Consider the following 57,399-nt stretch of genomic DNA (forward strand, 5'->3'; position numbering starts at 1 on the left):
CCGCCGCCGTCGAGCGAGGTCAGGATGCCGGCCTCGCGGCAGACTTTCGCGTAGTGGATCGCGGCATCGGGCTGGTGGCCGTCGACATGCAGCGCGCGGCAGCCGCCGAGATTTAGCATCGGGAACGGATGGATGTGGTCGTCGTCGCGGCAGCGGACGATGGCGCGCTTGCCGTCCTTCGGCATGATGAAGGACAGCGAGGACTGGTTGACCTTCCGCCCGTGCAGCGAGATCGCGTATTTCGCGCACATGTCCATGAACATGCGACCGAGCCAGTCATTGGCCGCGGTGGCGATCAGATCGGGCACGATGCCGAGCTTGGCGCAGCAGAACGCCGCTGTCACCGCGTTGCCGCCGAAGGAAACCGCGTAGTCGGAGGCCACGTGCTTCTCGTCGCCGGTCGGCATGTGGTCGGTAATGAAGACGACGTCGATATAGGTCTGTCCGATAAAGAGAGCCTGCATTGATTGTCCGTGATGCGCTTTGTGGTCCCGGCCGGCGCGCTTACTGTAGCACCGGTCCCGCTGAGGGACCGCTGAAATTATTCGCAAAACTGCCGCCCGAAGCGCTTGAGGTCGGCATAGTGCCGGAATACGACCATCACCGGGCAATGCCAAGCCCGGGCAAATGCCGTGTTTCGGCCCATGGTTCCAGGTCGATCAAAAGGGGGAAACATGATCACCGGCCTCGATCACATCGTCGCTCTGGTCAGGGATATCGGTACGGCGAAGGCGGCCTATCAGACGCTGCTCGGGCGCGCGCCGGCCTGGCAGAACTCGGGCGAGGGCGCTGACCGGGTGCTGTTCACACTTGCGAACATGACGATCGAGTTGATGGCGCCGAGCGGATTCAGCGTGACGGCCGACCGCATGCGCGCGCTGCTCGGCGATCAAGAGGGCGTGCTCGCCAGCCTGTGCTTTCGTGTCGCAGACATCGGCAAGATGCACCGGCGGCTGGAGCGGGTGGCGCTCAAGCCGGATGGTGTTGCCGAGGTCGAAAGCAGCGACGCGCAGAGCGGTGCGGTCCTCCACTGGAAGCGGACGCGCGCCGCCACGGAGCTCACGCGCGGCGTGCGCATGTTCTTCCTCGAACTGGCCGATGAGCGTCCGCTTTCGCCTGCGACCGATATCGCGCCGATCGATGCGCTCGACCACGTCGTGATCACCACCGAGGATTCCGAACGCGCCGCCGCGCTCTACGGCGCGCGGCTCGGGCTTGATCTGGCGCTCGACCGCTCGCACCAGGATTGGGGCCAGCTGATGTTCTTCCGCTGCGGCGATCTCGTCGTCGAGGTGGTGCGCCGCCCCGTCGCGGGCGGCGAATCCCTGCATGACCGCCTTTGGGGCCTGAGCTGGCGGGTGACCGACATCGACGTCACGCGCGCCCGCCTGATCGCTGCCGGGCTCGACGTCACCGAGGTCCGCAACGGCCGCAAGCCGGGCACGCGGGTGATGACGGTCAGGACCGGCACTTGCGGCATCCAGACGGTGCTGCTGGAGCGCTCGCCGAAGCCGGTGGAGTAGGTTAGGCCCTTTCCCCGTCATTGCGAGTGCAGCGGTGCAGCGAAGCAATCCAGAATCCCTCCACGGAGACAGTCTGGATTGCTTCGTCGCAAGGGCGCCTCGCAATGACGGCGAGCGCGTGTTACATCCATCCTGAGACCACCCAGCGAGCAACCGGTTTGGCGAAGGCAAAACGAACTCTGAAATGGCAGCGCGATCCCGAGGGGATGCGGCTGCGCATTCTCGAAGCCGCCAAGCAGGAATTCTCGGCCCACGGTCTTGCCGGCGCACGTGTCGATCGCATTGCTGAACAGGCCGGCGCCAACAAACGGATGCTGTACTATCACGTCGGCAACAAGGACGAGCTCTATCTCGCAGTGCTCGAAGGCGCCTATGACAAGATCCGCAGCGAGGAGCGTGGGCTCGATCTCGAGCACCTCGAACCACCCGAGGCCATCAGGCGCCTGATCGAGTTCACCTGGAACTACTTTCTGCGCAATCCCGAATTCCTGTCGCTGCTCCAGACCGAGAACCTCGCGCGCGCAAAGCATTTGAAGCGCTCGACCAAGGTCAAGTCGATGCACTCGCCCTTCGTCGAGATGATCCGCACCGTGGTGCGCCGCGGTGTCGAGAGCGGCGACTTCCAGGTCGCGGTCGATCCGGTGCAGCTCTACATCTCGATCGCGGGGCTTTGCTTCTTCTATCTCTCGAACTCGGCGACGCTCAGCGTGATCTTCGGCCGCGATTTGCTGGCCAAGGACGCCAAGGACGAGCGGCTGGCCCATATGGTCGGCCTCGTGCTGGCAGCGCTGACGGGGCGGTCGGCGGAGCTGCTGAAGATCGTCAAGGCGCCGAAGTCGCGCGCCGCGGTGGCGCAGACGGTTTAATCTCAAGCTCTCGCCGGATCCGTCGTGGCCGGGCTTGTCCCGGCCATCCACGCGCGTCTCCGCGTGAGGAGAGACGTGGATGGCCGGGACAAGCGCGGGCACGACCAGCGGGGGAACAGGCACAAAACGTCACAGGGAAACCTCTGGACAGTATTTACCCAATCGGTTAATTTCTCCCTCAACGAACAAGACGACCGGGAGTGAGACGTGGCTGAGCTGAAGCCGCAGAGTGCGGTGTCCAAGATGCTGAATGCGGCCTGGATTCGGCCGTTCCTGTTCCTTGTCTTCATCGTCGTTGCCTGGGATCTCGCGATCCGGCTGTTCAAAATCCCCGCCTACCAGATCCCGGCGCCGGGCGATGTCCTGGCGGTGCTGCGCACCGAATGGCCGGAACTGCTGCGCCAGTCCTGGCCGACCACCTATGCCACCGTCTGCGGTTTCCTGCTGTCGGCGCTGTTCGGCATTCCCGTCGCCATGCTGATTGCGGGCTCCAAGACGGTGGAGAGCTATGTCTATCCGCTGCTGGTGTTCTCGCAATCCGTGCCGAAGATCGCGATCGCGCCGCTGTTCGTGGTGTGGTTCGGTTTCGGCATCATTCCGAAAGTGATTTCGGCCTTCCTGCTCGGCTTCTTCCCGGTGGTGGTCTCCGCCGTGCAGGGCTTCAAATCGGTCGATCCCGACATGGTGGATCTCGCCCGCGCCATGCAGGGCAGCCGCTTCCAGGTGTTTTGTGCGGTGAACCTGCCGCATGCGCTGCCCGCGATCTTCTCCGGCCTCAAAGTGTCGGTGACGTTGGCGGTGGTCGGCGCCGTCGTCGGTGAGTTCGTGGGTTCCAATTCCGGCATCGGCTACGTGATGCAGCGCTCGATCGGCACGTTCGACCTGCCGACGATGTTCGCAGCGCTCGTGATCCTCGCGCTGCTCGGCGTGATCCTGTTCTGGGCCGTGGACCGCATCGAGAAACTGGTCATTCCCTGGCATGTCAGCCAGCGTGAGGACGTGATTTTCGCCTCTTAACTTAAGCAACGGCCATCAACGGTCGAAACATAACGACAAGGGAGAGTGACGATGAAGCGGTGGATAGGGGCTATCTCGGCAGCGTTGATGATGTTTGCGGCGATGCCGGCACAGGCGGCCGACAAGGTCGTGCTGATGCTAAACTGGTACGTCTATGGCGAGCACGCGCCGTTCTATTACGGCAAGGCCAAGGGCATTTACGCAGCCGAGGGCATCGACCTCGAAATCCAGGAAGGTCGCGGCTCGGCGGCGACCACCCAGGCCGTCGCCGCCAAGACCGCCGACTTCGGCTATGTCGACGTACCCACCATGATGCGCGCCGCGATCAAGGGCGCGCCTGTGGTTGCGACCGGCGTGCTGCTCCAGACCAGCCCGATGTCCGCCATGGGTTTCGTCGACAAGAACATCAGGAAACCTGAGGACATCAAGGGCAAGACGGTTGCGATCACGCCTGCCGATTCCATGACCCAGATCTGGCCGCTGTTCCTGAAGAAGACCGGCCTGAAGGAGAGCGACTTCCAGACCGTCGCGGGCGACGGCCAGACCAAGCTCAATGCGGTCATCAACGGCCAGGCTGACCTGCTGCTCGGCTACGTCATGGACCAGTCCATGAAGATCAAGGACGCCACCGGCAAGGACGTCTATCCGATCAAGTTCGCGGACTACGGCATCAACATGGTGTCCTCGGGCATCATCGCCAACGCCGATTATGTGAAGGCCAATGCCGACCTCGTGCGCCGCTTCATGTCGGCGACGACGAAAGCGGTCGAGGCTGCCGAGAAGGACCCGAAGGCGGCAGCGCAGTCGATCCTCGACGCCAACCCGAAGGGCGGCAAGATCGATACGCTGACGCAGGGTTTTGAGTTGACCATTCCGCTCTACCGGACTGCGGAGACCAAGAGCAAGCGGCCGTTCCAGGTCACGGACCAGAACATGACCGACTCCGTCAATCTGATGGTCGAATATGGCGGGCTGGACGCCAAGGCCAAGGATAACCCGAAGGCGTTCTATACCAACGATTACCTGCCGAAGAGCGGCTCGTGAAACCTGCTACAGTTATGAGTGAAATCGCGCAGCCGGCCGCACATCTGAGATTGGTGAGCGACCGTGCTGCCGGCGATGCGTCGGGCATCAGACTGTCCGGCGTGTCCAAGACCTATCGGACGCGCGACGGCGACGTGCCGTCGTTGCGGCCGCTCGATTTCCACATCAACGATGGCGAGTTCTTTGTCGTGGTCGGCCCGTCCGGCTGCGGCAAGTCCACGCTGCTCAAGCTGATCTCGGGACTGTTGCCGCCGACGACGGGTGAGATCCTGGTCGAGGGCGAGAAGGTGACGGCGCCGCACGGCAATGTCGGCATCGTGTTCCAGAACGCGCTGCTGCTGCCATGGCGCAACATCCTGGCCAACGTGATGCTGCCGATCGACATGAAGCGGCTGCCGCGCCAGACATATCTCGACCGCGCCAAGGCGCTGTTGAAGATGGTTGGGCTCGAAGGCTTCGAGAAGAAGCTGCCGTGGCAACTCTCCGGCGGCATGCAGCAGCGCGCCTCGATCTGCCGCGCGCTGGTGCATGATCCCAAGATCATGCTGATGGACGAGCCGTTCGGCGCGCTCGATGCGCTGACGCGCGAGCGCATGAATGTCGAGTTGATGCGGATCCAGCGCGAAACGAAAAAGACGGTGCTGCTGATCACGCATTCGATCCCCGAGGCGGTGTTCCTCGCCGATCGCGTGCTGGTCATGACCGAGCGGCCCGGCGCGATCGCCGCGATCTACGACGTGCCACTGCCGCGTCCACGTTCGCTCGACGTGATGGCTGATCCTGTCTTCACCGAACTCGTGCAACGCATCCGCAAGCATTTCTTCTCGCAAGGGGCGCTGGATTAGTTAGCGATGGTGTTCTCCAGCCCGACCACATGCACGGTGCGCTCCCTCCCCCGCTTGCGGGGGAGGGCTGGGGAGAGGGTATCTCCGCATCAGGATTGTCCCGTCGCGGAAAGAACCCTCACCCGGCGCTGCGCGCCGACCTCTCCCGCAAGCGGGCGAGGTGCACCGTCCGAGCGGCCAGACTGGTTTCCAACAAGCTCACATGCGGAAGCACCATGCCACCGCGCCTGAAGCTGCGAGACATCGCGTTCTTCGAACGTCCCGTGCATTTCGCGCGGCCGTTCCGCTTTGGCGCGATCACGATCAACGCGACGCCGCAGCTGTTCGTGCGGGTCGAGATCGAGGTCGAAGGCAAGGGGACCGCGGTCGGTGCCAGCGCCGAGCTGCTGGTCCCCAAATGGTTCGACAAGCGGCCGGAGCTGTCGCCGGCTCAGACCGTCGATGATCTGCGCCGCTCGCTGGAGATCGCGCGGCGGCTTTATCTTGCGCGAACTGGATTTCTGACGGCATTCGATCTGCATGCCTCGTGCATCGGTGCCCAGGTCGCGACCTGTGCGAAAAAGAATATTCCGGCGCTTGCGGCGGCTTACGGCCCCGCGGAAATCGACAAGGCGATCCTCGACGCGCTCCTGCGCGCGGCCGAGACCAGTTTTTTCGACGGCATGGCCGGCAACATCGCCGGAATCGATGCGCGGCTGTCGCCTGACCTGAAGGAAACGGATCTCACGACGTTCCTGTCCGGCCGGAAGCCGGTGTCGCGTGTTGCCATCAGGCATACCGTCGGCCTGGACGATACCGTTGAAGGTGAGGGCGGGGTTGCCGATGCCCGCGAGAACTCCGGTGCAAGATACTTCAAGCTGAAGCTGTCGGGCGATCCCGTGGCCGACGCAGCGCGGCTGGCGCGGATCGGCAAGGAGCTCGATACGCTTGGACGTGACTACAAGGCGACGCTCGATGCCAACGAGCAATACGCGGATCTCGCGGCGTTGCAGGCGCTGATGGACCGGCTTGATCGTGATCCCACATTGCGGCCGATCGCCTCGCGCTTGCTCTACGTCGAGCAGCCGATGCCGCGCGATATCACCCGGCAATCACCGCTGGGTTCGCTGGCCGCGCGCGGCTTCATCATCGACGAAGCCGACGATTCCTACGACGCGTTTCCTGCGGCCCGGGCGCTCGGCTATTGCGGCATCTCCTCGAAGTCCTGCAAGGGGCTCTACAAGTCCATCGTCAACGCGACGCGTGCGGCGAAATGGAGCGCGGGCGGCGAAAGATTCTTCGTCACCGGCGAAGATCTCACCTGTCAGGCGGGTCTTGCCGTGCAGCAGGACCTCGCGCTCGGCGCCTTCCTTGGCATCACGCACGCCGAGCGCAACGGCCATCACTATGTCGACGGCTTTGGCGAGGCGCCCGCCGCAGAAGCCGAAGCCTTCGCGGCAGCGCATCCCGATCTCTACGCCGATGCCGGGCAGGGCATCCGGCTCTCCATTCACAAGGGCGATCTCCTGACAGGATCGCTCAACCGAGCGGGTTTTGCGACGTCGGTCCATCCGGACTGGTCGGCACTGCGCCCGCTCGAACAGCCAAAATCACCTAGGGAGCAATCGGTATGACCACCCAACGCCTCGGCCTTATCATGAACGGCGTCACCGGCCGCATGGGCCTGAACCAGCATCTGATTCGCTCGATCGTCGCGATCCGCGAGCAGGGCGGCGTCCGTTTGAAGAACGGCGATCGCGTGTTGCCCGACCCGATCCTGGTCGGCCGCAGCGCCGAGAAGGTCGAGGGGCTGGCCAAGCGCTACAACATCACGCGCTGGACTACCGACCTCGACGCGGCGCTCGCCGACAAGAACGACACCATGTTTTTCGACGCCGCGACCACGCAGGCGCGCCCCGGTCTGCTCACCCAGGCCATCAATGCCGGGAAGCATGTCTATTGCGAGAAGCCGATCGCGACGAATTTCGAGGCAGCGCTCGAGGTCGTCAAGCTCGCCAATTCCAAGGGCGTGAAGCACGGCACGGTGCAGGACAAGCTGTTCCTGCCCGGCCTGAAAAAGATCGCCTTCCTGCGTGACTCCGGCTTCTTCGGCCGCATCCTCTCGGTACGCGGCGAGTTCGGCTATTGGGTGTTCGAAGGTGGTTGGCAGGAGGCGCAGCGGCCGTCATGGAATTACCGCGACGAGGACGGCGGCGGCATCATCCTCGATATGGTCTGCCATTGGCGCTACGTGCTCGACAATCTCTTCGGCGAGGTCGAGAGCGTGAGCTGCATCGGCAACACCGACATTCCCGAGCGTTTCGACGAGCAGGGCAAGAAGTACAAAGCGACCGCCGACGACTCCGCCTATGCGACGTTCCAGCTCAAGGGCGGCGCCATCGCCCACATCAACATGTCCTGGGTGACGCGCGTCTATCGCGACGATCTCGTCACCTTCCAGGTCGACGGCACGCTCGGCTCGGCAGTCGCCGGCCTTTCGGACTGCATGATCCAGGCGCGGCAGGCAACACCCCGGCCGGTGTGGAATCCCGACGAGAAGCGGCTGCATGACTTTTACGGCGATTGGCAGAAACTGCCGGATAATGTCACCTACGACAACGGCTTCAAGGAGCAGTGGGAGATGTTCATCCGCCACGTTTACGAGCATGCGCCCTACAAGTTCACGCTGCTCGAAGGCGTCAAGGGTGTGCAGCTCGCCGAATGCGCGCTGAAGAGCTGGAAGGAGCGGCGCTGGATCGACGTCGCCCCGATCAAGGTCTGAGGAGGGAACAATGAATAAGCCCGTCCTGCCCAAGCCCGTCCCTTCAACGTCGTCCCTGTCGCTCAAGCTGCCGAAAACCGATCGTTCGATCGAGACCTACCGGCTCGCGGCGTCGCGAACGTTTCCCGTAAAGCTCGAGGGACCGCTGAATCGCATCGCATTTTCGGCCGTGCATACGGTGGTCGATCCTTTCGCCGACAACGATCCCTGGCTTTCGGTTGCCGTCGACTGGGACAAGACCATCGCCTTCCGTGAACATGTCTGGGACCTCGGTCTCGGCGTCGCCGAAGCCATGGACACCGCGCAGCGCGGCATGGGGCTGGACTGGCCGACTTCGCTGGAGCTGATCACGCGTTCGGTGTCTGCCGCCAAGCATCGCAACGCGCTGGTGTTCTCTGGAGCAGGCACCGATCATCTCGCGGTCGAGGATGCGAAGAATCTCGACGACGTGATCCGCGCCTATGAGGAGCAGATTTCGGCGGTCGAAAAGGTCGGTGGCCGCATCATTTTGATGGCGTCGCGCGCGCTGGCGAAGCTGGGCCGTAACGCCGACGATTACGCAAAGGTCTATGACCGCGTGCTCTCGCAGGTTCGCGAGCCCGTGATCATCCACTGGCTCGGCGATATGTTCGATTCTGCGCTGACGGGATATTGGGGCACCAAAGATCTCGATAAGGCGATGGACACGGCGGTTGCCATCATCAACGGCAACGCGACCAAGATCGACGGCGTCAAAGTTTCGCTGCTCGACAAGCAGCGCGAGATCGACATGCGCAGGCGTCTCGACAAGCGTATCAAGATGTACACCGGCGACGACTTCAACTATGCGGAGCTGATCGCCGGCGACGGCGAAGGCTTTTCGCACGCGCTGCTCGGCATCTTCGATGCGATCGCGCCGGCGGCGTCCTATGCGCTGTCGCGGTTGGCCGCCGGCGACGAGGCCGGCTTCCACGATGTGCTGGGACCGACGGTGCCGCTGTCGCGCCACATCTTCAAGGCGCCGACGCGCTTCTACAAGACCGGCGTTGTCTTCATGGCGTATCTCAACGGCCACCAGGACCATTTCACCATGGTCGGCGGGCAGGAGAGCACGCGCTCGATGCTGCATCTGGCCGAGCTGTTCCGCCTTGCCGATCAGGCCGGCCTGCTTGCCAATCCTGAACTTGCGACGCGACGGATGAAGACCGTGCTGGCCTCGCACGGAATCGAATCCTGATGCGCGATTTCTCGTCCGACCATCGCTGGCTGTCGCTCAACACGGCGACGGTCCGCAAGCAGGGTGACCTCGTCGAGATCATCGACGCCTGTGCCAAGCACGGCATCCGCGCCATCGATCCCTGGCGCGACCAGGTCGCGGCCGTCGGCCTCGATCGTGCCGCGCGTGCGGTGCGTGATGCCGGTCTCGACCTATCGGGCTATTGCCGGGGTGGCATGTTCACATCCGACGCTGCACGCCGAGACGAGGTGCGCGACGACAACCGGCGCTGCGTCGACGAAGCCAAGGCGCTGGGAGCACCCTGCATCGTGCTCGTCGTCGGCGGCCTGCCGCAATATTCGCGGCCGGGCAGCAAGGCGTCGAAGGACATCGCCGGCGCGCGGACGCAGGTCGAGGAAGCGCTAGCTGAGATGCTCGACTACGCCAAACAGGCAAAGCTGCCGCTGGCGATCGAGCCGCTGCATCCGGCCTATGCGGCGGACCGCGCCTGCGTCAACACGACGAAGCAAGCGCTCGACATCTGCGACCGGCTTGATCCTGATCGCAGCGGCATGCTCGGTGTCGCGCTCGACGTCTATCACATCTGGTGGGACCCCGAGCTGATGGAGCAGATCGCGCGCGCCGGCAAGGATCGCCTGCTGGCCTTTCATGTCTGCGACTGGCTGGTGCCGACGAAAGACATCCTCAACGACCGTGGCATGATGGGCGACGGCGTCATCGACATCAAATCGGTGCGCGAAGCGGTCGAGGCGCAGGGCTTTGCCGGCTATTCGGAGATCGAAATCTTCTCCAACGGCTGGTGGGACAAACCGATGGACGAGGTGCTGCAAACCTGCATCGCGCGGCACAAGACGGTGGCTTAGGCCTTCGGAATAATCCGTTGCGCGCAGCGGCGCTGAGATCTCAGCCGATCGCGCAGGGCACGCTCAAAAATCCGCGGAACCGCACTCGTCCGCCCCGCACCGGCTGTCCGCTCACGGCGTAGTTCGGGAAGCGCACCAAAAAGCGCGAGACCGCGATGGCGCCTTCCAGCCGCGCCAGCGCCATGCCGGCGCATTGATGCGCGCCGGTGGCGAAGGCGAGATGCCGGTTCGGCGTGCGCGCGACGTCGAATCTCTCAGGGTCCGGAAACTGTGCCGGATCGCGGTTGGCAGCGCCGATGCAAAGCGTAATCGACGTGCCGGCGTCGAGCATGACGCCGCCGAGTTCGACCCGCTCGGTGGTCATGCGGTTGCCGAGTTGGTTAGAGCTTTCGTAGCGCAGCATCTCTTCGACCGCAGGTTTGATCAAATCCGGATGGCCGATCAAGCGCTGTTTCTGATCCGGATTCCGGTCGAGCGTCACGAGGCCGTTGCCGATCAGGTTGGTGGTGGTCTCGTGGCCGGCATTGAGCAGGAAGATGCAATTGTGCAGCAACTCCTTCTCGGTCAGCCGCTCGCCGTTCTCCTCGCCATTACCTTCTCCCTGGATCAGTCGCGTCAGCACGTCGCGTTCGGGATTGCCGGGCCTTTCGCGACGGCGCACGACCAGCGTCGAGAGATAAGCGAGAAATTCCGTCACGGCTTTATTGCCGCGGGCAGCCACTTCCGGCGACACCACCGGTTCGAGCGCACCGAGGATCGCCAACGACCAGTCGCGCAGCGGCTCGCGCTCGTCATGGGGAACGTCGAGCAGATTGCCGATCACCTCGATGGGGATCGATGCGGCGAAGTCCTCGATCAGTTCGCAATCACCTTTGGCGGCGATGGCGTCGAGCAGGCCGTCAACCAGCTTGATGATATCGGGCTCCATCCCCGCGATCGCACGCGGTGACAGCGCGCCCATGATCAGGCGCCGTACGCGCGTATGCGCCGGCGGATCGTTGAAGACGAGGCTGGTGGTGTGGTGCTCGTAGAGCGGGGTGTCGCCGTATTTCGGCGCGAACTCACGCCTCTTGTCCGAGCTGAACGATATTGTGTTCTTGTAGGTCGTGACGAGATCGTCATAGCGGGTCAGGAACACGGTGCCGTTGGGCAGGCGCTTGACCGGTTCGTTCTCCCGCAGTGCACGATAGGTCGGGTAGGGATCGGCGTAGAAGTCGGACGTCAGCTTCTCCAGATCGAACTTGGCCGCCAATTCATTCGCACTTGCGTTCATGCCGCCATACTCGCCGGTTGAGTCCGATATGCTGTTTTCGCTCTTTCGAGCGGCGCGGGTCACCGTCTACAGTCGTGCCGTGATTTGCAAGCCGACCGGACAGGAAAATGCACGCCCGCGCTGACGCTGCCGAGACGGCCGCCGAGTCTAGCACTCATTGGCCCGACGATATTTTCGCGACCTTGCAACGCTTCGGCGTCCGGCAGGTGCCCTACGTGCCCGACGCCGGCCATTCGAGGCTGATCGAGCGCGTGCTGGCCTCGTCCACGATGCGCGGCATTCCGCTGACGACGGAGGAGGAGGGCGTGGCGCTGCTGGCCGGCGCCTGGACCGGCGGACAGCGCGGTGTGTTGCTGATGCAGTCGAGCGGCGTCGGCAATTGCATCAACATGCTGTCGCTGATCCCGATCCTGCGCTTTCCCTTCCTCACGCTGGTGACCATGCGCGGCGAGTGGGGCGAGTTCAATCCGTGGCAGGTGCCGATGGGATCGACCACGCAGGGCGTATTCGAACTATCAGGCGTCAAGGTGCTGCGTGCCTCGAACGCGGCCGAGGTGCCGGCCGTATTGGAGGCGGCGGCTGGACAGGCCTATAACGCCCTTACGCCCACCGCTGTCCTGCTGTCGCAGCGCCTGATCGGCGCCAAGGTCTTCACCAAATGAGCAAGGCCAATCTCCTCGACCGCCGTCAGGTGGTGTCCACGCTGCTTGCGAACCGCAAGGACGTGGTTGCGATCGGCGGCCTCGGAGCTTCCACCAACGACATGTGCGCGGCTGGCGACCACGCGCGCAACTTCTATCTCTGGGGCGGCATGGGTGGCGCGACGATGATCGGCCTAGGGCTCGCGCTGGCGCAGCCAAAACTGCCGGTGCTCGTCATCACCGGTGACGGCGAGATGCTGATGGGGCTGGGCAGCCTCGCCACCATCGGCCTGCAGAAGCCGCCCAACCTCTCGATCGCGGTGCTCGACAACGAGGCCTATGGCGAGACCGGCGGCCAGACCAGCCACACCTCGGCCGCCGCCGACCTCGTCGGCGTCGCCAGGGCCTGCGGCATCGGGGATAGCCGGTCTGTGACAACCATGGCCGAGGTCGAGGCCTTCGCCAAAGCCGTCCACGACGTCTCGGCCGGACCACGATTCGCCAACGTGAAAATCGACAGCGCCAATCTGGAGCGGATATTGCCAAGTCGGGATGGGACTTACATTCTCAACCGGATCCGGGGCGACCTCGGCTTTCAGCCGATCTAGGCTGGCTTCCCCAGCGGCCCCGTCCTGCGCAGGGACGATGTAAGCAAGATCAATTTCAACTGAAATTACAACGCATTTAGGTTGCGTTGCAGCATAGTGCTTGACTTTTACGTGGGTGAGTGCTTACTCACCAGCATGAGCTCATTGCGTATGACGAGCGACCTGAGGCGTCAATTGATCCTCGGCGCCGCAAAGCGTTGCTTTGCCCGACACGGCTATACCGGCACCACGACCAAGAGCGTGGCGGCCGCCGCTGCCATTTCCGAGGCGCTGCTGTTCAAGCATTTCCCGTCCAAGGCCGCGCTGTACGCCGAAATTCTCAGCGACGAATGCGAGGCTGACCCGGCGCTCATGGAGCTGCTCGAACGGGAGCCCTCGACGGTCACCCTGGTCGAAGTGATCCGCGGCATGGTCGGACATTTCCTTCACATCGCCGACGGGCCCGACCAGGAAGAAGCCCAGCGCCTGCGACTGATGGCCACGAGTCATTTGGATGACGGCGAATTCGCCCGTTTGCTATATGCCAAGATCGAAACGCTGATCGGGGCGGTCTTCGTCGCCTCGCTCGAGCGTGCGGTTGCCGCCGGGGACGCGCGGCCATGCAACGGCGAACCGCTCAACCTGTTCTGGTTTGCGCATCACACGGCGATGACGGCTGCGCTAGCCAGGCTGCCGGCCACGCCGTGTCTCGCTTATGGCAAGGCGAACGACCTCGAGCGGCAGCTCTGCGAGTTTCTCCTGAGGGGTATCGGACTTAACGACGCCGCAATTGCGTCGCATTTGGGCCGCGATCAGGCCGCGGATGCGGGCAAAACGGCGATTGCAGAAAGCGTATGACATGAACATCGTAACCGAACACAAGATTTCGGGCGAACCGATCGACACCAAGGCTCCCAAGCGTCCGGTCCGGCCGGTGCTCTGGTTCGTTATCATCGGAGCGCTTCTGGGCGTGCTGGTCGGTGGCCTCGTCTGGTTCAATTATTTCCGCGGCCAGATGATCAAGCAGTTCTTCGCCAACAACAAGCCGCCGCCGGTCGCGGTCAGCGCCGCCGAGGCGAAGTCCGAGGTGGTGCCGAATCTGTTGACTGCGGTCGGTGGTCTCGCCGCCGTGCACCAGGTCGACGTCAGCGCCGACGTCAACGGCCGCGTCACCGAGATCAAGTTCGAGCCGGGCACGCATGTCGAGGCCGGCACGCCGCTGGTGCAATTGTTCGACGCGGCCGAGCAGGGCGATCTCGCGAGCTTCAAGGCGCAGGCAACCGTCGCGCAGCTGTCGCTCGACCGCGCCAAGCAATTGGCGTCGCGCCAGTTCGGTCCGCAGGCGACCGTTGATCAGGCGCAGGCTGCCTACGACCAGGCAATGGCCGGAATTGCCAAGACCGAGGCATTGATTTCGCAGAAGCTGGTGCGTGCACCGTTCTCCGGCGATCTCGGCGTCCGCAAGGTCGAGGTCGGCCAGTATCTGACAGCCGGCACGGCGATCGTTTCGCTGACCGATCTGTCGGAGCTGTGGGCCAACTTCACGGTGACGGAAAAGGACTCGGGCAACCTCAAGGTCGGTCAACCGGTTCGGCTGAAGGTCGATGCCTATCCGGGCCGCACCTTCGACGCCAAGATCACCACGATCGAGCCGCAGATCTCGACCGACACCCGCAACATCCGCGTGCAGGCGACCATCTCCAATCCGGAGAAGATCCTGAAGCCCGGCATGTTCGTGACCACCACTGTGGTGCTGCCGGACAAGCCGGCCGTGATCACCGTGCCGGAGACGGCGGTCGACTACACGCTGTACGGCGACTCGGTGTTCGTGATCACCGAGAAGAAGGAAGAGGACGGCAAGACCAGCCTGAGCGCGGTGCGCACTTTCGTGCAGACCGGCAACCGGGTCGAAGGCCGCGTCGAAATCGTCAAGGGCGTGAAGCCGGGCGACAAGGTCGTCGCCGTCGGCCAGCTCAAGCTGCAATCGGGCGCGGCGGTGTCGATTTCGACCGACCCGGCTCCGCAGATTCCGGCGCAGCCGCCGCGATACTGACATCGCACACGTCGCAGCATGATCCGGCCCGGCCGGGTCATGCGCTTTGCAAGTCAACGAAATCGAGATCGCCGCGATGCGCTTTACTGATATTTTCATCAAACGGCCGGTCCTGTCGATCGTCGTCAGCCTGCTGATCCTGCTGATCGGCCTGCGCGCGGCAACGACGCTGCCGATCCGGCAATATCCGAAGCTGTCGAACACGGTCATCAACATCACGACCGTCTATCCGGGCGCGTCCGCGGACCTGATCCAGGGCTTCATTACGACGCCGATCGAGCAGGCGGTCGCTTCCGCCGAAGGTGTCGATTACATCACCTCGTCCTCGGTACTCGGCACCTCGACGATCCAGGTCTACATCAAGCTGAATTTCGATCCGAACCAGGCGCTGACCGAGGTTCTGGCCAAGACCAACTCGGTCAAATACCTGATCCCGAAGGAATCCAACGATCCGATCGTCACCAAGACCACGGGCCAGACCACGGCCGTGATGTATCTCGGATTCTCGTCCGAAGAGCTGTCGGGCTCGGCGATATCAGACTATCTGACGCGCGTTGTGCAACCGGTGCTGTCGACCGTCGACGGCGTGGCCTCCGCCGACATTCTCGGTGGTCAGACCTTTGCAATGCGGCTGTGGCTTGATCCCCTGAAGATGGCGGGCCGCAACGTGTCGCCTGCGGATGTCGCGGCCGCGATCACCGCCAACAACTTCCAGTCCGCGGCGGGGCAGACCAAGGGCTATCTGATTGTCTCAAACGTATCGACGAATACGGGCCTGACCGACGTCAACCAGTTCAAGAAGATGATCGTCAAGGCCAAGGACGGCGGCTTCGTGCGGATGGAGGACATCGCCACCGTCGAGCTTGCGGCCCAAAGCACCGACGCGAGCGTTGCCTTCAACGGCGAGCACGCGATCTTTATCGGTGTGCAGGCAACGCCGCAGGGCAACCCGCTGACTCTGGTCAAGGGCGTGCGGGCGCTGTTCCCTGAGCTGGAGCGCAATCTGCCGCCGTCGATGAAGATGAAGGTCGCCTACGATTCGACCAAGTTCATCCAATCTTCGATCGACGAGGTGGAGAAGACGCTGGGCGAGGCCGTAATCATCGTGATCGTGGTGATCTTCCTGTTCCTGGCCTCGTTCCGCTCGGTCATCATTCCCGTCGTCACCATCCCGCTGTCGATGATCGGCGTCTGCACGCTGATGCTGGCGCTCGGGTTCAGCTTCAATTTGCTGACGCTGCTTGCGATGGTGCTCGCGATCGGCCTCGTGGTCGACGACGCCATCGTGGTGGTGGAGAACATCCATCGCCATCTGGAGGAGGGGAAAACGCCGGTCCAGGCGTCGCTGGAAGGCGCGCGCGAAATCGTCGGTCCCATCATCTCGATGACCATCACGCTCGCGGCCGTGTACGCGCCGATCGGTTTCCTTGGCGGCCTGACCGGCTCGCTGTTCCGCGAATTCGCCTTCACGCTTGCGGGCTCGGTGATCGTGTCCGGCGTGATCGCGCTGACGCTGTCGCCGATGATGTGCTCGGTGCTTCTGAAGAACACCGAAGAGGGCCGCTTCGCCAAGTTGGTCAACAAGGTGTTTGGCGCGCTGACGCGGTGGTACGGACGCAGGCTCGATCGCTCGCTCGACTACAAGGCCATCACCGGCCTGTTTGCGGTGACCATCCTCGGGCTGGTCGGCTTCCTCTACATGCACACGTCGAAGGAGCTGGCGCCCGAGGAAGACCAGGGCATCGTGTTCGCGGTGACCAAGGCGCCGAAATACGCCAACATCGACTACGTCGACTTTTACGGCGAGAAGCTCGACAAGGAATTCCAGAAGTTCCCCGAGACCGATCTTCGCTTCGTGCTGAACGGCATCAACGGCCCGCAGGGCGGTATCGCCGGCATGCTGCTGAAGCCGTGGGAGGAGCGCAAGCGCTCGTCGATCCAGCTGAAGTCGCTGGTGCAGGCCGAGCTTTCCAAGATCGAGGGCGTGCAGGCGTTCGCGTTCAACCTGCCGCCGCTCCCGGGCGGCCCGGGCGGCCTGCCGGTGCAGATGGTCATCAACTCCACCGCCAGTTTCCAGACTGTCTATGAACAGATGGAGAAGTTGAAGGCTGCCGCCCGCAAGAGCGGAATGTTCATCGTCTCCGACAGCGACCTTGCCTACAACCAGCCGAACGTGAAGGTGACGATCAACCGCACCAAGGCGCAGGATCTCGGCGTCAACATGCAGAACCTCGGCAGCACGCTCGCGGTGCTGCTCGGCGGCAACTACATCAACCGCTTCAATCTCGAGGGCCGTTCCTATCAGGTCATCCCGCAGGTGCCGCGCGGCCAGCGGCTCTCGCCGGAATCGCTCGCCGGCTACTACGTCACAACCAACACCGGCCAGCAGCTTCCGCTCTCGACGGTGGTATCGATCGAGACCAAGACCGAGCCGAATTCGCTGACACATTACAATCAGCTCAATTCGGCGACCTTCTCGGCGGTGCCGATGCCCGGCGTGACCGTCGGTGCGGCGGTCGACTTCCTCGAGAGCGAAGCCAAAAACCTGCCGCAAGGTTTCAGCCATGATTATCTAGCTGACAGCAGGCAATATGTGCAGGAAGGCAACCAGCTCGCGGTCACCTTCGGCTTCGCGCTGATTATCATCTTCCTGGTGCTGGCGGCGCAGTTCGAGAGCTTGCGAGATCCGCTGGTCATCATGATCTCGGTCCCGATGGCGATCGTCGGCGCACTGATCCCGCTGTTCTTCGGCGTGGCGACCATGAACATCTACACCCAGGTCGGACTGCTGACTTTGGTGGGCCTGATCACCAAGCACGGCATCCTGATGGTCGAGTTCGCCAACGAGCTCCAGATCAACGAGCGGCTCGATCGCCGCTCAGCCATCGAAATGTCGGCCCGCATCCGTCTCAGGCCGATCCTGATGACCACGGCCGCGATGGTGACGGGCCTGATCCCGCTCCTGACCGCGACCGGCGCGGGCGCGGCCAGCCGCTTCTCGATCGGTCTGGTGGTCGTCGCCGGCATGTCGATCGGCACGCTGTTCACGTTGTTCGTGCTGCCCGCGGTTTACGTGGTGCTGGCGACCGACCATCGCGCGGCGGCCGATTCCGAGCGGAACAAGCAGGTCAACGATCTCGACCTCGGCTCCAAGGCGCTGCGGCCAACCTGAGGACGCAGGTAAGCTAACCCGAGGGCGGCAGCGGCATTCCGCTGCCGCCCTTTTCTATTTGCCCCGGGGGTCCGATTGCCATCAGGCTTTCCCGCGCTCGCGAGAGACAAGGTCCGGTCTTCTTGCTAGGTTCGGCGGGATGAGCCTTTCCCTCCACCCCGATACCCCGCAAGCACGGGCGCTGCCGACTGCGGCGCCGGCTGGCGTCGCGTCCAGCACGACGCCAGGGCAGGGGATCAGGACCCGGCTCTTCACCAAATATGTCGCGCTGTTCGTGGCCGTCGTCGCCATCGCGCTGCTGGCCAACGGCCTGTTCGAGGTCTTCTTCTATTATCGCGAGCACAAGGCCGCGCTGATCCGGGTTCAGCATGAACAGGCCGAGGCGGCTGCGGCCAAGATCGGTCAGTTCGTCAAGGAGATCGAGAGCCAGCTCGGCTGGACCACGCAGCTGCCCTGGTCGGCGAGCTCGATCGAGCAGCGCCGGTTCGACGCGCTACGGCTGCTGCGCCAGGTGCCCGCCATCACCGAGCTCGCCCAGATCGATGCGACCGGCAGGGAGCGGCTGCGGGTCTCGCGGCTCGCCATGGACGCGATCGACAGCGGGATCGACCTGTCGGACGATCCGAAGTTCACCGAGGCGGTCGCGCACAAGGTTTTTTACGGCCCGGTCTATTTCCGCAGGGAGTCCGAGCCGTACATGACACTGGCGCAGGCCGGGTCGCGCAAGGATGCGGGCGTCAGCGTCGCGGAGGTCAATCTCAAGCTGATCTGGGACGTCGTGTCCCAGATCAAGGTCGGCGAGCACGGACACGCCTACGTGGTCGGTCCGGAGGGACGCCTGATCGCGCACCCCGATATCAGCCTGGTCCTGCGCAACACCGACATGTCTGGTCTCGCGCAGGTGCGCGCCGCGCTGGCCGGAGGCGGCGCCACGCTCGATGCGCTTTCCGAAGCGCGCAACATCCAGGGACAGAAAGTGCTGACCGCATCGGCTCCGATCGCGCCGCTGCACTGGACCATGTTCGTCGAGATGCCGGTCGAGGAAGCCTATGCGGCGCTCTATGCTGCGTTGGAACGGCTTGCCTTCGTGCTGCTCGCGGCGTCGATCTTCGCGGTGCTCGCCGGGATATTCCTGGCGCGTCGCATGGTCGGGCCGATCCAGGCGCTGCGGAGCGGCGCCGAGCGCATCGGCGGCGGCGATTTCTCCCAGCGGATCTCGATCAGGACCGGCGACGAGCTCGAGGGGCTCGCGGACCAGTTCAACCACATGGGCGAGCGCCTGCAGGAATCCTATGCGGATTTGGAAAAAAAGGTCGAGGTGAGAACGGCTGAGTTGACCGAGTCGCTCGAGCAACAGACCGCTACGTCGGAAGTGTTGCAGGTCATCAGTTCGTCCCCGGGCGAACTCACACCGGTGTTCCACAAGATGCTCGAGAATGCCACACGCGTCTGTGGCGCGAGTTTCGGCGTAATGAATCTGTGGAATGGCGAGAGTTTCACGATTGTTGCGGATTACAATGTGCCGCCTGCGTTCGCGGCTTCGCGAAAAGACCTGCCGATCCGTCCTCATCCGGAGAGCGCACTTGCTGTGGTCGTTAGGACACGCCGGGTCGTCCATGTTCATGATGTGCAGGAAACTCCGGCCTATCTTGCCGGAGGCCCGACCATTCGTGGAATCTCCGACGTCGCCGGCGCCCGCACGATCGTCATAGTGCCCATGATGAGGGAAAATGAGCTGATCGGAACGCTCGCAGTTTATCGCAAGGAGGTCCGGCCGTTTACCGATAAGCAAATCGCGTTGGTTGAGAATTTCACGAAGCAAGCCGTCATCGCTATCGAGAACACGCGACTGCTGAACGAGTTGCGCAAGCGTACGACGGAGCTGTCGCAATCCCTCGAAGATCTCCGCGCCGCGCAGGACCGCCTGGTCCAAACCGAGAAGCTGGCGTCCCTCGGTCAGCTCACGGCGGGGATCGCGCATGAGATCAAGAATCCGCTCAATTTCGTCAACAATTTCTCGTCGGTGTCGATGGAGTTGATCGACGAGCTTAACGAGGCCCTGCAAACGGCCTCGCTCGACGGCAAGACCAAGGAAGAGGTCGAAGAGCTGACCGGCATGCTCAAGAGCAATCTCGAAAAGGTGGTGCAGCACGGCAAGCGCGCCGACTCCATTGTCAGGAACATGCTTCTGCATTCGCGCGAGGGCTCCGGCGAGCATCGCCCCAGCGATATCAACGCGATCGTGGAAGAGAGCCTCAATCTCGCTTATCATGGCGCGCGTGCCGAAAGACCCGCCTTCAACGTCACGATCGAGCGCAGCTTCGACCCCGCGGCGGGCATGGTCGATATTTATCCGCAGGAAATCACTCGCGTCTTCCTCAATCTGATCTCGAATGGCTTCTACGCCACAGCAAAGCGCAAGGAGAGCGCCACAGACGCCTTCGAGCCCACCTTGCGCGCGGAAACGAAAAATCTCGGCGATAAGCTCGAGGTACGTATTCGCGACAATGGCACCGGGATTCCGCCCGAGGTGAAGGAGAAGATGTTCAATCCCTTCTTCACCACCAAGCCGGCCGGCGAGGGCACCGGGCTCGGCCTTTCCATGAGCCATGACATCGTCGTGAATCAGCACGGCGGTACCATCGACGTGAACACCGAGCCCGGAGTATTCACCGAGTTCATCATCACCCTGCCGCGCATAATGGCGGCGGGCGACACTTCCGGAGGCAAGTCTTGAACGTTTACATCCTGGTCGTCGATGACGAACCCGACGTCGAGACGCTGTTCCGGCAGCAGTTCCGGCGCGACCTGCGCGCCGGCCGCTTCCAGATGGAATTCGCGCCGTCTGCGCCCGATGCGCTGAAGCTCGCCGCCGAGGTTCGCGATCCCTCGTTGATCCTGATCCTGTCAGACATCAACATGCCCGGCATGAGCGGGCTCGACATGCTGCCGAAGGTGCGTGACGCGCATCCTGACGTTCCCGTCATCATGATCACCGCCTATGGCGATGCAGAGACGCGCCGGAAGGCGATCGAGCGCGGCGCGGTCGGACTTCTCACCAAGCCGATCGATTTCGCGCTGCTGCGGCAGGAAATCGACACGAGGCTCGAGCAAGCCGCATGACCGCGACCATTCTCTTCGTCGACGACGAGCCGGATCTCGAGGCATTGGTCCTGCAAAAATTCCGCAGGCAGATTCGCGATGGGCTGGTGACCATCATGTTCGCGCGCGATGGCCTCGAGGCGCTGCAGTCGCTCGAGCAGAATCCGCATGTCGACATGGTCGTCTCCGACATCAACATGCCGCGGATGGACGGGCTGTCGCTGCTGGCGAAGCTCCAGGAAGCCGAAGACAAGAAGTCCACCATCATCGTGTCGGCCTATGGCGACATGAGCAATATCCGCACTGCGATGAACCGCGGTGCGTTCGACTTCCTGACCAAACCGATCGACTTCGCCGACCTGGAGATGACGATCCAGAAGACCATCCGCCACATCGAAATGCTGCGTGAGGTGCGAGGCCGCCAGGCGGAGGCGGAGCGCGCCCACGCCGCGCTGTCGCGTCATTTCTCGCCCGAGCTCGCCAAGCGTCTCGCGGCAGGGAGCGAAGGTAAGGGAATCGAAGTACAGTGGCGCGATGTAGCGACCATCTTCACCGACATTACCGGCTTCACCTCGCTGGTCGAGAGTGTGCCCCCGGAGACGCTGGGCGCGCTTCTCAACGAATATGTCGGCGGGATGACCGAGGTCGTTTTCGCCCAAGAGGGGACAGTTGCCAAGATCATCGGCGATGCGATCCAGGTGCTCTTCAACGCGCCCGGCGATCAGCCCGATTATGCGACACGCGCAGTCGCCTGCGCGCACGGTCTCGACGCCTGGGCGGAGGATTTTTCCGCACGCTGGAAGACGAGAGGCGTGAATTTCGGCACCACCCGTATCGGCGTTCACGCCGGGCCGGCCCTGGTCGGCAATTTCGGCGGCAACCGGTTCTTCGACTACACCGCGTACGGCGACTCCATCAACATCGCGGCGCGGCTGGAAACCGCAAACAAGCATCTGGGCACACGGATTTGCGTCAGTGCCAGCGTCGCCAAGGCGGCTGAGAATTTTCAAGGCCGTCCCGTCGGCGAGCTGTTGCTGCGCGGACGCAGCGAGCCGTTGCGCGCGTTCGAGCCGCTGGCGCAGGCCCAATTCGCTGCGCCGGAAACGGCGCTGTATTCCGAGGCTTTTGCCAAGATGGAGGCCGGTGACGGCGCCGCCATGCCGGCTTTTGCCGCGCTGGTCGGAATGCATGCCGACGACTCCCTCGCCGGCTTTCACCTGAAGCGCCTGCTCAACGGCGCCAAGGGTATTCGCATGCAACTGGAATAGGAGTCCGACATGACACGCGAATTCTCCGCCGGCAATTACCGCTTTATCCCGTCCGTGTTCCAGTATTCAGCCGGTGCGGCCGCGGATGACGGCTATGAGATCGAGCGCGTCCGCTTCGACCGCCCGGTGCCGCTCGCGGAAGGGTTTGCGCTTGCGGCGAAATACATCCAGGAGGCGGGGCGGCCACTGACGGCGTTCTGCGCCTGTGAGCTGCGCTCACCGGCGGCCTTCAGCGAGGACGGTTTTCGCGCGTTCAACCTGCATTATGTTAAGACGCTGTCCGAATGGGGCATCTTCGACGGCACCACGAATCCGGTGGCGCGCAGCAATGTCTGTCCCGAGATCGATCCGCCGGCCGAGCCGTCGTTCTATGCGTTCTCCTTCACGCGGCCGACGAGCTCGAGGACGCCGAGCTTCGTGATCGCCGGCGGCGCCGAAGCGCGCGAGGGTAGCGGATCCTATGTCGAGCGTACCGTGCGCTACCGCGACCTCAGCCCGGAGGGCCTTCGCGAAAAGGTCCGCTTCACGACGACCTCGCAGATGGAGAACCGGATGACGGCCTTCGGCTTCGGCTGGAAGGACACGACCGGCGTGCAGGCTTATTCCGTGCACGACTTCCACCACGCGCTGGTCGACGAGCTGGTCCGCCGCGGCGCGCTGCGCTCCGGCCTGTCCTGGCACTATGCCCGGCCGCCGGTGGTCGATCTCGAATACGAGATGGATTGCCGCCGGGTGATGCGGGAGATGGTGATCTAGCGCTGGCGCGGATCGAGCGCGTCGCGCAGGCCGTCGCCGAGCAGGTTCAGCGACAGCACCACGAGGAAGATCGCAAGCCCCGGCCAGATCGCCATCCAGGGCGCCTGGGTCAAGAAGCGCTGTGCCGCATTGAGCATGCTGCCCCAGGACGGCGCGGGTGGCTGCTGGCCGAGGCCGAGGAAGGACAGCGCTGCTTCGGCGATGATGGCGGCGGCGATCGACAGTGTCGCCTGCACCAGAAGCGGGGGCAGGATGTTCGGCAGGATATGCGAAAATGCGACCCGCCACGGCGGATTGCCGAGCGCGCGAGCCGCCTCTACATAATCCTCGGCCTTGACGTTCAACACCAGCCCGCGCGTCAGGCGGATGAAGATCGGGGTGGCTGAGATACCGATCGCGATCATGGCGTTGCCGAGGCTCGGACCGAGGAACGCGGCGAGTGCGATCGCCAGGATCAGGAACGGGCAGGCCAGCATCGCGTCGGTGATCCGGCTGATCAGCGCATCGACAAAACCGCCACGATAGCCGGCGAGCAGGCCGAGCGGCACGCCGATGCCGAGCGCAATCGTAACCGAGATCAGGCCCGCGAGCAGCGATGCGCGCGCGCCGTAGACGACACGGCTCAGGATATCGCGGCCGAGCTCGTCGGTGCCGAACCAGTGCGCCGCGGTGGGCGGCTTGCGCACCAGGCTCCAGCTCGTCGCTATGGGATCATAGGGCACGACGAGTGGCGCAAGCAGCGCGAAGCCGATGAACAAGGCGATGACGACAAGTCCAAATACCGCCGCCTTGCGCTTGAACAGCCGCCGCCGCGCGCGGCGCGCCGGGCTGTCCAGCTCGTAGGCCTGGGTGGTGGGACTTGCAGATAGCGCAGCGTCGGTCATCGCCTAGCCCCTTAGCCGCGGATTGACGAGGACATAGGCGACGTCGGCAACGAGGTTGAGGGTAATGTAAACCGTCGCCGTGACCAGCACCACACCCTGCACCACCGCATAGTCGCGGTTGAACACCGCGTCCACGATCAGCTTGCCGAAGCCGGGAATGGAGAAAATCTGTTCGGTCAGCACGGCGCCTGACAGCAATGTGCCGAGCTCGAGCGCGCCAAGCGTGATGATAGGCGTCAGCGCATTGCGCATGGCGTGCTTGAGGATGACCGAGCGTTCCGACAGTCCCTTTGCGCGCGCGGTGCGGACATAATCGCTTTCCAGCACCTGGAGCATGGCGCTGCGGGTATGCCGCATCAAAACCGCGGAAATCGCATTGCCGAGTACGAAGGCGGGCATGATGGTGGCAGCCAGACTCGCGCGCCAGTTTTCGGTGAGCGGCACGTAACCCGAAGCCGGCAGCCAGCCAAGTTCGATCGAGAACAGGAAGATCAGCATGATGCCGAGCCAGAAATTCGGCGTCGAGATGCCCCATAGCGCGAACAAATTCGCGCCATAGTCCCAGGCGGTACCCTTCTTAACGGCGGAGACGATGCCGGCGGGAATGCCGATGAAGAACGCGATCAGGATCGCCATCGATCCGAGCTGGAGCGTCACCGGCAGCTTCTGCGCGATCAGCTCGCGCACCGGCATCTTGTTGCGCAGGGACTCGCCGAAATCGCCTGATAGAACGCCCTTGAGCCAATAGACGTACTGTACCGGGATCGGCTTATCGAGCTTATACTGCTGCCGGATCTGTTCGATCACGGCGGGATCTCGCTCCTCCCCGGCCATCACCAGCGCGGGATCGCCCGGCAATAATTGCTGGAGCGAGAAGATCAGCACCGACACGAAGAACAGTGTCGGCACAATCTGCGCGATGCGATGGGCGAGGAAGTTCAGCATGGCTCGGATCGCGTCCTGGAGGCGGCCTCGATCACTTGAACTTCAACCCGACCACCCGCACCAGCCCGTCGGGCATCTGCTTGTAGCCCTGCAGCTTGGTCGTATGCGCGATCAAGAGCGTGCGGTGATAGATGTAGATGATGGGCAGATCGTCGAGCAGGATTTTCGCCAGCTTTTGGTAGATCGCCTTGCGCTCCTCGACATTGGACGTCATCCGTCCATCTTCCATCAACTTGTCGGCATCCGGGTTTGCGTACACGCCGTCATTCTGCGCCGCCTTGCTGCGCATGAAGATGTAGGAATTGCCGTCGGGATCGATGCGGCCGCTCCAGTTGATCTGGAAAACCTGGAACTCGCCGGCCTGGGCCTGCTTGAAGGTCGTCGCGAACTCGACGGCGCGGATCTTGATGTCGAAGCCCGCTTCCGCGGCCATCGACTGGACCACCTGGGCGACGGCTTCATTCTCCGCGCCCTTGGGGATCATGTAATCCACGGTCACGGGCAGCGTGACCCCGGCTTCCTTCAACAGCGCTTTCGCCTTCGCGATGTCACGGCCGTGGACCGGGAAGGCCTTCTGGTAATAGGGATGTGTCGGGCTGACCCATTGATTGCCCGGCGTGAACTCGCCGTTGAAGACGACCTGATTGAGGGCTTCGCGGTCGATGGAAAGGTCGAGCGCCTGGCGGACTTTGGCCGACTGGCTCAGCGGCCCCTTGGTCTTGTCGTTACCGATGTTGACGGTCAGGCCGAGATAGCCGAGCTCGGGCGCCGTCGACAGCACCAGCCGGGAATCGGCGCGCACGTCCTTGATATCGGTGGCGAGCACGCGCTCGATCAAATCGAGTCCGCCGGACTTCAGATTGGCGAGGCGGACGGTGGCATCGACGATCGGCAGGAATACGACCCGGTCGATATGGATGTTGTCCTTGTTCCAGTAGTCGGCAAATTTTTCGAACACCATGCGGTCCTGCTGGACGCGTTCGACAAATTTGTAAGGTCCTGCGCAGACCGGATGCAGGCCGAACTTGTCGCCGGCGTCCTTCGCCGCCTTCGGCGACACCATCATGCCGGAGCGGTCGGTGAGCTGGGCAATCAGCGGCGAGTAGGGGGTCTTGAGCACCAGCTTGATGGTCAGGGGATCGACGACCTCGACATGGTCGACGCTGGCAAGCTCGGGCTTCCGGAACGAGGTCGGCAGCGTCATATGACGCTCGATCGAGAACTTTGCGGCCTCCGCGTCCAGCGGCTCGCCGTCATGAAACTTGACGTTGGGTCGGAGCTTGATCGTCATCTCCTTGCCGTCGGCCGAGGTCTCGTGTGACAGCGCGAGCTGCGGCACGATGTTCAGCTTCTCGTCGATGTCGAACAACTTGTCGCAGAAGGCGGAGAATACGATGCGGCCGACATAGGTGCGGCCGACACTGGGGTCGAGAATGTCGGGGTCCTCGGCGATGCCGATGCGAAGCGTGGTCTGGGCCTGGGCGCCGCCCACGAGCGACGTCAGCAATGCCGACGTCAGGATCGCCAAACGCATGAAACTCATCGCTCTCACCCTCTGTTTGACGGCTAGGCCGGGTCGGTCCTCAATGAACTAACCCCGCCGGCGCGTGCTGCTTCCGGGCCGCCGCTGAAGGCGGCGACCAATTTTTCAAGAACCGGCGAGAAGCCCCCGTCCGACGGTACGATCGCCTCGGACGACGGCAGTTCCGACGTTCGGTGGCACGCCGTTGCATGTCCGATGCCATCCGGCAGCAGCTGTGGCATTTCGCTGCGGCAGCGCTCGACCACATAGGGGCAGCGAGTGTGGAAGCGGCATCCCGGCGGCGGATTCAGCGCGCTGGGGATCTCTCCCTGAAGCACGATCCGGCTGCGCTTTGCCCGCGGTTTAGGCACGGGGATCGCGGACAATAGCGCCCGACTATAGGGATGGCGGGGTGCGGCGAACAGCGCGTCCGCCGCCGCTGTCTCGACGATCTGGCCGAGACTCATCACCGCCACATGGTCGGCGATGTGCTTGACCACGGCGAGGTCATGCGAGACGAAAATGTAGGCGAGGCCGAGCCGGTCCTGGAGTTCGCGCAGCAGATTGAGGATCTGCGAGCGAATCGAGACGTCGAGCGCCGAGACCGGCTCATCACAGATGATCAGTTTTGGCTCGACCGCGAGCGCTCGGGCAATCGCGATGCGCTGTCGCTGGCCGCCGGAGAATTCGTGCGGATAACGCCGGGCCAACCGCGACTCCAGCCCGACCAGCCGCAAGATCTTCTCGACGCGCTCGCGCCGCTGTGCCGCCGGCACGAGATCATGCAGCGCCAGCGGCTCGGTCAGGATCTGGCCGACGGTCATGCGTGGGTTGAGCGAGGCGTAGGGATCCTGGAAAATGATCTGCGCCTCGCGGCGGAAGGCGCGCAGCGCGACGGCGTCGAGGGAGAGGAGATCGCGGCCTTCGAAACGGATTGTGCCTGCATCCGGCTCGATCAGCCGCAGCACCAGGCGGCTGACGGTGGATTTGCCGCAGCCGGATTCGCCGACCAGCGCCAGCGTCTTGCCGGCCTCCAGCGAGAAGGAAACGCCGTCAACCGCTTTGACATGCGCCAGCGCCCGGCCGAACAGCGAGCGCTCGGCGACGAAATGCTTGACCAGGCCTTCGACCTCGAGCAGCGCCATCAGGACACCAGGCGTTCGAGCGGCGCGCGGATACAGCGCGAGAGGTGGCCGGGGCTCGCTTCGACGAGCGGCGGCGGTGCCTTGGTACAGGCGTCCAGCACGAAAGGGCAGCGCGCGGCGAAACGACAGCCCGCGGGGGGGTGCATCATGTTCGGGACCATGCCCTCGATCGTGGCAAGCTGTTCGGCGCGATGGTCCAGCCGCGGGATCGAGCCGAGCAGGCCGACGGTGTAGGGATGCTGCGGCGCCGAGAACAATTCGTCGACCGGCGCGCGTTCGACGATCTCGCCGGCATACATGACGGCGACCTCATCGCAGACTTCGGCGACGACGCCGAGATCGTGGGTGATCAGGATGATCGCGGCGCCGCTCGCCGCCTTCAATTCCCGCATCAACTCGAGGATCTGCGCCTGCAAGGTGACGTCGAGCGCGGTGGTCGGTTCGTCCGCGATCAGCAGCCGCGGGTCGCAGGCGAGCGCCATCGCGATCATGACGCGTTGGCGCATGCCGCCGGAGAGCTTGTGCGGATATTCGTCGATCCGCCGCTCGGGCGAGGGAATGTGAACGCGACGCAGCAGTTCGATTGTCCGGTCGCGCGCGCTGCGGCGTGAGCCGCCGCGGTGGCGCAGAATCGTCTCGATGATCTGGTCGCCGATGGTGAAGCTCGGATTGAGCGAGGTCATCGGCTCCTGAAAGATCATCGCGAGCCGGTTGCCGCGGAGGTCCCGCAATATCTGGTCTGGTACCTGCAACAGATCGAAGCCGTCAAAACGGATCGCGCCTGAGATCTCCGCGCCCTGCTTCGGCAGCAGGCCCATGATCGCCAGCGAGGTCACGCTCTTGCCGCAGCCGGATTCGCCGACGAGGCCGAGCGTCGCGCCGTTGGCGACGCTGAGATCGACGCTGTCGACCGCGTGGGTGATGCGGCCGTCGTCGCCGTGAAAACGGATGCGGAGATCCCTGATCTCGATGAGGAGGCTCGCGTTCATGACCGTTTTGCGCGCGCTGCGGCGATGCTGGCGTCGATGACGCTGCGATCGGTGTTGCCTGCCGGGTTCTGCCGCGTTGGCATCGAGTCGCGGAAGTGAACCCACAGCTCCTGGCTGACTTGTTCGAGCCGTTCGAGCTCGCCGAGCGGATCGGGATGATCGTCGGCACGTACGTCCAGGACCGGCCATTCCTCCTCGCCATGGATCAGGAGCGCGGCGGACTGCTTGCCGCGTTTGTCCCCGCCGGCGGCCTCGCCCGCGCGCATCGCGGCGAGCAAGCGGCGCGGGAAGGGCAGGCTGTCATTGGCGATGTAGGTTCTTGCGGTCTCGTCGAGCACGTCGGCGCCCGCGAGCATGTTGCCGGCGATCGAAAAGCCGCTGCCCGCGATATGCCCGCACCAGTCGACGCAGTCGCGCCCGGTATGCGCCGCGATCTCGCCGCTCGCATCCATGATGTGGATCTGGCGGCTCTCGCGGCCATCGTCGGTCGCGAGCAGGGCGGCCAGCACGTCGTGCGCGTTGAGACCCTCGCGCAGCAGCTTGACGCCGTCGATGCCGTAATAGGGATTGACGAAGGCCTGCGTCGCGATGGCGCCGAGACCGGCAGCGATATAAGGGACACGCGCGCCGACGGCGAAGAAGCGCGTGGCAACGGCGATGCCGAACTGACCGGTGGCAGAATCTCGCGCGATGATCGACCAGGTCATATGCTGCCCTTTAGCGCCCTGCGGCGTAGCCCTGCATGCCGCGCGGATTGGCGGCGGCGCGCCGTCGTACACCGACGCGGGAGGCCGCGGTGAGGCGGCCTTCCGACCAGTCCGATCCGACTTCGACGATATGTCCGCGTTCGCGAAGATTCTCGATCGTCGCCTTCGGCACGCGGTTCTCGACCACGAGCACGCCGGGGCGCGCGGTACGCGGCCAGAACGAGATCGGAAAGTGCTCGGAATGCCAGGCCGGCGCATCGATGGCTTCCTGGAGATTGAGGTTGCAATGGACGTGCCGCAGGAAAAACTGCGTGATCCACTGATCCTGCTGGTCGCCGCCGGGCGAGCCCCATGCCAGGTAAGGCTCGCCGTCACGCAATGCCATGGTGGGTGAGAGTGTGGTGCGCGGTCGCTTGCCGGGCGCGAGCGCCGCGGGGTGATCATCCTCCAGCCAGAACATCTGGGCGCGGCTGCCGAGGCAGAAGCCGAGCTCCGGAATGATCGGAGAGGATTGCAGCCAGCCGCCCGACGGCGTCGACGACACCATGTTGCCAGCCTTGTCGATGATGTCGAAATGCACGGTGTCGCCGCGCACCTCGCCGAAACGCCCCACCGTTGGCTCGCCGGCGCCGAGCGCGCCGACCGCCTCGCGCTGCCCCTCGGCACGGCGCAGCTTGACCACGCCGCCAAAGCCCTCGATCGAGCCGGGGAGGAAGTCGAGCGAAGCCTTGTCGGTGACGAGCTTGCGTCGTTCGTCGTTATAGGCGTCCGACAACAGCGTCGCGATCGGGATATCGCTGAACTTGGGGTCGCCGTAGAATTTCTCGCGGTCGGCAAAGGCGAGCTTGGCGCATTCGATCTGGAGGTGGATGAATTCCGGACCGGTCGGATTGAGCCCGTCAAGCGCAAAGCCCTTCAGGAGCGCGAGTTGCTGCAGCGTCACCGGGCCCTGGCTCCAGACCCCGGCCTTGCACACTGTGTAGCGGCCGTAGTCGTAGGTCAGCGGCGCCTCGACCGTCGGCTGCCAGCGCGCCATGTCGTCGGCCGATAGCACGCCGCGATGCGGCGAGCCGCTGACGTCCATCACCTCCTGGGTGCGGCAGAATTTGTCGATGGCTTCCGCCACAAAGCCATGCGACCACGCCTTTCGGGCGCGCTCGATCTCGGCGTCGCGGTCGCCGCCGTCGCTTTCGGCTTCGCTCAGAATCCGTGCGTAGGTCGCCGCAAGTGTCTTGTTGGTGAAGAGTGTGCCGGGTTTTGGCACTTCGCCGTTCGGGAGATAGACGGCGGCCGACGTCGGCCAGTGCTTGCGGAACAATTGCTCGACAATCTGGATCGTGGCGCAGGCGCGCTCGACCAGAGGATAGCCGTCGCGCGCATAAGAGATCGCAGGCTCCAGCACGTCGCGCACGCGCATCGTCCCATAGTCACGCAGCAGCATCATCCAGGATTCGAAGGTGCCGGGGACGCACGCCGCGAGCAGGCCGGTGCCGGGCACCATGTCGAGGCCTTCGCTCTTGTAATGCGCGATGGTGGCGCGGGCCGGTGCCGGACCCTGGCCGCAGATCACCTCGGTGCGACCGCGCTTGACGTCGTGCACGATGATCGGCACGTCGCCGCCGGGACCGTTCAGATGCGGCTCGACCACCTGGAGCGTGAAAGCGGTGGCGACGCCGGCGTCGAAGGCGTTGCCGCCCTTTTCCAGGATGGCCATGCCGACGGCGGTCGCGATCCAGTGCGTGGTCGCGACGACCCCGAAGGTGCCCTCGATCTCGGGGCGCGTCGTGAAAGGATCGGGATTGACATTGCTGGCCATGGACTACCTCATTTGCGGCGCGCGCAATTGATCACAGGGCCAAGCCGCCGCCAAATGCGCAGGCTGCATGGCACGCGCGCGTCACGCCGGGACCGAAGCGGTGTTGACGGCGTGGCAGGCGACCCCGTCGATCAGTTCCGGGGCCTCCTTGCGACAGAGATCGAACGCCAGCGGGCAACGGGGGTTGAAGGCGCAGCCGGGGGGCGGGTTGATCGGGTTCGGGATCTCGCCCTTCACCGGAATGCGCTGGCGGCCGCTCATGGCGAGATCAGGCACGGCACCCAGCAGCATCTTGGTGTAGGGCATGCGTGGACGGGCGAACAGCTCGCGCCCCTCTGCGATCTCGACGATGCGTCCGAGATACATCACGCCGACGCGGCTCGCCATGTGGCGGACCACGGCGAGGTTGTGGCTGATGAACATGTAGGTCAGGCCGAACTTGTCCTGGAGGTCGCGCATCAGGTTCAGGATCTGCGCCTGCACGGAGACGTCGAGCGCCGAGGTCGGCTCGTCGCAGACGATGAACTCCGCGTCGGAGGCGAGTGCCCGCGCGATCGCGATGCGCTGGCGCTGGCCGCCCGAGAATTCGTGCGGAAACTTCAACCTGTCGTCGGGATGCAGGCCGACAAGGCTGAGAAGCTCTCCGACGCGCGCCTGGATGTCGCGCTCGCCCTGGATCAGGTCGAAAGCGCGGATCGGCTCGGAGATGATGGCGTCGACCCGGAAGCGCGGGTTCAGGCTCGCATAGGGATCCTGAAAGATCATCTGGATGCGGCGGCGCAGCTTTCGCCGAGCCGGCGCCTGCCGCGGGTCGGTCATCGAGACGCCGTCGATCAGGACGTTGCCGGAGCTCGGCGGCAGCAGGCCGACGACCATCCGCGCCACCGTGGTCTTGCCCGAGCCGGACTCTCCGACCAGTGCAAAAGTCTCGCCCTTCCTGATGTCGAAGGTGACGCCGTCGACGGCCTTGAGATATTCGAGATGGCCGCCCTCGAGCACGCGGTTGAGCCAGGGCTTCGAGACGTCGAAGACGCGCCGCAAACTCGTGGCCTGGACGAAGGGAGTGCTCATGCAGCGCTCTCCGCCGGCACGTTGTCATAGAGGTGGCAGGCAACGGATTGCGTGCCGCGCGGCAGCGGCTCCGGCCTCTCCACGCGACATCGATCGAATGCGAATGCGCAGCGTGGATTGAACGAGCAGCCGCGCGGGATCGCCGACAGGCGCGGCATGGAGCCGGGGATCTGCACCAGGCGCTTGTCGTCGCCGGCAAGCGTCGGGATCGCGCCCATCAGGCCCTTGGCATAGGGATGCAGCGGATTTCTCACGACGTCCTGCACCGGGCCGATCTCGGCGACGCGGCCGGCATACATCACTGCGACACGGTCGGACGCCTCCGCGATGACGCCCATGTCGTGGGTCACCAGCATCACGGCGGTGCCGTGGTCGCGTCCGAGGCGCTTGATGAGCGAGATGATCTGCGCCTGCACGGAGACGTCGAGGGCGGTGGTCGGCTCGTCCGCGATGATCAGCTCCGGCTCGGCGCAAATCGCCAGCGCAATCACCACCCGCTGGCGCATGCCGCCGGAGAACTCGTGGGGATAGCCGTCGATGCGCTTTTCGGGCGCGGGGATTCCGACTTCGGCAAGCAGGTCGATGGCGCGGCGGCGTGCGGCGGTCTCGGACAGATTGAGGTGGGTCCGGATCGTCTCGATGAGCTGGTCGCCGACGCGGTAGAGCGGATTGAGCGATGTGAGCGGGTCCTGGAAGATCATGCCGATCCGTTTTCCCCTGATACGGCGCAGCTCTTCTGGCGGCAGATTGTCGATGCGCAGGCCCGCAAGACGAATCTCGCCGCCGGCGATGCGGCCGGGCGGATCGATCAGGCCGATCACCGCGAGCCCGGTGACCGATTTGCCGGCGCCGGATTCGCCGACCACGCCCAGCACCTCGCCCTTGGCGATATCGAAGGAGACGCCGTCGATGGCGCGTAGCGTGCCCCGGCGGGAGGCGAACTCCACCTGAAGATTGCGCACGGAGAGGATGGGTTCGGTCATGAGCGAGACGCTCTCATCCAAGTATTGCTCATCCAAATCTTGCTCATCAAAGGTTTGCTCATCGGAGCTTCGGGTTGAGCGCGTCGCGCAGCCAGTCGCCGAGCAGGTTGATCGACAGGATCAAGGCAGCGAGCGCGATACCGGGAAAGGCCACGATCCACCATTCGCCCGCGAACAGGTAGTTGTTGCCGATGCGAATCAACGTGCCGAGCGAGGGCATTGTGTCGGGCAGGCCGACGCCAAGGAAGGACAGTGTCGCCTCGGTAATGATGGCGAGCGCGAGGTTGATCGTGGCGATGACCAGGATCGGACCCATCGTGTTCGGCAGCACATGGCGGAACATGATCTTTGGTGCGGGAAGGCCGATCAATTGCGCGGCAGCCACGTAATCCTTGTTCTTCTCGACCATCACGGAACCGCGCACCGTCCGGGCGTACCCGACCCAGAAACTCAGGCCGATCGAGATCACCAGCACGACCAGCATGCTGGTTGCATCCAGCCGGTTGCCGAGGATCGATTTCGCGATGCCGTTGACCAGCAGCGCGATCAGGATGGCAGGGAAAGTGAGTTGCACGTCGGCGATCCGCATGATCACGCCGTCGACCGCGCCCCCGAAATAGCCGGCGATCAGACCGAGCGCGATTCCGAGCGCGCCGGCGAAGATTACGCCGGCCACGCCGACGGCGAGCGAGATGCGCAGCCCGTAGAGAATTGCGGAGAACACGTCGCGGCCCTGCTCGTCGGTGCCGAGCAGGAACGGGCTCTGGCCGTCGGCGGTCCAGAGCGGTGAGATCCGGGAATTCATCAATTGGAGCTGCGCGGGATCGAACGGGTCCTGCACCGCGAGCGCGGAGGCAAAGATTGCGAGCAGGAAGAACAGCACGGTAATGGCCGCCGCCACCATGGTCAGCTTGGAGCGGCGAAACGAATAGAAGATGTCGCTGTCGAGTGCACGGCTGAGCCAGCTACGGGCAGCATGCGTCCGCAGCGTGCTCGGCTTGTCGGGATTGGAGGCGACCACTTCGGACATGCGGACTGCCTTATGTGGCACGGCCGACGGTCGCGCGCAGGCGCGGATCGACGACCGTGTAGAGGATGTCGACCACCAGATTGATGGTGACGAAGATCAGCGAGACCATCAGCAGGTAGGCGGCCATAATCGGGATATCGACGTTTTGCACAGCCTGCACGAACAGAAGTCCCATGCCGGGCCATTGGAACACGGTTTCGGTGATGATCGAAAATGCAATAACCGAGCCAAACTGCAGTCCGGCTACCGTGATCACGGGAATCAGAGTGTTCTTCAGCGCGTGGCCGAAATGAATGGCACGGGTTGTCAGCCCGCGGGCGCGGGCAAAACGAATATAATCGGTCCGAAGCACTTCGAGCATCTCCGCGCGCACCAGCCGCATGATCAGGGTCATCTGGAACAGGCCGAGCGTGATCGAGGGCATGATCAGCGCCTTCAGGCCCGACAATGTGAGCAGGCCCGTGGTCCACCAGCCGAGCTTGACGACCTCGCCGCGGCCGAACGAGGGCAACCAGCCCAATGTCACCGCGAACAGATAGATCAGAAGGATGCCGATCAGGAACGTCGGCAGCGAGATGCCGATCAACGAAACCGCCTGGAATAATTTGGCGAGCACGGTGTCGCGCTTGAGCGCCGAATAGACGCCCATCAGGATGCCGGACACCATTGCAAATACGGTGGCGCAGATCGCAAGTTCCAGCGTTGCGGGCATACGCTCCATCAATAGCGTCGAGACCGGCTGGCGGAACTGATAGGAGACGCCGAACTTGAATTGCGCGGCATCGGCGAAATAGCGCACGAACTGCACCGGCACGGGATCATCGAGGCCCAGCGACTTGCGCACGGCTGCGCGTTCGGCCGCCGGCGTATCGAGCGAGACGATCTGGTTGATGGGGTCGCCGGCGAAGCGGAACATCGAGAACGCGATGATGCCGACGGCGAACATGACGCCGATCGCCTGAACGGCGCGGCGAAGAGTGAAAGCGAGCATGCCTTCCACTTTCCTTGAGTGTGCGTCTGGCCGACGTCTTTGTCGGCCGGAAAAGGAAAGGTCCCGGAAGCCTGACGCTGCCGGGACCTCGTGTTCAACTGACGCTATTCCTTCTTGGTCGCCCAGTGGAACATGACCAGATTGTCGGCGCGCTGCGGCAGGTTGACCTTTTTCGATACGCCCCAGGCCAGCGCCTGCTGGTGCAGCGGAATATAGGCCCAGTCCTTGATGCTGATCTCATACGCCTGCTTGATCAGCTGATTGCGTTTGGCGGTGTCGGTTTCGACCAGCACCTTGTCGGTGATGGCGTCGAATTCCTTGTTGCAATAGCCACCAAGATTGGCTTCGCCCCGCGAGGATTTCGCATCGTCGCGGCATCCCATGATGTCGTTCAGCACATTGTGGGAATCCATCGTGCTCGGCGTCCAGCCCAGCATGAAGAACGAGGTCTGGTAACCACCTTGCTTCAGCACCTTGGCGAAGTACTGCGCCTTGGGCTGTGCCAGCAGATTGATCTTGACGCCGATGCGGGCAAGCATGCCGACGACGGCCTGGCAGATCGCGGCATCGTTGACGTAGCGGTCGTTCGGACAATCCATCGTGACCTCGAAGCCGTCGGGGTAGCCGGCCTCGGTCAGGAGTTTCTTGGCGCCGTCAGGATCGAATTTTGGCCGCGTGAACTCCTTGGACAGTGCGAACAGTTCGGGCGCGATCATCAGTGCCGACGGTGTCGACAGTCCCCGCATCACGCGCGTCTTGATCAGCTCGATATCGATCGCCTTGTAGAACGCCTCCCGGACCTTGACGTCCTTGAACGGGTTCTTGCCCTTGATGTTGGAGTAGAGCAGCTCGTCACGAACCGTGTCGAATCCGATGAAAATGGTGCGAAGCTCCGGCGCCTTCAGCACCTGGGCATTCGGGCTCGCATCGACGCGGGCAATGTCTTGGATCGGCACCGGCTCGATGACGTCGACCTCGCCCGAAAGCAGCGCAGCGACTCGGGTGGCGTCGGAGGCGATCGGGGTGAAGATGATCTCCTTCAGGTTGCCTTCCATCTTGCCCCAGTAATTGGGGTTGGCCTTGAACACGGTCTTCACGCCGGGCTGATGGCTCTCGATGATGAAGGGACCGGTACCGTTCTCGTGCAGCGAGGCGTAGCTCGGCGAGGTCGCGGACACCGGGGTCGGCTCGACGGCCTTGTTCTCCTCAGCCCACTTCTTGTCCATGATGTACCAGACGTCCCACGCCGAATGCAGGATGGGATTGGGCGAGGGCAGGACGAAATCGACCGTGTAGTCGTCGACCTTGACGACCTTGACGTCAGGCGCCAGGCGGGTCTGCATGTTCGAGTTTTTGTTTCGGACACGATCGGCGGAGAACAGCACGTCGTCGGCGGTGAAGGGGTCGCCGTTGTGGAATTTTACGCCCTTTCGCAAATGGAAGCGCCACCGGGTCGGCTCCGGAGTTTCCCAGCTCTCCGCCAGCGCCGGAATGATCTTGAGGTCCTTGTCGCGCGCGGTGAGGCCCTGATAGACGTGACCGAGATGGGCGTGGGTGGTGGACTCGTTCAGCGAGTAGGGATCAAGCGACTTCAGGTCGCCCTGGTTGGCATAGCGCAGCGTCTGGCTCGACGCTGGCGACATCGTCAACGCAAGCATACCGGCGAGCGTCGCCGCAAACAGAGTTCGACCGACTGACATTCTTGACCCTCTCAACTCTGCCGCGCCGTGATTTTTGATTGTTCGGCGGGCGTCCCAATCCATGTTGCCCAGAGTTCTCGACCCGTGCAAGCGCCATTGCAGCAAGGAACGCGCCAAGTTGCACCGCTGTGCAGCAATGCTGACCGACAATCGGGGGACGAGGGGCCGATTTTGATTGACCATATCCATCGAACGCGGAAGCCGGCGCCTAGCCGCGTGCCTCAGGTCGCTTGCGTTGCACACCGTGTCGCGGCGATACTATATGAAGCCGCTCGAATCTCATCTGGAGGGGATATGAAAGTTAATATCGAAATCGACTGCACCCCCCTGGAAGCCCGTCAGTTCTTCGGACTACCCGACGTGATGCCGATGCAGGCCGCGGTGATGGACAAGTTGCAGCAGCAGATGATGTCCAACATCGATAAGGTTTCGCCGGAATCGCTGATCCAGAGCTGGTTCACCTTCGATCCCAAGATCGCTGAGCGGTTTCAGGACATGTTCGTCACCATGGCCGGTCTCGGCGGCACGCGCAGCAGCGACAAGAAGAAATAATGCCGCCCGTCCCGGACGGGCCGCAGTCCTCCGGCCGGCTTCATCCGCCGGGCCTTGGTCTGCTGCTCGCCGAAGCCCGTGGGTTATTCGAATTCAATGCCAGCCTGCTGTTGTCGCCGGTTCTGATGCGTGCGCCGAAAGGCGATGGCCATCCAGTACTGGCGCTGCCGGGCTTTCTCGCCAGCGACCTCTCGATGGCGCCGATGCGGCGCTATCTCGGTGCGCTCGGCTATGAGGCACATGCCTGGCGGATGGGGCGCAACCTCGGCGGGCTGGGACGGATGCGGGATTTGCTGCGCGCCCGTCTCGCTGAAATCCATGCTGCGAGCGGACGCAAGGTCAGTCTGGTCGGATGGAGTCTCGGCGGCGTCTATGCGCGCGATCTCGCGCTCCAGGCGCCCGACATGGTCCGCAATGTCATCACGCTCGGCAGCCCTTTTGCCAATGACATACGAGCGACCAATGCGACGCGGCTCTACGAGATGATGTCCGGCGAGCGAGTGGAGGATTTCGCCGAGCTGCGCGAGGCGATCGCCGGCGATCTGCCGGTGCCCGCAACTTCCGTCTATTCGCGCGCCGACGGCATCGTGAACTGGCGGACCTGCCTGCTACGTCCCTCCGACCGCGCCGAGAACATCGAGGTGCACCTGGCGAGCCATATCGGGCTCGGGGTGAATCCCGCAGCGCTGTGGGTCGTGGCGGACCGTCTTGCGCAACCGGAGGGGGAGTTCTCGCCATTTGACCGGGCAGGGCCGTTTGCCATTGCATATGCCCCGCCGGAACAGGCAGTATCGGCCTGACGAGAAGTGCCGCTAAGGCGCCCGTTAAATACTCGGGAGGGAATTATGGCTGACGGTAAGAAGCTGTCGTCGCTGGACGCATCATTTCTTTATCTGGAAACGCCGGAAATGCCGATGCATGTCGGCAGCATGGCCATCTTTCGCCTGCCGGACGACTACAAAGGCGACTTCTTCGAAGACTTCAAGGCAATGATCGTCTCGCGCCTGCACATCGCGCCGATCCTCAAGGCGCGGCTGGAGAAGGCGCCGCTCGACATCGATCATCCTTCTTGGGTCGAGGACGATCAGTTCGACATCGACCGTCACATCTTCCGGGCCAGCCTGCCGCAGCCGCGCGATCGCGCCACGCTCGAGCGCATCGTCGGCTGGATGCACGCCAAGCTCTTGAACCGCGCCCGCCCGCTCTGGGAGTTCTACGTGTTCGAGGGCATGAAGGACAACGAGGTCGGGCTTTATTCCAAGATGCACCATGCCGCCATTGACGGCGGCGCCGGTGCGGCGCTCACCAACATGATCTACGACATCTCGCCGACCCCCCGGAAGGTCGATCCGCCGACTGCAGGAGCCAAGCCCGGACCGGAGCCGCGCGACATCGCCGCGAACCTGCTCGATTCCTATCAGCAGTTCATCACCCAGCCGCTCGATGCATCGGCGGCCGCGAAGAATTTGCAACTGCCGCGCACCGGCAAGAGCGACATCGGCTCGATCCTGTTCGACAATGCGATGTACCAGATCGAGAGCGCGGTGCGCTTCGCCGGCAACATCCCGACCATGGTCAAGAGCGTCTCCGAGGTGCTCGGCAAGATTTCCGATCCGAAGTCGCGCGAGAGTCTCGCCAGCATGGTGTCGCCGCCGACCATGCTCAACAAATCGATCTCCTCCGAGCGCAGCTTCGCCGGCGTCTCGATCTCGCTGTCGCGATCCAAGGCGCTGGCCAAGCAGGCCGGCGGCAAGCTCAACGACGTGGTGCTGGCGCTCGCGTCCGGTGTGGTCCGGCGCTACCTGAAGGAGCACGGCACCCTGCCGGCGAAATCGCTGACCGCGGCGGTACCGATCTCCTTGCGCGAAGAGGGCAACACCGAGGCCAACAACCAGGTGTTCGGCATGATCTGCTCGATCGCGACCAACATCGAGGATCCCAAGGCGCGGCTGGAAGCCATTATCGCGCAATCGACCAAGTCCAAGGAGATGTCGCATCCGCTGCGGGCGCTGATGCCGCAGATATCCAACATCTCGATGCTGGGCGCGCCGATGATGATGCAGATTCTGGCACTGGTCTACAGCCGCTCGAACCTCTCGGATGTGTTGCCGCCGGCCGCCAACATCACGGTGTCCAACGTACCGGGGCCGCGGCAAACGCTCTACGCCGCGGGCGCCGAGTTGTTGCACATCTTCCCGGTGTCAATCTCGACCCATGGACAGGCTCTCAACATCACTGTGCAGAGCTATCGCGACCAGCTCGATTTCGGCTTCATCGTCGGTGCCAACATCATTCCGCATGTGCAGGTGATGTGCGACATGCTGCCGGAGGAGTTTGCCGCACTCGAAGCGGCCTATGCATCCCCGGTGGCCGACATCAAGGGCGCCGCGGAGTAGGAATGTGTCGATGATTGAAATGCCCCCGCTCAAGTTCGCGCAGACGAACGGAATCCGCATGGGCTATTACGAGGCGGGTCCGGCCGATGACAAGCCGCCGATCGTGCTGTGCCACGGCTGGCCCGAGCTTGCTTTCTCCTGGCGCCACCAGATCAAGGCGCTGAGCGAGGCCGGCATCCGGGTGATCGCGCCGGACCAGCGCGGCTATGGTGCGAGCGACCGGCCCGAGCCTGTCGAAGACTACGACATGGAGCATTTGACCGGCGATCTCGTCGGGCTGCTCGATCATCTGAACATCGATAAGGCGATCTTCGTCGGCCACGACTGGGGCGGCTTCGTCGTCTGGCAGATGCCGCTGCGGCATCCATCGCGCGTGGCCGGTGTGGTCGGCGTCAACACGCCGCATTGGGACCGCGCGCCGATCGATCCGATCACGCTGTTCCGCCAGCGCTTCGGCGACCAGATGTACATCGTCCAGTTCCAGGATCCTGCGCGCGAACCGGACAAGATCTTTGGCAGCCGTGTCGAGCAGACCTTTGACGCCTTCATGCGCAAGCCTTTGGCGCGGCCGGAAGCGAAACCGGCTGAGACGCCGATCGCGGGCGTTGGCGCCTCGTCAAAGACCAATCTGGCGTTCCCGCAGATGATCGCGGCCTATGACGCAAAGCACGATCCGCGTACGCCGATCCTGTCGGCCGACGAGAAGAAAATCTTCGTCGATACCTTCACGAAAACCGGCTTCACCGGCGGCATCAATTGGTATCGCAATTTTACGCGCAACTGGGAGCGGTCGAAGGAGCTCGATCATCACGTGCATGTGCCGTCATTGATGATCATGGCGGAGAACGATGCCGTGCTGCCGCCGTCGGCAGCGGACGGCATGGAGAAGCTGATCGGTGATCTCGAGAAATATCTGGTGAGGGACAGCGGCCATTGGACGCAGCAGGAGAAGCCGGAAGAGGTCAGCGCCAAATTGATCGAATGGCGTAGAAGGCGGTTCGGCTAGCTTGCAACGACGGCGTTGAATACCGAGGCAGGGGAAGCACCTTTAATGTCATCGAAGAACCGTCTGGACCCGATCCCGCAGCCGCCGACCAAGCCGGTGGTCGGCAACATGCTGTCGCTGGATTCGGCGGCTCCGGTGCAGCACCTGACGCGGCTTGCCAAGGAATTAGGCCCGATCTTCTGGCTCGACATGATGGGCTCGCCGATCGTCGTCGTCTCCGGCCACGATCTGGTTGACGAGCTGTCTGACGAGAAGCGGTTCGACAAGGCGGTACGCGGCGCGTTGCGACGCGTGCGCGCGGTCGGTGGTGACGGCCTTTTCACAGCCGACACCAGGGAGCCCAACTGGAGCAAGGCGCACAACATCCTGATCCAGCCGTTCGGCAACCGCGCCATGCAGTCCTATCACCCGAGCATGGTCGACATCGCCGAGCAACTCGTCAGCAAATGGGAGCGGCTCAACGCCGACGACGAGATCGACGTCGTCCACGACATGACGGCGTTGACATTGGACACGATCGGCCTGTGCGGCTTCGAGTACCGCTTCAATTCTTTCTACCGGGGCGACTACCATCCTTTCGTCGAGTCGCTGGTGCGCTCGCTCGAAACCATCATGATGACGCGCGGCCTGCCGTTCGAGCAGATATGGATGCAGAAGCGGCGCAAGACCATGGGCGAAGACGTCGCCTTCATGAACAAAATGGTGGACGAGATCATCGCCGAGCGGCGCAAGAACGCGGATGCGATCGACGACAAGAAGGACATGTTGGCTGCGATGATGACCGGCGTCGACCGCTCGACCGGCGAGCAGCTCGACGACGTCAACATCCGTTACCAGATCAACACGTTCCTGATCGCAGGCCACGAGACCACCAGCGGCCTGTTGTCGTGCACGATCTATGCGCTGCTAAAACACCCGGACATTCTCAAGAAGGCCTATGACGAGGTCGATCGCGTCCTCGGCCCCGACGCCAACGCGAAGCCGACTTACCAGCAGGTGACGCAGCTCACCTACATCGCGCAGATTTTGAAGGAGTCACTGCGGCTGTGGCCGCCGGCGCCGGCCTATGGCATCTCGCCGCTGAACGACGAGACCATCGGCGGCGGCAAGTACAAGCTTCGGAAGGGTACGTTCACCACCATCCTGGTGACCGCGCTGCATCGCGATCCCTCGGTCTGGGGTCCGAACCCGGATGCCTTCGATCCAGAGAATTTCAGCCGTGACGCGGAAGCCAAGCGACCGATCAACGCCTGGAAGCCGTTCGGCAACGGCCAGCGGGCGTGCATCGGCCGCGGCTTCGCCATGCACGAGGCCGCGCTCGCGCTCGGCATGATCCTCCAGCGCTTCAAGCTGATCGACCACCAGCGCTACCAGATGCACCTGAAGGAAACGCTGACGATGAAGCCGGAAGGCTTCAAGATCAAGGTCCGTCCGCGCGCCGATCGCGAGCGCGGCGCTTATGGTGGGACTGTCGCCGCGGCCGCTTCGGCACCGAAGGCACCGCGTCAGCCGACCGCGCGGCTCGGTCACAACACGCCGATGCTGGTTCTCTACGGCTCCAATCTCGGCACCGCCGAGGAACTCGCGACGCGCATGGCCGACCTTGCCGAGATCAACGGCTTTGCCGTGCATCTCGGGCCTCTCGACGACTATGTCGGCAAGCTGCCGCAGGAGGGCGGCGTGCTGATCATCTGCGCCTCCTATAACGGCGCGCCGCCTGACAATGCGGCGCAATTCGTCAAATGGCTCGGCGATGAGCTGCCGAAGGATGCGTTTGCCAATGTGCGCTACGCCGTGTTCGGCTGCGGCAACAGCGACTGGGCTGCGACCTATCAATCGGTGCCGCGCTTCATCGACGAGCAATTGTCGGCGCATGGCGCGCGCGCGGTCTACCCGCGCGGCGAAGGCGATGCGCGCAGCGATCTCGACGGCCAGTTTCAGAAATGGTTCCCGGCGGCCGCCCAGGTGGCGACCAAGGAATTCGGTGTCGACTGGAATTTCACCCGCACCGCGGAGGACGATCCGCTCTACGCGATCGAGCCGGTCGCGGTGACCGCCGTCAACACCATCGTCGCCCAGGGCGGCGCGGTGGCGATGAAGGTGCTGGTCAATGACGAGCTTCAGAACAAGACCGGGACCAATCCCTCGGAGCGCTCGACGCGCCATATCGAGGTGGAACTGCCGTCCAACATTTCGTACCGCGTCGGCGATCATCTGAGTGTGGTCCCGCGCAACGATCCGACGCTGGTGGATTCGGTCGCCCGTCGCTTCGGCTTCCTGCCGGCGGACCAGATCAGGCTGCAAGTCGCCGAAGGCCGTCGCGCGCAATTGCCGGTCGGCGATGCCGTGTCGGTCGGCCGCCTGCTCAGCGAGTTCGTCGAGCTCCAGCAAGTGGCGACACGGAAGCAGATCCAGATCATGGCGGAGCACACGCGTTGCCCCGTCACGAAACCAAAACTGCTGGCCTTCGTTGGCGAGGAGGCCGAGCCGCTCGAGCGTTATCGCAGCGAGATTCTGGCAAGACGAAAATCGGTGTTCGACCTGCTGCTCGAACATCCGGCTTGCGAATTGCCGTTCCATGTCTATCTGGAAATGCTCTCGCTGCTGGCGCCGCGCTATTACTCGATCTCGTCTTCGCCGTCGGTCGATCCGGCGCGTTGCAGCGTCACGATCGGCGTGGTCGAAGGGCCGGCGGCGTCGGGGCGCGGAACCTACAAGGGCATCTGCTCGAACTATCTCACCAATCGACGCGCGGGCGATGCGATCTATGCAACGGTGCGTGAGACCAAGGCCGGCTTCCGGCTCCCGGATGATCCATCCGTGCCGATCATCATGATCGGACCAGGGACGGGACTTGCGCCGTTCCGCGGCTTCCTCCAGGAGCGCGCCGCGCGCAAGGCGAAGGGCAGCGCCCTCGGCCCGTCCCTGCTGTTCTTCGGCTGCCGCCATCCCGATCAGGATTTTCTCTATGGGGACGAGCTGAAGGCGCTGGCCGCAAGCGGCATCACCGAGCTGTTCACGGCATTCTCGCGCGCGGATGGACCAAAGACCTATGTCCAGCACGTCCTCGCCGCGCAGAAGGACAAGGTCTGGCCGCTGATCGAGCAGGGCGCGACCGTCTATGTCTGCGGCGACGGCGGCAAGATGGAGCCCGACGTGAAAGCGGCGCTGGTCGCGATCCATCGTGAGAAGAGCGGCAGCGATGCCGCCACGGCTGCGCGCTGGATCGACGACATGGGCGCGAAGAACCGCTATGTGCTCGACGTCTGGGCGGGTGGGTGATTGTTCGTCCGATCGTGCTAAAGCACTCCCATGATTCCCTGGGAAAAGATCGATACCGCCAAAATCCCCGGCTCCGATGAAGAGCTTCGCCTGATGCGGCGAGGCAAGGAGTTCTCCATCAAGCTCGGCACCAACGAGTTGATGAACAACCGCCTGTCGGGCTCGGAAGCCGCGCTCGCGACGCTTGCGGCGAAGCAGATCGAGACGGTGGCAAAGCCGGTCGTCCTTATCGGCGGACTGGGGATGGGTTTTACGCTGCGCGCGGCGCTCACCGTGCTCGGAGCTAGGGCGAAGATCGTGGTCTCCGAGCTCGTGCCGGCGGTGGTCACCTGGGCACGCGGTCCGATGGCTGAGGTGTTCGGCGACAGTCTCGATGATCCCAGGGTGAGCATCGGGGAAACCGACGTCGGCGAAATCATCCGGGCACAGCGGTCGGCCTTCGACGCCATTCTCCTCGACGTCGATAACGGACCGGAAGGGCTGACCCGGAAGGGCAATAATGCGCTCTACAATGCGGGTGGATTGAAGGCGACCAAGACCGCGCTGCGACCGGGAGGTGTGCTCGCCGTCTGGTCGTCCGGACCCAACCCGGCCTTCACCAAGCGGCTTGGCAGCGCCGGCTTCGAAGTCAACGAGGTCAGCATCCGCGCCACCGGCAGAGGCGGCGGCGCACGCCACGTGATCTGGATCGCGAAGAAGAATTAGGCCGCCTGCGCAGCTACGAGCTCGATCCGTCAGAACATCGTGTTGCTGTTCGCGGGAGTCTCGGGAATAGCCTGAACGACGTCCCAGTGTTCGACGATCTTGCCGTTCTCCAGCTTGAAGATGTCGACGATCGCGTTGCCCCTGGTGCCGGGCTCGCGAACCGCGTGAACGTGCAGAATGACGTAGTCGCCATCCACGAAGCTGCGCTTGATGTCGCTGTGGGAGTTGGGGAATTTCTCGCGCAGGAAGCCGATGAACTTTCGGAAGCCGTCCGGACCATCGGCCGCGTTTGGATTGTGCTGGACGTAGCGGTCGCCGACATAGGCGAGAGCTGCATCGGCGTCCTTTTGGTTGAGTCCCTTCTCGTAGAACGCAAGGACACTTTTGCGATTGGCTTGTCTTGCGCGCTGCCCGCCATCGCGGCGCCGCCGGCGAGGGAGAGCGTGAGAATTGAAGCAGCGATCATTGCGGCCGACCGGACGATGAGATGCATGTGAACTCCGAGAGGCCGCAGCCTCGTTCTTGCGACTGAAGGAGGCCGGTATAGCTTTCGTGCCGCCTTCCGTTAACCGGCAGCTCACATGGTCACCGCGAGGAGACCGTATGCGTCGGGTCTATGCCGCCCGCGTCGCCGCGCCATGTGCATGCTTGTCGATGGCGCCGATGATCTCCGGCCAGAAGCGCATCGGCAGCGCGTGGCCCATGCCTTCGATCATCAACAGCTTTGCGCCAGGAATTGACTCTGCCGTATCCTTGCCGCCCTCGGGGCGGACCAACGGATCGACGGTGCCATGGATGACGAGTGTCGGCGTCTTGACGCCATGCAGTCGCTCCTTGCGGCTGCCGGAGGCAAGCACCGCGCGGAGCTGCCGGCCGACGCCGGCCGGATTGAGCCCGCGCGCGAACACGCGTTCGGCACGACCGGGATCGAGCGCCTCTTCCTCCGGAAAGGACCCGGCCCGCAACACGTTCCAGGTCTGGCCGTAGCGCACGATGAACTCCTCCTTGCTGCGCGGCGGCGGCGCCATCAGCATCGCGGCGGCCTCGCGCGTCGGTGGTGGGACGCGCGGATTACCTGTTGTCGACATGATCGACGTCAGCGACCGCACGCGCTCGGAAAACGACAGCGTCACCTCCTGCGCGATCATGCCACCCATTGAGGCGCCGACCAGATGCGCCGACTTGATGCCGAGCGCATCCATCAGCCCGATCGTGTCCTTGGCCATGTCGATCAGCCTGTAGGTGGCGGCAACGGGAATCCTGAGGAAGCGGAGCTTCAACAGCTCGAGCGGCGTCAGGCGCTTGCCGCCAGTGAGATGGCTCGACTTGCCGATGTCGCGATTGTCGAAGCGGATCACGCGAAAGCCATGCCCAGCGAGCTGCTCGCAGAACGCATCGTCCCAATGGATCATCTGGGCGCCTAACCCCATGATCAGCAGCAGCGGCTCGGCATTATCGTTGCCGAAAATCTCGTAACAAATGTCGATGCCGTTGGCGCGGACGGTCTGCGACGGCTGTTGGGCGTTCACGGGTGCATTCCCCTGGCTTTTGATCAATGCTGTATCGCACGGTTTCCCGTCGCGATGAAGACGCGTGCGCGACACCGCACCCGCTGCTTGCCGGTTGACCGGCACCTCGCAACGGTGTGGTATGGCGAAAAAAGGAAGGGCGTCGAAGCTCTCGATTTCAGGAGGACGCCGATGACCGACAAGACCAATGACCCCGTTGCCATGTGGCAGAAGATGGTGGGCGAGATGGAGAAGGGGTTCAACTCCTTCGCCAATCAGGCCATGTCGTCGCCCGAGTTTTCGCAAGCTATGAACCGGGCCGGCGGCGTTGCTGCAGGTGCTCAGAAGCAGCTCGGTGAGCTCATGGAGAAATATCTGGTCTCCATGAATCTGCCGAGCCGGGAGCAGGTCACGAGTCTTGCGGAACGGCTGCAGTCCATCGAAGGACAGATCGGTGAGATCAAGTCGATGCTGAGCCAGATGGCGGCAAGTTCCGGCGCGTCTCAGGGCTTCGATCCAGCGTTGCGGCCGCCGCGCACCAAGCGCCCGCCGTCCGAGGGCGGAGAGCAGACATGAATGCACCCACCGGACTTGATTTCGCATCGATCACGGAGCGTATCCAGTCCGAGGTGCAGCGCGCGATCCAGCGCAGCATCAAGGGTGTGGAATATTTCTCGACCTCCGGTCCGACGCTCGGCTCGACGCCGAAGGACGTGCTGCATTCGCGCGGCACGATGAGCCTCTACCATTATCGGCCGATGTCCGACGAGATCTATCGAATTCCGATCTTGATCGTGATGGCGACCACTAATCGCGGTTACATTCTCGACCTCGTGCCCGGCCAGAGTTTCATCGAGTTTCTCTTGAAGCGCGGCTACGACGTTTACATGCTCGACTGGAGCGCGCCGCGGCCGGAGGAGAAGAGCCTGCGAATGGAGGACTATGTCCTCGACTTCATCCCGGATTGCGTCCGTCGCGTGCAGCAGGATTCCGGCGAGCAGGACGTCTCCGTCATTGGCTATTGCTTCGGTGGCGTGCTGTCGCTGCTCTATGGCTCGATCTTCCAGGATGGGCCGATGAAGAATCTGATCTGCTTCACCACGCCGATCGATTTCCGCGAGATGAAGCTGTTCGCGAACTTCTCCGACCGGCGCTATTTCGACGTCGACCGCCTGGTCGACAGCGTCGGCAACGTGCCGCCGGAGATGATCCTGTCGTCGTTCGAGATGCTGCGCCCGGCCTCGCGCACGGTGAGCCAGATCCAGCTCTGGGAGAACATCTGGAACGACGAGTTCGTCAAGTCCTACCGGATGTTCGACCGTTGGGCGACCGACACGCTACCGCTGGCGGGGGAATATTTCCGCACCATCACCAAGGACCTGATGTGGGACAACAAGCTGTTCAACGACACCATGTCGGTCGGCGGCCGTGCTGCGAAGCTCGAGGACATCAAGGTGCCGTTCCTGCATGCGGTGGCCGAGCATGACCACATCGTGCCGTATGAGGCCGCAAAACACCTGATCGCCAAGATTGGATCCGAGGACAAGGAAGAGGTGATGCTGAAAGGCGGTCATGTCTCCCTCGTCGCCGGCGCCAATGCGGTGAAGCGGCTGTGGCCGAAACTGGATTCCTGGCTAGGGAAGAGATCGACATGAGTGAGCAACGTTCTTATCCGCGTCGCGTCAACACGGATGCCGGTGATATCGAGATCCGCCTGATGTCGCCGACGGATGAGGCTGCGGTGCTCGCCTTCGGCAAGGGCCTGCCGTCTCACGATCTCCTTTTCCTGCCGCGTAACATCAGTGAGCCAAAGGTGCTGTCGGCCTGGGTCAAGGAGATCGAGCGCGGTGCGATCACGAGCTTGCTGGCGGTCAGGGGCGGCACGGTCGTCGGCTGCGGCACGTTGGTGCGCGACCCGCATTCCTGGTCGCCCCATGTCGGTGAAATCCGCATGGTGGTCTCGCCCGACGTCCGCGGGAAGGGGGTGGGGAAGGCGCTGTCGCAGGAGACTTTTGCGCTCGCGCTCGGCGCCGGCCTCGAAAAGCTGTCTGTCCAGATGACGGTCGACCAGCAGGCGGCCATCGCGCTGTTCGAGAGCCTCGGCTTCAAGGCCGAGGCGCTGTTGCGCGACCATGTCCGGGACGTCGACGGTAAGACCCACGACATTGTCGTGCTCGGTCATAACATCGCGCAGGTCCAGGCCCAGATGGAGGCCTATGGGCTGCCTGGCGCCGTCCAGCATTGAGCGCCCTTGGGGCGGCTGTCCGGGAACCGGATGGCTACGGAGGCCGCATAGTGCCTCCTATCAAAGCTATTCACGGTTTCGTGATATCGCAGTGCAATATGAATGTTGCATCGCACCATTAACTATGGCATATAAGCCTTGCCCCGGGCCAATGCGGACGGGGTGAGCCCATAGCTCAGAACAAATGAGGATGGAGAGACCCCAATGACCACTGAAACCAACACCGCTTTCGAGGGCTTCAAGGACGCTTTCAAGAACATCCAGAACCTGGAAGTTCCCGAGGCCGCCCGTGAGTTCGTCAAGAAGTCTGCCAACACTGCCAAGGACCGTGCTGCCGAGGTTTTCGCTGGCTCCGAGCGCGTGACCGCCGCCGTCGAGAACGCCGTGACCGAATCCGTCACCGAGGCCGGCAAGATCAGCCGCAATATCCAGCAGGCGATCTATGACGACGCCCAGGCATTCTTCGCCGGTATCGACAAGCTCGCCTCCGCCAAGTCGTTCAGCGAAGCCGTCGAGATCCAGTCGGGACTGCTCCGTTCGCGCGGCGAAGTGTTCGTCTCGCGCGCCAAGGCGACCACCGACTATCTCGGCAAGCTTGCGGCCAACGGTGCGAAGTCCGCTCAGGACAATTTTGCCAAGGTCTACAACAAGACCGCCTGATCTGCCTGAGACGAGAAACTGAATTTGAGGCCCGCTTCGGCGGGCCTTTGTTTTTTTGCGCTGCCGTCATTGCGAGGAGCGAAGCGACGAAGCAAATCCAGAGTCTTTCCGTGGAAAGATTCTGGATTGCTTCGCTTCGCTCGCAATGACGAGTACTGTGATGCAGTTATGTCCTCACTCGCTACCTTTTCTTTTGATACTCCCGGCGACGAAGAACGCGCGGCGGAGCTGCGTCGCATCAAGGCACTGGCGACGCTGGTGCTGGCGTCGACGCTCGCTCTGTTCGTCGTCGCGAAATGGCTTCTCCCCGTGCATCCCGTGTTCGGATTCATCGCTGCATTCGCGGAAGCCGCGACCATCGGCGGGCTCGCGGACTGGTATGCAGTGGTGGCGCTGTTCAGGCGGCCGCTCGGCCTGCCGATCCCGCACACCGCGATCATCCAGAGCAACCAGGCCCGCATCGCCGACAAGCTCGGCGAGTTCATCGAGGTGCATTTTCTCGAGGTTGGTCCCGTCGAGGCCAAGCTGAAGGAGATCGATTTCGGCTCCTTTGTCGCCGACTGGCTCCGCGACCGCAAGCGAAGCGACGATCTCGCGCGCTTCGCGCTCCGCCTGTTGCCGGAGGCCGTCTCCGCGACCGAGAGCTCCGGTCTGATGACATTCATCATCCGCCGCATGTCCTCGCAGCTCCAGGCAATCGACCTGGCGCCGCTCGCGGCCGGCACGTTGCGCGGCTTTGTTGCGGAGGGACGCCATCAGATACTGTTCGACGATCTCCTGCGCGTGATGCACGAGACGCTGAATCAGAAAGACACGATGGCGATGATCCGCGAGAAGGTGCGCGCGGAATTGCCGACCTTGCTCAGGCTTTATCGCGCCGACAAATTTCTGGTGAACAAGATCGTGGCTTCCGCTACCGCCTTCTTCGATGAGGTGCGCGCCGATCCCAAGCACCCGTTCCGCGGCGAGTTCGATCGCATGGTGCTGACCTTCGTCGACCGGCTCGGCACTGACCAAGCCTACGTCGATCGCATCGCCGGCCTGAAGCGCGATCTGCTCGCGCGGCCCGAGCTTGCCGATCTGGCCCGCACTGTGTGGGCCAACACGCGCTCTTTCATCGAACGCAGCGCGAGCGGCGAAACACAGGTGTTGCAGCATCATCTCGCCGGAATGTGTGTCGCGGCGGGCGAAGCGCTCGCCGGCGATGCCGAGCTGCGCGCTGAGATCAACAAGGGTCTGGTGGCGGTGCTGCGCAGTTTCGTCGCAGACCAGAAGAGCGGGGTTTCGACCTTCATTTCCGACCAGGTCAAGTCGTGGGACATGGCACAGCTGATTTCGCTGATCGAAATCAACATCGGCCGCGACCTGCAATACATCCGCTTCAACGGCTCGCTGATCGGCGGGCTTGCGGGACTTGCACTTTACTCTGTGGAATCCCTGCTTCGATTGCTGTGACTTTTGCGTCACGAACGTTGGCATTAACGCGCGGGCCTATTGTGGCCCCGCGTCTCGCCCGATTGAATGTCGGGAACCGGCTGCCTGGCTGATTCATGTTGCGCTGCGGAACGATCGAGAAGCCGGCGTGTTGGAATCCCATACCCATTTGCCGGCACTCAACCGGTAGCCTTTTCAGCAATTCTTCCCAGGGGACCATTGATGACCGCTACCGCCCAGACGCTGAGTCCGCCGTCCCGCACCCTGATGTTCCTGGAAGGGCGCGCGATCCACGAGTTCGGCGCATTCCTCGGCGCGCTTCCGCTGCTCAGCCTCGCCCCGCGCGGCGATGGGCATCCGGTGCTGGTGCTGCCCGGCCTCGTGGCCTCCGACGAGTCCACGCGCGCGCTCCGCACGTTTCTGTCGGGCAAGGGCTATGCGGTGAGCGGTTGGCGCCAAGGCCGCAATTACGGCCTGCGCGAGGGCGTGCAGCACGCGATGGTGGATCTGGTCCGGGAGCTCAGTGACACGCACGGCCGCAAGATCAGCCTGGTCGGCTGGAGCCTCGGCGGTCTCTATGCGCGCCAGCTCGCGAAGATGATGCCTGACCGCGTGCGCCAGGTGATCACGCTCGGCAGCCCCTTTGCCGGCGATCCCCGTTCGACCAATGCCTGGCGCGTCTATGAATGGGTGAGCGGGCGGAAGTCTGACGAGGTCGATCCGCAGTTCGGCGGCGATCTCGCAGTTGCGCCGCCGGTGCCGACCACCGCGATCTTCAGCCGCACCGACGGTGTCTGCGCCTGGCAGGGCTGCATGGAGAAGACGGGCGCCCAGACCGAGAGCATCGAGATCGAGAGCAGCCATTGCGGCATGGGCCATCACCCGGCTGCGGTCTATGCCGTCGCCGACCGCCTCGCGCAGAAGGAAGGCAACTGGCGGCCCTTCGACCGCAGCGGCTGGCGCAGCCTGGTCTATCCCGATCCGCATCGGTAGTCTCTTCGCCTCTCCGCGCCCATGTCCGGCCCAAGCTTTAGCGAAGGCGGATGCGGGGAGAGGGAAAAGCATCCGCGAGTGCGTCGCACCCGTCCATTGTCGCGCCCGCACCAAACGCGCTATGCCTCGCGCATGGCGTATCCTTTGTCCCGCATCATCGACCAGCTCAAGCGCGAGCCGTCGCGCACCGGCTCCATCGTCATCACCGTGTTCGGTGACGCCATCGTGCCGCGTGGCGGCTCGGTATGGCTCGGCACGCTGCTGGAATTCCTCGAAAGTCTGGATATCGACAGCGGCGTGGTGCGAACCGCGATGTCGCGGCTTGCCGCCGACGGCTGGCTGACGCGCGAAAAGGTCGGCCGCAACAGTTTTTATCGCTTGGCCGACAAAGGCCGCCAGATCTTCGAAGCCGCCACGCGCCACATCTACGATCCGCCGCCGTCCGATTGGACCGGACGTTTCGAACTGCTGCTGATCGGCAATGGCTGGGATCGCGACGCCTCGCGCGAGGCGCTCCGCAATGCTGGCTTCGGTAGTCCGCTGCCGGGCGTGTGGGTCGCGCCGTCGGGCGTGCCGGTGCCGGACGAAGCCGCCGGCGCGATCCGCCTTGAAGTCTCGGCCGAGGATGACAGTGGTCGGCGCCTGCTCAGTGCGAGCTGGCCGCTGGACCGCACCGCGGACGCCTATCTCAAGTTCATGAAGACGTTCGAGCCGCTGCGCGCCTCGATCGCGCGCGGCACGGAGCTGTCCGAGGCCGACGCGTTTACCGCGCGCATCCTCCTGATCCACTATTACCGCCGCGTCGTGCTGCGCGATCCGCTGCTGCCCGAAAGTCTGCTTCCGGCAGACTGGCCGGGCAAGGCTGCCCGCGCGCTATGCGGCGAGATCTACCGCGCGCTGCTTGCTGCATCAGAACAATGGCTTGATGGTCATGGAACCAATGAAAAGGGGCCGTTGCCGCCGGCGCGAAAGCTCCTGGAAAGGAGGTTTGAGGCTTGATCTTTATGTTACAGAAATATCTTGCATGCGATAATTCTTGATATATATTGCCTCCCAATAAAACGGGAGGATGCGCATGTATACCCAGGCGCTGAACACGACCGAGACCGATGATCGCGGTCTTGAGGACGCGGCCAAGGCTGCGCAGTTCCAGGCGCGCATCGATGCCGAGGAGCGCATCGAGGCGAACGACTGGATGCCGGCGGCCTATCGCAAGACGCTCACCCGCCAGATCTCCCAGCACGCCCATTCCGAAATCGTCGGCATGCTGCCCGAGGGCAACTGGATCACGCGCGCGCCGTCATTGCGCCGCAAGGCCGCGCTGCTTGCCAAGGTGCAGGACGAGTGCGGCCACGGGCTCTATCTCTATGCCGCCGCCGAGACGCTCGGCACTTCGCGTGAAGAGCTGGTCGACGCCATGCTCGCGGGCAAGGCAAAATATTCCTCGATCTTCAACTATCCGACGCTGACCTGGGCCGACATCGGCATCATCGGCTGGCTGGTCGACGGCGCCGCGATTATGAATCAGATCCCGCTGTGTCGCTGCTCCTACGGCCCCTACGCGCGCGCGATGATCCGCGTCTGCAAGGAGGAGTCGTTCCACCAGCGCCAGGGCTATGAGATCGTGCTGACGCTGTGCCGCGGCTCGGACGAGCAGAAGGCGATGGCGCAGGAAGCGCTGAACCGCTGGTGGTGGCCGGTGCTGATGATGTTCGGCCCGCCCGATGCCACGAGCCAGCACAGCGACACCTCGACGAAATGGAAGATCAAGCGCTTCTCCAATGACGAGCTGCGCCAGAAATTCGTCGATGCCACCGTGCCGCAGGCGCAATATCTCGGCCTCACCATTCCCGACCCTGGCATGATTCAGGATGCGGACGGGCACTGGCGCTACAGCGAGATCGACTGGACCGAGTTCAAGCAGGTGCTCGCCGGCAACGGCCCCTGCAACCGCGATCGGCTCGCCGCACGCCGCAAGGCGCACGACGAGGGCGCCTGGGTGCGCGAGGCGGCAGCCGCCTACGCCGCAAAGCGCGCGCGCCGTCAGACTGCACAAGCCGCGGAATAGGGAGATCGGGATGGCCACGCCGAACACGCCGCTGTGGGAAGTCTTCATTCGCAGCCGCAACGGGCTCGCACACAAACATGTCGGCTCGCTGCACGCGAGCGACACGACCATGGCCTTGCAGGCCGCGCGCGATATCTACACCCGTCGCGGCGAGGGTCTTTCGATTTGGGTCGTGCCGTCGACCGCGATCACCGCGAGCGATCCCGCCGAGAAGGGCATGATGTTCGAGCCTGCGGAATCGAAGATCTACCGCCACCCGACGTTCTACGAGGTGCCCGACGAAGTGGGACACATGTGATGCCCGTCGCGAACATCCAGGTCTCGGAAACACCGCTGGTGCTCTATGCCTTGCGCCGCGCCGACGATGCGCTGATCCTCGGGCATCGCCTCTCGGAATGGTGCGGACATGCGCCGATGCTGGAAGAGGACATGGCGCTCTCCAATATCGCGCTCGATCTCCTCGGCCAGGCGCGCGAGCTCTATACCTACGCCGCCAAGGCCGAAGGCAAGGACAACGACGAGGACAAACTCGCCTACCTGCGCGATGTCAGGCAATACCGCAATCTGCTGCTGGTCGAGCAGCCCAATGGCAACTTTGCCCAGACCCTGGTGCGGCAGTTCTTCTATTCCGCTTTCGCCGATCTCTACTGGCGGATGATGATGACCTCGCGCGACACGACGCTTGCCGCGATTGCCGCAAAGTCGGAGAAGGAGAGCGCCTATCATCTGCGCCATGCCTCGGAGTGGATTATCCGGCTCGGCGACGGCACGGATGAAAGCCACGCCCGCGCGCAGGGCGCGATTGATCATCTCTGGGCTTTTACCGGCGAGATGTTTGCGGTCGATGAAGGCGAACGCGCCCTGATCCATGCCGATATCGCCATCGATCCCGGAAGCTTGCGCGGTCGTTGGCTGACGACGCTGTCGGGTGTCGTCAGTGAAGCCACGCTTGAGCTGCCGCAGACCGACTGGATGCAGCAGGGCGGTCGTTCCGGGCGACATAGCGAGCATCTTGGCCATCTTCTGTCCGAGCTGCAGTCGATGCAGCGCACTTTCCCGGGGCAGACATGGTGACGGTGCTGGAGCGCGACAGCGAACTGCGCAAACGCGCCTGGGACGCCGCGGCCAGCGTGGTCGATCCCGAAATTCCGGTGCTGACCATCGCTGATCTCGGTGTGCTCCGCGATGTCGTTCTAGATGGCGACGATGTCGAGGTCGCGATCACGCCGACCTATTCGGGTTGCCCGGCGATGAACATGATCGCACTGGAAATCGAGGTCGCGCTGGAGCGGGCTGGTTTCCGCGGTCCAAAGGTCCGCACTGTGCTGTCGCCGGCCTGGACCACCGACTGGATGAGCGACGAGGGCCGCCGGAAGCTTCACGCCTACGGCATCGCGCCGCCGCAAGCCTCGAATTCACGACGCGCGCTGTTCGGCGAGCAGGCCGTTGCGTGCCCGCAATGCGGCTCAGCGAATACCGAGCTGCTGTCCGAATTCGGCTCGACCTCCTGCAAGGCGCTGTGGCGCTGCAAGGCCTGCCGCGAACCTTTTGACTATTTCAAGTGTCATTGACCATGTCAGCAGCCGCACCGCGCTTCCATCGCCTGGCCGTCAACGACCTTCGCCGCGAGGCGTCCGACGCCGTATCGCTGACATTTGCTATCCCCGGTGAACTCGCCGGCGACTACGCTTTCACGCCCGGCCAGTACCTCACGCTCCGCACCACGCTTGATGGTGAGGAGGTGCGCCGCTCCTATTCGATCTGCTCGGGTCCTGACGATGGGGAGATCCGCATCGCCGTGAAGAAGGTCGACGGCGGCGCATTCTCGAGCTGGGCGGCGGACGATTTGAAGTGCGGCGACGAGTTGGACGTGATGACGCCCACAGGACGCTTCGGCGTGGTCCCGCCGGCCGGCGCCGGCCGCATCCATGTCGGCTTTGCCGCAGGCTCCGGCATCACGCCGATCCTGTCGATCGTCAAGGGCACGCTTGCGCGCGAGCCGGACAGCCATTTCTTCCTGTTCTACGGCAATCGCGCGACCGACAACATCATGTTCCTCGAGGCGCTTGAAGAGCTCAAGGATCGCTTCATCGACCGCCTCTCGATCTTCCACGTTATCTCCGGCGAGGAACAGGACATTCCGGTCCTGCATGGCCGGCTCGACGGCGACAAGGTCAGGGTGCTGCTGCGCTCGCTGGTCCCGGCCGCGAGCATCGATCACATCTTCATCTGCGGACCCATTGGCATGAGCGAAGAGATCGAGGCGACCTGCCGCGGTCTTGGCATCGCGGAAGAGCGTATCCACGTCGAGCGCTTCGTCTCCGAGTTCGGCGGCAAGCCGCGGCCGAAGAAGATCGTTGCGCCCGACGCGCCGCCGAAAGCGGTGGCGTCACTGATCATCGACGGCAAGCGTCGCGACGTGCCGGTTGCCGAGGACGAGGCGATCCTGGATGCCGCACTGCGCGCCGGCATCGATCTGCCCTTCGCCTGTAAGGGCGGCATGTGCTCGACCTGCCGTGCAAAACTGGTCGAGGGCGAGGCGCCGATGGACATCAACTACTCGCTGGAACCCTGGGAGCTGAAGGCCGGCTTTGTCCTGACCTGCCAGGCGAAGCCATCGTCGGAGCGGGTCGTGGTCGACTACGACCACGTTTGACAGTTATGGCAAAGCAGCAGAGCATTGCGGGTAAGCAATTGGCCGGGAGATGCGCGTGAACGTCAAAGCCGCCCTGTCGCCTGAGGATGTTGCCCGCGCCTGCGCCGATGCGATGTGGGCGGAGGACGATGCCTCAAAGGGCCTCGGCATGGAAATCGTCGAGATCGGCCAGGGTTTTGCGACCCTGGCGATGAATGTGCGGCCGGACATGGTCAACGGTCAGCGCATCGCCCATGGCGGCTTCATCTTCACGCTCGCCGATTCCGCGTTCGCCTTTGCCTGCAATTCGCACAATGAACGCGTGGTGGCCGCGCAGGGCCAGATCACCTTCATCAAGCCCGGCAAGCTCGGCGACCGCCTCGTCGCAAAAGCGTGCGAAGTCAGCCGCGGCGGCCGCTCCGGCATTTACGACGTGCGCATCACCGCCGGCGATACCGTCATCGCGGAATTCCGCGGGCATTCGCGGGTCATTCCCGGTACGTGGCTGCCGGCGCAAGATCAATAACGAAAAAGAACAAACCAATGATATGGGGAAACGAGGATGGCTCTGACGAGGCTCAAGGAAGGTGGCAACACCTATCGCGCCGAAATGGACGCGCATGAGCGCGCGTCGCGTGACGAGATCATGGCGCTCCAGACGCAGCGGCTGGCCTGGTCGCTGAAGCACGCCTACGACAACGTCGCGCATTATCGCAAGGCCTTCGACGCGGCCGGCGTGCACCCGTCGGAGTTTCGCGAGCTCTCGGATCTCGCGAAATTTCCATTCACGGTGAAGACGGACCTGCGCGACAACTATCCCTTCAACATGTTTGCCGTGCCCCGTGAAAAACTGGTGCGTGTGCATGCCTCCTCCGGCACGACAGGAAAGCCGATCGTCGTTGGCTATACGCAGGCCGACATCGACACCTGGTCGGAAGTAATGGCGCGCTCGATCCGCGCTGCCGGCGGCCGCACCGGCATGATCATCCACAATGCCTATGGCTACGGTCTCTTCACCGGCGGGCTAGGCGTGCACTATGGCGCGGAGAAGCTCGGCTGCACCGTGGTGCCGATCTCCGGTGGCATGACCGAGCGGCAGGTGCAGCTGATTAATGACTTCCGGCCCGACATCATCACGGTGACGC

Annotated in this window: 53 protein-coding genes and 1 pseudogene (2 of these 54 running past the window's edge); 38 read left to right on the plus strand and 16 right to left on the minus strand. The window is 63.4% G+C overall.

The window, feature by feature from the left end:
* On the minus strand, positions 1-464 hold the 5' portion of the coding sequence (locus IVB27_RS03240; RefSeq protein ID WP_247342754.1) for a sugar kinase. 430 nt of this gene lie to the left of the window's left edge; 464 of the gene's 894 nt are visible here — the first part of the coding sequence; its start codon is at positions 462-464; its stop codon lies off the left edge, out of view.
* A 210-nt stretch (positions 465-674) separates the two neighbouring features.
* Between IVB27_RS03240 and IVB27_RS03245 the strand changes: the two genes are divergently transcribed.
* The 9 genes from IVB27_RS03245 (at position 675) to IVB27_RS03285 (ending at position 10,135) form a co-directional block, all read left to right on the plus strand.
* Complete coding sequence (locus IVB27_RS03245; RefSeq protein WP_247441351.1) at positions 675-1,523, plus strand: VOC family protein; 849 nt, start codon at positions 675-677, stop codon at positions 1,521-1,523.
* Between the two features lie 158 nt (positions 1,524-1,681).
* Positions 1,682-2,389, plus strand: a complete 708-nt coding sequence (locus IVB27_RS03250; RefSeq protein ID WP_247441353.1) for a TetR/AcrR family transcriptional regulator — start codon at positions 1,682-1,684, stop codon at positions 2,387-2,389.
* 207 nt (positions 2,390-2,596) lie between these two features.
* Complete coding sequence (locus tag IVB27_RS03255) at positions 2,597-3,406, plus strand: ABC transporter permease (RefSeq protein WP_247441355.1); 810 nt, start codon at positions 2,597-2,599, stop codon at positions 3,404-3,406.
* A 51-nt stretch (positions 3,407-3,457) separates the two neighbouring features.
* Positions 3,458-4,450 carry an ABC transporter substrate-binding protein gene (locus IVB27_RS03260; protein ID WP_247441356.1) on the plus strand — a complete coding sequence of 331 codons (993 nt, stop codon included), beginning with the start codon at positions 3,458-3,460 and terminating at the stop codon, positions 4,448-4,450.
* A 14-nt stretch (positions 4,451-4,464) separates the two neighbouring features.
* Positions 4,465-5,295, plus strand: a complete 831-nt coding sequence (locus tag IVB27_RS03265; protein ID WP_249811127.1) for an ABC transporter ATP-binding protein — start codon at positions 4,465-4,467, stop codon at positions 5,293-5,295.
* 215 nt (positions 5,296-5,510) lie between these two features.
* Complete coding sequence (locus IVB27_RS03270) at positions 5,511-6,908, plus strand: hypothetical protein (protein ID WP_247441360.1); 1,398 nt, start codon at positions 5,511-5,513, stop codon at positions 6,906-6,908.
* Positions 6,905-8,056, plus strand: a complete 1,152-nt coding sequence (locus IVB27_RS03275; RefSeq protein ID WP_247441363.1) for a Gfo/Idh/MocA family protein — start codon at positions 6,905-6,907, stop codon at positions 8,054-8,056. Before IVB27_RS03270 ends, IVB27_RS03275 begins: the two co-directional genes overlap by 4 nt.
* A gap of 10 nt (positions 8,057-8,066) precedes the next feature.
* Positions 8,067-9,272, plus strand: coding sequence for a dihydrodipicolinate synthase family protein (locus IVB27_RS03280; protein ID WP_247441365.1), 1,206 nt, complete (start codon positions 8,067-8,069; stop codon positions 9,270-9,272).
* Positions 9,272-10,135 (plus strand): sugar phosphate isomerase/epimerase family protein, encoded by an 864-nt coding sequence (locus tag IVB27_RS03285; protein WP_247441367.1) that lies wholly within the window; start codon positions 9,272-9,274, stop codon positions 10,133-10,135. Before IVB27_RS03280 ends, IVB27_RS03285 begins: the two co-directional genes overlap by 1 nt.
* Before the next feature lie 40 nt (positions 10,136-10,175).
* Here the strand turns inward: IVB27_RS03285 and IVB27_RS03290 are convergent, their stop codons facing one another.
* Positions 10,176-11,408: a cytochrome P450 gene (locus IVB27_RS03290; protein ID WP_247441368.1), complete on the minus strand. Its 1,233-nt coding sequence runs from the start codon at positions 11,406-11,408 to the stop codon at positions 10,176-10,178.
* A gap of 107 nt (positions 11,409-11,515) precedes the next feature.
* Here IVB27_RS03290 and IVB27_RS03295 point away from each other — a divergent pair, with 107 nt between their 5' ends.
* From IVB27_RS03295 to cnbZ, 9 genes are all read left to right on the plus strand, one after another.
* Positions 11,516-12,070 carry a phosphonopyruvate decarboxylase gene (locus IVB27_RS03295; protein ID WP_247441370.1) on the plus strand — a complete coding sequence of 185 codons (555 nt, stop codon included), beginning with the start codon at positions 11,516-11,518 and terminating at the stop codon, positions 12,068-12,070.
* Positions 12,067-12,657: a thiamine pyrophosphate-dependent enzyme gene (locus IVB27_RS03300; RefSeq protein WP_247441371.1), complete on the plus strand. Its 591-nt coding sequence runs from the start codon at positions 12,067-12,069 to the stop codon at positions 12,655-12,657. The genes IVB27_RS03295 and IVB27_RS03300 overlap by 4 nt, the downstream gene beginning before the upstream one ends.
* A 135-nt stretch (positions 12,658-12,792) precedes the next feature.
* A complete protein-coding gene (locus IVB27_RS03305) occupies positions 12,793-13,494 on the plus strand; it encodes a TetR/AcrR family transcriptional regulator (RefSeq protein ID WP_247441373.1) in 702 nt (233 codons plus the stop codon).
* Between the two features lies 1 nt (position 13,495).
* The gene (locus IVB27_RS03310) at positions 13,496-14,689 is read left to right on the plus strand and encodes an efflux RND transporter periplasmic adaptor subunit (RefSeq protein ID WP_247441374.1); all 1,194 of its coding nucleotides are present in this window, start codon (positions 13,496-13,498) and stop codon (positions 14,687-14,689) included.
* Between the two features lie 76 nt (positions 14,690-14,765).
* Positions 14,766-17,861 carry a MexW/MexI family multidrug efflux RND transporter permease subunit gene (locus IVB27_RS03315; RefSeq protein ID WP_247350234.1) on the plus strand — a complete coding sequence of 1,032 codons (3,096 nt, stop codon included), beginning with the start codon at positions 14,766-14,768 and terminating at the stop codon, positions 17,859-17,861.
* Positions 17,862-18,000: 139 nt separating this feature from the next.
* Positions 18,001-20,598: an ATP-binding protein gene (locus IVB27_RS03320; protein WP_247441376.1), complete on the plus strand. Its 2,598-nt coding sequence runs from the start codon at positions 18,001-18,003 to the stop codon at positions 20,596-20,598.
* Positions 20,595-20,984 (plus strand): response regulator, encoded by a 390-nt coding sequence (locus IVB27_RS03325; RefSeq protein ID WP_247349687.1) that lies wholly within the window; start codon positions 20,595-20,597, stop codon positions 20,982-20,984. The genes IVB27_RS03320 and IVB27_RS03325 overlap by 4 nt, the downstream gene beginning before the upstream one ends.
* Positions 20,981-22,231 carry an adenylate/guanylate cyclase domain-containing protein gene (locus IVB27_RS03330; RefSeq protein WP_247441378.1) on the plus strand — a complete coding sequence of 417 codons (1,251 nt, stop codon included), beginning with the start codon at positions 20,981-20,983 and terminating at the stop codon, positions 22,229-22,231. Before IVB27_RS03325 ends, IVB27_RS03330 begins: the two co-directional genes overlap by 4 nt.
* Before the next feature lie 9 nt (positions 22,232-22,240).
* Positions 22,241-22,987 carry a 2-amino-5-chloromuconate deaminase CnbZ gene (cnbZ, locus tag IVB27_RS03335; protein WP_247441380.1) on the plus strand — a complete coding sequence of 249 codons (747 nt, stop codon included), beginning with the start codon at positions 22,241-22,243 and terminating at the stop codon, positions 22,985-22,987.
* Here cnbZ and IVB27_RS03340 read toward each other — a convergent pair.
* The 12 genes from IVB27_RS03340 to IVB27_RS03395 form a co-directional block, all read right to left on the minus strand.
* Positions 22,984-23,871, minus strand: a complete 888-nt coding sequence (locus tag IVB27_RS03340) for an ABC transporter permease (protein WP_247441382.1) — start codon at positions 23,869-23,871, stop codon at positions 22,984-22,986. The genes cnbZ and IVB27_RS03340 overlap by 4 nt on opposite strands.
* Positions 23,872-23,874: 3 nt before the next feature.
* The gene (locus IVB27_RS03345; RefSeq protein WP_247349695.1) at positions 23,875-24,816 is read right to left on the minus strand and encodes an ABC transporter permease; all 942 of its coding nucleotides are present in this window, start codon (positions 24,814-24,816) and stop codon (positions 23,875-23,877) included.
* 31 nt (positions 24,817-24,847) lie between these two features.
* Positions 24,848-26,359 carry an ABC transporter substrate-binding protein gene (locus IVB27_RS03350; protein ID WP_247441384.1) on the minus strand — a complete coding sequence of 504 codons (1,512 nt, stop codon included), beginning with the start codon at positions 26,357-26,359 and terminating at the stop codon, positions 24,848-24,850.
* 23 nt (positions 26,360-26,382) lie between these two features.
* Positions 26,383-27,483: an ABC transporter ATP-binding protein gene (locus IVB27_RS03355; protein WP_247441386.1), complete on the minus strand. Its 1,101-nt coding sequence runs from the start codon at positions 27,481-27,483 to the stop codon at positions 26,383-26,385.
* On the minus strand, positions 27,483-28,472 hold the full coding sequence (locus IVB27_RS03360) for an ABC transporter ATP-binding protein (protein WP_247441388.1): 990 nt from the start codon (positions 28,470-28,472) through the stop codon (positions 27,483-27,485). Before IVB27_RS03360 ends, IVB27_RS03355 begins: the two co-directional genes overlap by 1 nt.
* Positions 28,469-29,179, minus strand: coding sequence for a DUF1028 domain-containing protein (locus IVB27_RS03365; RefSeq protein WP_247441390.1), 711 nt, complete (start codon positions 29,177-29,179; stop codon positions 28,469-28,471). The genes IVB27_RS03360 and IVB27_RS03365 overlap by 4 nt, the downstream gene beginning before the upstream one ends.
* Before the next feature lie 10 nt (positions 29,180-29,189).
* Positions 29,190-30,995 (minus strand): gamma-glutamyltransferase family protein, encoded by a 1,806-nt coding sequence (locus tag IVB27_RS03370; protein ID WP_247441393.1) that lies wholly within the window; start codon positions 30,993-30,995, stop codon positions 29,190-29,192.
* An 81-nt stretch (positions 30,996-31,076) separates the two neighbouring features.
* Positions 31,077-32,066, minus strand: a complete 990-nt coding sequence (locus IVB27_RS03375) for an ABC transporter ATP-binding protein (RefSeq protein WP_247349702.1) — start codon at positions 32,064-32,066, stop codon at positions 31,077-31,079.
* On the minus strand, positions 32,063-33,049 hold the full coding sequence (locus tag IVB27_RS03380; protein WP_247441395.1) for an ABC transporter ATP-binding protein: 987 nt from the start codon (positions 33,047-33,049) through the stop codon (positions 32,063-32,065). Before IVB27_RS03380 ends, IVB27_RS03375 begins: the two co-directional genes overlap by 4 nt.
* A 58-nt stretch (positions 33,050-33,107) precedes the next feature.
* Positions 33,108-34,079 (minus strand): ABC transporter permease, encoded by a 972-nt coding sequence (locus IVB27_RS03385; protein WP_247441396.1) that lies wholly within the window; start codon positions 34,077-34,079, stop codon positions 33,108-33,110.
* A 10-nt stretch (positions 34,080-34,089) separates the two neighbouring features.
* Entirely contained in the window at positions 34,090-35,070 is a 981-nt protein-coding gene (locus IVB27_RS03390; protein WP_247441398.1) for an ABC transporter permease, read from the minus strand.
* A gap of 104 nt (positions 35,071-35,174) precedes the next feature.
* Positions 35,175-36,770 (minus strand): ABC transporter substrate-binding protein, encoded by a 1,596-nt coding sequence (locus IVB27_RS03395; protein ID WP_247441400.1) that lies wholly within the window; start codon positions 36,768-36,770, stop codon positions 35,175-35,177.
* 294 nt (positions 36,771-37,064) lie between these two features.
* Here IVB27_RS03395 and IVB27_RS03400 point away from each other — a divergent pair, with 294 nt between their 5' ends.
* From IVB27_RS03400 to IVB27_RS03425, 6 genes are read left to right on the plus strand one after another with little or no spacing between them, the layout of a single operon-like run.
* Complete coding sequence (locus IVB27_RS03400) at positions 37,065-37,322, plus strand: DUF6489 family protein (RefSeq protein WP_247441401.1); 258 nt, start codon at positions 37,065-37,067, stop codon at positions 37,320-37,322.
* Complete coding sequence (locus IVB27_RS03405; RefSeq protein WP_247441403.1) at positions 37,322-38,122, plus strand: lipase family alpha/beta hydrolase; 801 nt, start codon at positions 37,322-37,324, stop codon at positions 38,120-38,122. The genes IVB27_RS03400 and IVB27_RS03405 overlap by 1 nt, the downstream gene beginning before the upstream one ends.
* Positions 38,123-38,167: 45 nt before the next feature.
* Entirely contained in the window at positions 38,168-39,718 is a 1,551-nt protein-coding gene (locus tag IVB27_RS03410) for a WS/DGAT/MGAT family O-acyltransferase (RefSeq protein WP_247441404.1), read from the plus strand.
* A gap of 10 nt (positions 39,719-39,728) precedes the next feature.
* A complete protein-coding gene (locus IVB27_RS03415) occupies positions 39,729-40,724 on the plus strand; it encodes an alpha/beta fold hydrolase (RefSeq protein ID WP_247441406.1) in 996 nt (331 codons plus the stop codon).
* A gap of 45 nt (positions 40,725-40,769) precedes the next feature.
* Complete coding sequence (locus IVB27_RS03420) at positions 40,770-44,006, plus strand: bifunctional cytochrome P450/NADPH--P450 reductase (RefSeq protein ID WP_247441408.1); 3,237 nt, start codon at positions 40,770-40,772, stop codon at positions 44,004-44,006.
* Between the two features lie 30 nt (positions 44,007-44,036).
* The gene (locus tag IVB27_RS03425; RefSeq protein WP_247441410.1) at positions 44,037-44,711 is read left to right on the plus strand and encodes a spermine/spermidine synthase domain-containing protein; all 675 of its coding nucleotides are present in this window, start codon (positions 44,037-44,039) and stop codon (positions 44,709-44,711) included.
* 29 nt (positions 44,712-44,740) lie between these two features.
* Here IVB27_RS03425 and IVB27_RS03430 read toward each other — a convergent pair.
* A pseudogene (locus tag IVB27_RS03430) lies at positions 44,741-45,204 on the minus strand (nuclear transport factor 2 family protein).
* Between the two features lie 121 nt (positions 45,205-45,325).
* Positions 45,326-46,240, minus strand: coding sequence for an alpha/beta fold hydrolase (locus IVB27_RS03435; protein ID WP_247441413.1), 915 nt, complete (start codon positions 46,238-46,240; stop codon positions 45,326-45,328).
* A gap of 171 nt (positions 46,241-46,411) precedes the next feature.
* Here IVB27_RS03435 and IVB27_RS03440 point away from each other — a divergent pair, with 171 nt between their 5' ends.
* The 14 genes from IVB27_RS03440 to paaK all read left to right on the plus strand — a co-directional run.
* Complete coding sequence (locus IVB27_RS03440; protein ID WP_247349714.1) at positions 46,412-46,795, plus strand: metal-sensitive transcriptional regulator; 384 nt, start codon at positions 46,412-46,414, stop codon at positions 46,793-46,795.
* On the plus strand, positions 46,792-47,874 hold the full coding sequence (locus IVB27_RS03445) for an alpha/beta fold hydrolase (protein WP_247441415.1): 1,083 nt from the start codon (positions 46,792-46,794) through the stop codon (positions 47,872-47,874). Before IVB27_RS03440 ends, IVB27_RS03445 begins: the two co-directional genes overlap by 4 nt.
* Complete coding sequence (locus IVB27_RS03450) at positions 47,871-48,464, plus strand: GNAT family N-acetyltransferase (RefSeq protein WP_247349716.1); 594 nt, start codon at positions 47,871-47,873, stop codon at positions 48,462-48,464. Before IVB27_RS03445 ends, IVB27_RS03450 begins: the two co-directional genes overlap by 4 nt.
* Positions 48,465-48,668: 204 nt before the next feature.
* The gene (locus tag IVB27_RS03455; protein ID WP_247349717.1) at positions 48,669-49,124 is read left to right on the plus strand and encodes a phasin; all 456 of its coding nucleotides are present in this window, start codon (positions 48,669-48,671) and stop codon (positions 49,122-49,124) included.
* Positions 49,125-49,292: 168 nt separating this feature from the next.
* Positions 49,293-50,579: a DUF445 domain-containing protein gene (locus IVB27_RS03460; RefSeq protein ID WP_247441417.1), complete on the plus strand. Its 1,287-nt coding sequence runs from the start codon at positions 49,293-49,295 to the stop codon at positions 50,577-50,579.
* 201 nt (positions 50,580-50,780) lie between these two features.
* On the plus strand, positions 50,781-51,551 hold the full coding sequence (locus IVB27_RS03465) for an esterase/lipase family protein (RefSeq protein ID WP_247441418.1): 771 nt from the start codon (positions 50,781-50,783) through the stop codon (positions 51,549-51,551).
* 132 nt (positions 51,552-51,683) lie between these two features.
* Positions 51,684-52,550 carry a phenylacetic acid degradation operon negative regulatory protein PaaX gene (gene paaX / locus IVB27_RS03470; protein WP_247441420.1) on the plus strand — a complete coding sequence of 289 codons (867 nt, stop codon included), beginning with the start codon at positions 51,684-51,686 and terminating at the stop codon, positions 52,548-52,550.
* Between the two features lie 76 nt (positions 52,551-52,626).
* Complete coding sequence (paaA, locus tag IVB27_RS03475; protein WP_247441422.1) at positions 52,627-53,619, plus strand: 1,2-phenylacetyl-CoA epoxidase subunit PaaA; 993 nt, start codon at positions 52,627-52,629, stop codon at positions 53,617-53,619.
* 10 nt (positions 53,620-53,629) lie between these two features.
* On the plus strand, positions 53,630-53,917 hold the full coding sequence (paaB, locus tag IVB27_RS03480) for a 1,2-phenylacetyl-CoA epoxidase subunit PaaB (protein WP_247349725.1): 288 nt from the start codon (positions 53,630-53,632) through the stop codon (positions 53,915-53,917).
* Positions 53,917-54,693, plus strand: a complete 777-nt coding sequence (gene paaC, locus IVB27_RS03485; protein WP_247441424.1) for a 1,2-phenylacetyl-CoA epoxidase subunit PaaC — start codon at positions 53,917-53,919, stop codon at positions 54,691-54,693. The genes paaB and paaC overlap by 1 nt, the downstream gene beginning before the upstream one ends.
* Positions 54,687-55,190 (plus strand): 1,2-phenylacetyl-CoA epoxidase subunit PaaD, encoded by a 504-nt coding sequence (gene paaD / locus IVB27_RS03490; RefSeq protein WP_247441426.1) that lies wholly within the window; start codon positions 54,687-54,689, stop codon positions 55,188-55,190. Before paaC ends, paaD begins: the two co-directional genes overlap by 7 nt.
* A gap of 2 nt (positions 55,191-55,192) precedes the next feature.
* Positions 55,193-56,275 carry a 1,2-phenylacetyl-CoA epoxidase subunit PaaE gene (paaE, locus tag IVB27_RS03495; RefSeq protein WP_247441427.1) on the plus strand — a complete coding sequence of 361 codons (1,083 nt, stop codon included), beginning with the start codon at positions 55,193-55,195 and terminating at the stop codon, positions 56,273-56,275.
* A 55-nt stretch (positions 56,276-56,330) separates the two neighbouring features.
* Positions 56,331-56,780: a hydroxyphenylacetyl-CoA thioesterase PaaI gene (gene paaI / locus IVB27_RS03500; RefSeq protein WP_247441429.1), complete on the plus strand. Its 450-nt coding sequence runs from the start codon at positions 56,331-56,333 to the stop codon at positions 56,778-56,780.
* A 36-nt stretch (positions 56,781-56,816) separates the two neighbouring features.
* Positions 56,817-57,399, plus strand: partial view of a phenylacetate--CoA ligase PaaK gene (gene paaK / locus IVB27_RS03505; protein ID WP_247441431.1) — the beginning only. The gene runs 749 nt beyond the window's last position; only the first 583 of its 1,332 coding nucleotides appear in the window; the start codon lies at positions 56,817-56,819; its stop codon lies off the right edge, out of view.

Source organism: Bradyrhizobium sp. 197, assembly GCF_023073375.1.
Lineage (GTDB): Bacteria > Pseudomonadota > Alphaproteobacteria > Rhizobiales > Xanthobacteraceae > Bradyrhizobium.

Coding starts and splice junctions, on each gene's coding strand:
- IVB27_RS03315 (WP_247350234.1), top strand. CDS start 14,766: ATGCGCTTTACTGATATTTTCATCAAACGGCCGGTCCTGTCGATCGTC.
- IVB27_RS03270 (WP_247441360.1), top strand. CDS start 5,511: ATGCCACCGCGCCTGAAGCTGCGAGACATCGCGTTCTTCGAACGTCCC.
- IVB27_RS03280 (WP_247441365.1), top strand. CDS start 8,067: ATGAATAAGCCCGTCCTGCCCAAGCCCGTCCCTTCAACGTCGTCCCTG.
- cnbZ (WP_247441380.1), top strand. CDS start 22,241: ATGACACGCGAATTCTCCGCCGGCAATTACCGCTTTATCCCGTCCGTG.
- paaE (WP_247441427.1), top strand. CDS start 55,193: ATGTCAGCAGCCGCACCGCGCTTCCATCGCCTGGCCGTCAACGACCTT.
- IVB27_RS03460 (WP_247441417.1), top strand. CDS start 49,293: ATGTCCTCACTCGCTACCTTTTCTTTTGATACTCCCGGCGACGAAGAA.
- IVB27_RS03440 (WP_247349714.1), top strand. CDS start 46,412: ATGACCGACAAGACCAATGACCCCGTTGCCATGTGGCAGAAGATGGTG.
- IVB27_RS03450 (WP_247349716.1), top strand. CDS start 47,871: ATGAGTGAGCAACGTTCTTATCCGCGTCGCGTCAACACGGATGCCGGT.
- paaD (WP_247441426.1), top strand. CDS start 54,687: ATGGTGACGGTGCTGGAGCGCGACAGCGAACTGCGCAAACGCGCCTGG.
- IVB27_RS03360 (WP_247441388.1), bottom strand. CDS start 28,472: ATGAACGCGAGCCTCCTCATCGAGATCAGGGATCTCCGCATCCGTTTT.
- IVB27_RS03370 (WP_247441393.1), bottom strand. CDS start 30,995: ATGGCCAGCAATGTCAATCCCGATCCTTTCACGACGCGCCCCGAGATC.
- paaC (WP_247441424.1), top strand. CDS start 53,917: ATGCCCGTCGCGAACATCCAGGTCTCGGAAACACCGCTGGTGCTCTAT.
- IVB27_RS03405 (WP_247441403.1), top strand. CDS start 37,322: ATGCCGCCCGTCCCGGACGGGCCGCAGTCCTCCGGCCGGCTTCATCCG.
- IVB27_RS03330 (WP_247441378.1), top strand. CDS start 20,981: ATGACCGCGACCATTCTCTTCGTCGACGACGAGCCGGATCTCGAGGCA.
- IVB27_RS03355 (WP_247441386.1), bottom strand. CDS start 27,483: ATGGCGCTGCTCGAGGTCGAAGGCCTGGTCAAGCATTTCGTCGCCGAG.
- IVB27_RS03340 (WP_247441382.1), bottom strand. CDS start 23,871: ATGACCGACGCTGCGCTATCTGCAAGTCCCACCACCCAGGCCTACGAG.
- IVB27_RS03265 (WP_249811127.1), top strand. CDS start 4,465: ATGAGTGAAATCGCGCAGCCGGCCGCACATCTGAGATTGGTGAGCGAC.
- IVB27_RS03455 (WP_247349717.1), top strand. CDS start 48,669: ATGACCACTGAAACCAACACCGCTTTCGAGGGCTTCAAGGACGCTTTC.
- IVB27_RS03410 (WP_247441404.1), top strand. CDS start 38,168: ATGGCTGACGGTAAGAAGCTGTCGTCGCTGGACGCATCATTTCTTTAT.
- IVB27_RS03380 (WP_247441395.1), bottom strand. CDS start 33,049: ATGACCGAACCCATCCTCTCCGTGCGCAATCTTCAGGTGGAGTTCGCC.
- IVB27_RS03320 (WP_247441376.1), top strand. CDS start 18,001: ATGAGCCTTTCCCTCCACCCCGATACCCCGCAAGCACGGGCGCTGCCG.
- IVB27_RS03295 (WP_247441370.1), top strand. CDS start 11,516: ATGCACGCCCGCGCTGACGCTGCCGAGACGGCCGCCGAGTCTAGCACT.
- IVB27_RS03300 (WP_247441371.1), top strand. CDS start 12,067: ATGAGCAAGGCCAATCTCCTCGACCGCCGTCAGGTGGTGTCCACGCTG.
- IVB27_RS03385 (WP_247441396.1), bottom strand. CDS start 34,079: ATGTCCGAAGTGGTCGCCTCCAATCCCGACAAGCCGAGCACGCTGCGG.
- IVB27_RS03245 (WP_247441351.1), top strand. CDS start 675: ATGATCACCGGCCTCGATCACATCGTCGCTCTGGTCAGGGATATCGGT.
- IVB27_RS03420 (WP_247441408.1), top strand. CDS start 40,770: ATGTCATCGAAGAACCGTCTGGACCCGATCCCGCAGCCGCCGACCAAG.
- IVB27_RS03290 (WP_247441368.1), bottom strand. CDS start 11,408: ATGAACGCAAGTGCGAATGAATTGGCGGCCAAGTTCGATCTGGAGAAG.
- paaA (WP_247441422.1), top strand. CDS start 52,627: ATGTATACCCAGGCGCTGAACACGACCGAGACCGATGATCGCGGTCTT.
- IVB27_RS03425 (WP_247441410.1), top strand. CDS start 44,037: ATGATTCCCTGGGAAAAGATCGATACCGCCAAAATCCCCGGCTCCGAT.
- IVB27_RS03395 (WP_247441400.1), bottom strand. CDS start 36,770: ATGTCAGTCGGTCGAACTCTGTTTGCGGCGACGCTCGCCGGTATGCTT.
- IVB27_RS03465 (WP_247441418.1), top strand. CDS start 50,781: ATGACCGCTACCGCCCAGACGCTGAGTCCGCCGTCCCGCACCCTGATG.
- IVB27_RS03445 (WP_247441415.1), top strand. CDS start 46,792: ATGAATGCACCCACCGGACTTGATTTCGCATCGATCACGGAGCGTATC.
- IVB27_RS03310 (WP_247441374.1), top strand. CDS start 13,496: ATGAACATCGTAACCGAACACAAGATTTCGGGCGAACCGATCGACACC.
- IVB27_RS03375 (WP_247349702.1), bottom strand. CDS start 32,066: ATGAGCACTCCCTTCGTCCAGGCCACGAGTTTGCGGCGCGTCTTCGAC.
- paaB (WP_247349725.1), top strand. CDS start 53,630: ATGGCCACGCCGAACACGCCGCTGTGGGAAGTCTTCATTCGCAGCCGC.
- IVB27_RS03365 (WP_247441390.1), bottom strand. CDS start 29,179: ATGACCTGGTCGATCATCGCGCGAGATTCTGCCACCGGTCAGTTCGGC.
- IVB27_RS03390 (WP_247441398.1), bottom strand. CDS start 35,070: ATGCTCGCTTTCACTCTTCGCCGCGCCGTTCAGGCGATCGGCGTCATG.
- IVB27_RS03350 (WP_247441384.1), bottom strand. CDS start 26,359: ATGAGTTTCATGCGTTTGGCGATCCTGACGTCGGCATTGCTGACGTCG.
- IVB27_RS03400 (WP_247441401.1), top strand. CDS start 37,065: ATGAAAGTTAATATCGAAATCGACTGCACCCCCCTGGAAGCCCGTCAG.
- paaX (WP_247441420.1), top strand. CDS start 51,684: ATGGCGTATCCTTTGTCCCGCATCATCGACCAGCTCAAGCGCGAGCCG.
- IVB27_RS03305 (WP_247441373.1), top strand. CDS start 12,793: ATGAGCTCATTGCGTATGACGAGCGACCTGAGGCGTCAATTGATCCTC.
- IVB27_RS03285 (WP_247441367.1), top strand. CDS start 9,272: ATGCGCGATTTCTCGTCCGACCATCGCTGGCTGTCGCTCAACACGGCG.
- IVB27_RS03275 (WP_247441363.1), top strand. CDS start 6,905: ATGACCACCCAACGCCTCGGCCTTATCATGAACGGCGTCACCGGCCGC.
- IVB27_RS03345 (WP_247349695.1), bottom strand. CDS start 24,816: ATGCTGAACTTCCTCGCCCATCGCATCGCGCAGATTGTGCCGACACTG.
- IVB27_RS03260 (WP_247441356.1), top strand. CDS start 3,458: ATGAAGCGGTGGATAGGGGCTATCTCGGCAGCGTTGATGATGTTTGCG.
- IVB27_RS03415 (WP_247441406.1), top strand. CDS start 39,729: ATGATTGAAATGCCCCCGCTCAAGTTCGCGCAGACGAACGGAATCCGC.